Here is a 53,320-nt window from a genome sequence, read left to right on the forward strand (position 1 = left end):
CGGTCGTAGGGTCCGCTSACGCCTCGCCCGGAGCGAGGCGTGAGCGGACCCTACGACCGCGCGGATGACCCGGACGAGGTCACCCTGTGGGCGGGGCGCCTGCGCGCGTGGCCCACGCCGCCATCCGCGGTCGATGACGTCGACGACGACACGGTGGTCTCGCGTTCCGTTGAGCCGGATGGCGACACGGTGCTGTCGCGTGGCGCTGACCCGGATGACGACACGGTGCTGTCGGCGGGGGAGTCCGCCGCGGCCGGCACGGTGCTGTCGCGTGCCGCTGAGCCGGATGACGACACGGTGCTGTCGGCGGGGGAGTCCGCCGCGGCCGGCACGGTGCTGTCGCGTGCCGCTGAGCCGGATGACGACACGGTGCTGTCGGCGGGGGAGTCCGCCGCGGCCGACACGGTGCTGTCGCGTGCCGTCGAGCTCGTAGAGGACGAAGAGGCGGATGCCGAGACGACCGCGCCCCGCCGCGCCGCTCCGGCCGCACCCGACGCCCAGCCCCTCGATGACGCACGTATCGACGAGGCGACCCGCCCGCGACGCCGCATCGACGAGGGCGACGGCGGCGACACGGAGGCGGGCAGTCGACGTAGCCGCCGGCAGGCCGCTCAGCCCGAGCCCGAGGTGGCCGCCCTGCCCGTGAACGCGGCGCGTCAGCCGCTCACTCCGGCCGCGCTCGCCCGCGAGACGTACGCGCCGCACCGGGATCACGCCGTCCGCGTCTCGCGGTCGCCCGCCGCCCCCGTCCGCTCCGAGAGGGATGCGTCCGTCGTCCGTCCCCGACGCCGTCGGGGGGCCGCCCGGGTGGTGACTCTCGTCGTCGTCGTGGCCGTGGTGGTCGCGGCGGCCGCGATCTGCCTGGCCCTGCTGCTCGGCTGAGCGACGGCATCCCGCGGGTGGAATCGACCGACCACGGATTCGTTTGCCGCTCCCCCCGGAACCGCGTATCATTGACCGGGTGTGCGTTCACGCGCGCCGTGCGTCGTGCCTCCGGGCATGTCGACCGGATCAACGCTCGCACCATCTCAGGGACTGGCCTGCGAACAGGTCACCCCCACGGCATATCCGCCACAACCGCGTCCGATCATTCTGCCGCGCGGCGGATCACACGTGAGCCCGACACGTCACGAATCGCAAGATGAGCGGCGCGCCGGGGGAGACACGACCGCTGTCACCGTGCAGCACCCCGGACGGTTCCCCAGGATCCGCCCGGCCAATCAAGGAGAGAACGTGCCAACCATTCAGCAGTTGGTTCGCAAGGGCCGCTCGCCGAAGGTCTCGAAGACCAAGGCTCCCGCGCTGAAGTCGAACCCCCAGCAGGCCGGCGTGTGCACCCGCGTGTACACGACGACCCCCAAGAAGCCGAACTCGGCCATGCGCAAGGTCGCCCGCGTCAAGCTGCGCAACGGCACCGAGGTCACCGCGTACATCCCCGGTGAGGGCCACAACCTCCAGGAGCACTCGCTCGTGCTCGTCCGTGGTGGTCGTGTGAAGGACCTCCCCGGTGTCCGCTACAAGATCGTCCGCGGTGCGCTCGACACCCAGGCTGTCAAGAACCGTAAGCAGGCGCGCAGCCGCTACGGCGCGAAGAAGGGCTGAGAACCATGCCTCGTAAGGGTCCCGCCCCGAAGCGTCCCGTCGTCAACGACCCGGTGTACGGCGCCCCCGTCGTCACCCAGCTGGTCAACAAGATCCTCGTCGACGGCAAGAAGTCCATCGCCGAGTCGATCGTCTACGACGCACTCAAGGGTGTCGAGGCGAAGAACAGCCAGGACGCCGTCGCCACGCTCAAGAAGGCGCTCGACAACGTCCGTCCCACCCTCGAGGTCAAGAGCCGCCGCGTCGGTGGCTCGACCTACCAGGTTCCCGTCGAGGTCAAGCCGCACCGCGCCAACACGCTCGCGCTGCGCTGGCTCGTGAGCTACGCGAAGGGTCGTCGTGAGAAGACGATGACCGAGCGTCTGCAGAACGAGATCCTCGACGCCTCGAACGGCCTCGGTGCCGCGGTCAAGCGCCGCGAAGACACCCACAAGATGGCCGAGTCGAACCGCGCCTTCGCGCACTACCGCTGGTAAAACCCGCGGAGGGTCCGTGATCGAACCCCGGTCACGGACCCTCCGATGGGCCCGGCATCAACCTCCCAACAGGTAAGGAAGACACCCGTGGCACAAGACGTGCTCACCGACCTCCACAAGGTCCGCAACATCGGCATCATGGCGCACATCGATGCCGGCAAGACGACGACGACCGAGCGCATCCTGTTCTACACGGGCGTCAACCACAAGATCGGTGAGACGCACGATGGTGCGGCGACCACCGACTGGATGGAGCAGGAGCAGGAGCGTGGCATCACGATCACCTCCGCCGCCGTCACCTGCTTCTGGGACAAGAACCAGATCAACATCATCGACACCCCCGGCCACGTCGACTTCACGGTCGAGGTCGAGCGCTCGCTCCGCGTGCTCGACGGTGCCGTCGCCGTCTTCGACGGTAAAGAGGGTGTCGAGCCCCAGTCCGAGACCGTCTGGCGTCAGGCCGACAAGTACGACGTCCCCCGCATCTGCTTCGTCAACAAGATGGACAAGCTGGGCGCCGACTTCTACTTCACCGTCGACACCATCGTCAACCGCCTCAAGGCGAAGCCGCTGGTCATCCAGCTCCCCATCGGCGCCGAGAACGACTTCGTCGGCGTGATCGACCTGGTCGAGATGCGCGCGCTGGTGTGGCCCGGCGACGCCAAGGGTGACGTGACCATGGGTGCGAAGTACGAGATCCAGGAGATCCCGGCCGACCTCGCCGACAAGGCCGCCGAGTACCGTCAGCAGCTGCTCGAGACCGTCGCCGAGTCCGACGACGCCCTGCTCGAGAAGTTCTTCGGCGGTGAGGAGCTCACGGTCGCCGAGATCAAGGGCGCCATCCGCAAGATGACGATCAACTCCGAGCTCTACCCCGTGCTCTGCGGTTCGGCGTTCAAGAACCGCGGCGTGCAGCCCATGCTCGACGCGGTCGTGGACTACCTCCCCTCGCCCCTGGACGTCCCCGCCATCGAGGCGAAGGACCCCAAGAACGAAGAGATCGTCATCGAGCGCCACGCCGACCGTGAAGAGCCCTTCGCGGCCCTCGCGTTCAAGATCGTGACGCACCCCTTCTTCGGTCGTCTGACCTACATCCGCGTCTACTCGGGTCACCTCGACTCGGGTGCGCAGATCGTCAACGCGACGAAGGGCAAGAAGGAGCGCATCGGAAAGATCTTCCAGATGCACGCCAACAAGGAGATGCCGGTCGACTCCGTCACCGCGGGTCACATCTACGCCGTCATCGGTCTGAAGGACACGACCACGGGTGACACCCTGTGCGACCCGGCCAACCAGGTCGTGCTCGAGTCGATGACCTTCCCCGAGCCGGTCATCGAGGTCGCCATCGAGCCCAAGACCAAGGCCGACCAGGAGAAGCTGGGTGTCGCCATCCAGAAGCTCGCCGAAGAAGACCCCACGTTCCGCGTCGAGCAGAACGCCGAGACCGGTCAGACGGTCATCAAGGGCATGGGCGAGCTGCACCTCGACATCCTCGTGGACCGCATGAAGCGCGAGTTCAAGGTCGAGGCCAACGTCGGAAAGCCGCAGGTGGCGTACCGCGAGACCATCCGCAAGTCGGTCGAGCGTCACGACTACACCCACAAGAAGCAGACCGGTGGTTCGGGCCAGTTCGCGAAGATCCAGTTCGCGATCGAGCCCCTCGAGGTCACGGCCGACAAGACCTACGAGTTCGAGAACAAGGTCACCGGTGGTCGTATCCCGCGCGAGTACATCTCGCCGACCGACCAGGGCTTCCAGGACGCCATGAACGTCGGCGTGCTCGCCGGCTACCCCATGGTGGGTGTCAAGGCGATCCTGCTCGACGGTGCATCGCACGACGTCGACTCCTCCGAGATGGCGTTCAAGATCGCCGGATCGATGGGCTTCAAAGAGGCTGTCCGCAAGGCCAACCCCACCATCCTCGAGCCGATCATGGCCGTCGAGGTGCGTACGCCCGAGGAGTACATGGGCGACGTCATCGGCGACCTCAACTCGCGTCGTGGCCAGATCCAGTCGATGGAGGACGCCGCCGGCGTCAAGGTCGTCCGCGCCAACGTGCCGCTGTCCGAGATGTTCGGCTACATCGGCGACCTGCGCTCGAAGACCTCGGGCCGCGCCGTCTACTCGATGGAGTTCGACAGCTACGCCGATGTCCCGAAGGCCGTGGCCGACGAGATCATCCAGAAGAACAAGGGCGAGTAAAACCGCTCTGATGGATGCCGGGAGCGCGGCTCCGGTCGGGTTCCCGGCATCCACTCAAACTGAACACCGACTCTCTAGTAACCTGAGAACCATCCCCGCGGAGAACCGGTCGCAATCCAGCGCCCGCGATCCGCATCTACCGTCCTGAGGAGGACCCAGTGGCTAAGGCCAAGTTCGAGCGGACCAAGCCGCACGTGAACATCGGAACGATCGGTCACGTCGACCACGGCAAGACCACGCTCACCGCTGCCATCTCGAAGGTGCTCGCCGACAAGTTCCCGTCGGCCACCAACGTTCAGCGTGACTTCGCGTCGATCGACTCCGCGCCCGAAGAGCGTCAGCGCGGCATCACGATCAACATCTCGCACGTCGAGTACGAGACCCCCAAGCGTCACTACGCTCACGTCGACGCCCCCGGTCACGCCGACTACATCAAGAACATGATCACCGGTGCCGCTCAGATGGACGGCGCGATCCTCGTGGTCGCCGCCACCGACGGTCCGATGGCTCAGACCCGTGAGCACGTTCTGCTCGCCAAGCAGGTCGGCGTGCCCTACCTGCTCGTCGCGCTGAACAAGAGCGACATGGTCGACGACGAGGAGATCCTGGAGCTCGTCGAGCTCGAGGTCCGCGAGCTGCTCTCGTCGCAGGACTTCGACGGCGACAACGCCCCCGTCGTGCGCGTCTCGGGCCTGAAGGCTCTCGAGGGTGACGAGCAGTGGGTCAACTCGATCGTCGAGCTGATGGAGGCCGTCGACTCCTCCATCCCCGACCCGGTGCGTGACAAGGACAAGCCGTTCCTCATGCCCATCGAGGATGTCTTCACCATCACCGGTCGTGGAACGGTCGTCACGGGTCGCGCCGAGCGCGGCACCCTCGCGATCAACTCCGAGGTCGAGATCGTCGGCATCCGCCCGACGCAGAAGACCACGGTCACGGGTATCGAGATGTTCCACAAGCAGCTCGACGAGGCCTGGGCCGGCGAGAACTGTGGTCTGCTCCTGCGCGGCACCAAGCGTGACGACGTCGAGCGCGGCCAGGTCGTCGTGAAGCCCGGTTCGGTCACCCCGCACACCAACTTCGAGGGCACGGCGTACATCCTGTCCAAGGAAGAGGGCGGCCGTCACAACCCGTTCTTCACGAACTACCGCCCGCAGTTCTACTTCCGCACCACGGACGTGACCGGCGTCATCACGCTGCCCGAGGGCACCGAGATGGTCATGCCCGGTGACACCACCGAGATGTCGGTCGAGCTCATCCAGCCGATCGCCATGGAAGAGGGCCTCGGCTACGCGATCCGTGAGGGTGGCCGCACCGTCGGTGCCGGTACCGTCACCAAGATCATCAAGTAAGTCCTTCCAGACTTCACTCGGCACAGGCCGGGCCTTCGGGCCCGGCCTTTGTCGTTCCCCCGCACGGAGAGGTGGGGGTTCCGTCGGGGGTGTGCTCCGGTCCAGAATGACGAAGCGGTCGTCAATCGGGTCGAGCCGCTTCACCGAGAGAGGCGCACATGAGCGGCGTGGACGACATCATCGCGAAGGGCAAGAAGCTCCTCGACGAGAATCGCGACAAGATCGAAGAGGCGCTGAAGAGCGAGAAGGCCGAAGAGGTCAGCGACAAGGTGCTCGACGGAGCGGCCGACGCCATCAAGAAGGTGGTTCCCGCGGAGCATCACGCCAAGATCGACGAGGTTCGCGCGAACGTCGACAAGAACATCGGCAACGTCTGACGCGTCGATTCCGATCGGATGCCGTTCCCGCCGGGCGGGGACGGCATCGTCGCGTCGGGCGTGCAGGCTGAGCATCAGCCGAGCGCGACACGCCCGGGTTTGCGCCATCCCCGAGCGCTCCGTAGACTAATGCAGTTCCACATTCCGGTGCGCGCTCGGCGTGCGCCAGGATCACTGCCAGGGCAGTGCACAGGCGGCGCGCGAGCGCAGGGTCCTGGGCCGCGGGCAGCAGAACATCACACCGAACCCCACATCCTTCACGGGATTCGCACGCGTGCGTGCGCGGGGCGGGCCGGAGGCCATGGCATCCGGTTTGACAGCTGAACAGCGGTGCAGCATCTCTCGCGTGAGCGAGGGGAAGTGCCAGGGTGCGTCAGCACCACCGTGCGTCCAATGCCCCAGGTCGGGTAAGACGCTGAAAGAGAGAGAGCAGACAATGGCGGGACAGAAGATCCGCATTCGCCTGAAGTCGTACGACCACGCCGGACTGGACTCGTCGGCGCGCAAGATCGTCGACACCGTGACCCGTGCCGGCGCCACCGTGGTGGGCCCGGTTCCCCTTCCGACCGAGAAGAACGTCGTGTGCGTCATCCGGTCGCCCCACAAGTACAAGGACAGCCGCGAGCACTTCGAGATGCGCACCCACAAGCGCCTCATCGACATCATCGACCCGACGCCCAAGGCCGTCGACTCGCTGATGCGTCTCGACCTCCCGGCCGATGTCAACATCGAGATCAAGCTCTGAGGTTCGACATGGCTGACATCAACTCCAAGATCTCCAAGGGCCTCCTCGGCACCAAGCTCGGCATGACCCAGGTGTGGGACGAGAACGGCAAGCTCGTTCCCGTCACCGTCATCGAGGTCGCCCCGAACGTCGTGACCCAGCTGCGCTCGCTCGAGAAGGACGGCTACAACGCCGTTCAGATCGGCTACGGCCAGATCGACCCCCGCAAGGTGAACAAGCCCCTCACGGCTCACTTCGACGCCGCCGGTGTCACCCCGCGCCGCCACCTCACCGAGGTGCGGACCGCGGATGCCGCCGACTACGCCCTGGGCCAGGAGCTCACCGTGGACGGTCTGTTCGAGGCCGGCCAGCTCGTCGACGTCGTCGGCACCAGCAAGGGCAAGGGCACCGCCGGTGTCATGAAGCGTCACAACTTCAAGGGTGTCTCCGCTTCGCACGGTGCGCACCGCAACCACCGCAAGCCCGGTTCGATCGGCGCCTCGTCGACCCCGAGCCGCGTCTTCAAGGGCATGCGCATGGCCGGCCGTATGGGTGGCGAGCGCGTGACCGTCCTCAACCTCACGGTGCACGCCGTCGACGCCGAGAAGGGTCTGATGCTCGTCAAGGGCGCCGTCCCCGGTGCTCGTGGCCGCATCGTCTACGTCCGCAACGCAGTGAAGGGTGCCTGATCATGGCTGACTCGACTCTCGCGCTCGACGTCGTGAAGGCCGACGGCAACAAGGCCGGCTCTGTCGAGCTGCCCGCCGCGCTCTTCGACGTCAAGACGAACATCCCCCTCATCCACCAGGTCGTCGTGGCGCAGCGCGCCGCGGCACGCCAGGGAACGCACTCGACCAAGCGTCGTGGCGAGGTCTCGGGTGCCGGCCGCAAGCCCTTCAAGCAGAAGGGCACGGGTAACGCCCGTCAGGGCTCGATCCGCGCGCCGCACATGACCGGTGGTGGCATCGTCCACGGCCCGAAGCCCCGTGACTACGGCCAGCGCACCCCCAAGAAGATGATCGCCGCCGCCCTTCTGGGTGCGCTGAGCGACCGCGCTCGGGGTCAGCGTCTGCACGTCGTCGACAGCTTCGGCATCGAGGGCGCGCCCTCGACCAAGGCCGCCGCGACCGTGCTCAACGCCCTCGGCGCCGTCAAGAACGTCCTCGTGGTCATCGACCGCGACGACGAGCTGACCGTCAAGAGCGTGCGCAACCTCGCGTACGTCCACGTGCTGACCTTCGGTCAGCTGAACGCCTACGACGTGCTCGTCTCCGACGACATCGTCTTCACCAAGGCCGCCTACGACGCGTTCGTCTCGTCGAAGTCCGGCGCCACCGAGGAGGTCTCGGCATGACCGCCGTCAACAAGGACCCGCGCGACATCATCCTGAAGCCGGTCGTCTCCGAGAAGAGCTACTCGCTCATCGACGAGGGCAAGTACACCTTCCTGGTGGACCCCCGCGCGTCGAAGACCGAGATCAAGCTCGCGATCGAGAAGATCTTCAGCGTCAAGGTGGCCTCGGTCAACACGATCAACCGCGTGGGCAAGGCCCGTCGCACCCGCTTCGGCATCGGCAAGCGCAAGGACACCAAGCGCGCCATCGTCTCGCTGAAGTCGGGCACCATCGACATCTTCACGTCTGTCGGCTGACGGTCGGGATAGAGGACAAGAACAATGGCTATTCGCAAGTACAAGCCCACGACTCCCGGTCGCCGCGGCTCGTCGGTGGCCGACTTCGCCGAGATCACCCGATCGACGCCCGAGAAGTCGCTGCTGCGCCCGCTGTCGAAGACCGGTGGCCGTAACAACCAGGGCCGCATCACCACCCGCCACATCGGTGGTGGACACAAGCGCCAGTACCGTCTGATCGACTTCCGTCGTAACGACAAGGACGGTATCGACGCCAAGGTCGCCCACATCGAGTACGACCCCAACCGCACCGCGCGCATCGCGCTGCTGCACTACGCGGACGGCGAGAAGCGCTACATCCTCGCTCCCGCGAAGCTGTCGCAGGGCGACGTCGTCGAGTCGGGTGCCGGCGCCGACATCAAGCCCGGCAACAACCTGCCGCTGCGCAACATCCCCACCGGTACCGTGATCCACGCGATCGAACTGCGTCCCGGCGGCGGAGCGAAGATGGCCCGTTCGGCCGGTGCCTCGGTGCGCCTGGTCGCCAAGGACGGCCCCTACGCGCAGCTGCGTCTGCCTTCCGGCGAGATCCGCAACGTCGACGTGCGCTGCCGCGCCACGATCGGCGAGGTCGGTAACGCCGAGCAGTCGAACATCAACTGGGGCAAGGCCGGCCGCATGCGCTGGAAGGGCGTCCGCCCGACCGTGCGTGGTGTCGCCATGAACCCGGTCGACCACCCGCACGGTGGTGGTGAGGGTAAGACCTCCGGTGGTCGTCACCCTGTTTCGCCGTGGGGTAAGGCCGAGGGCCGCACCCGCCACGCGAACAAGGAAAGCGACAAGCTGATCGTCCGCCGTCGCACCGCCGGCAAGAAGCGCAAGTAGGAGTAGAGGAAGATGCCTCGCAGCCTTAAGAAGGGCCCCTTCGTCGACGAGCACCTGCTTCGCAAGGTCGTCTCGCAGAACGAAGCCGGTTCCAAGAACGTCATCAAGACCTGGTCGCGCCGTTCGATGATCATCCCCGCCATGCTGGGACACACCATCGCCGTGCACGACGGTCGCAAGCACATCCCCGTGTTCGTGACCGAGACCATGGTCGGCCACAAGCTGGGCGAGTTCTCGCCCACCCGCACCTTCCGCGGCCACGTGAAGGACGACAAGAAGGGCCGTCGCCGCTAAGGCGACCGAGGAGGAGAGAGAAATGGTGGAGTCCATCGCACGTGTGCGACACATCCGCGTGACCCCTCAGAAGGCTCGTCGCGTCGTCGCGCTCATCAAGGGCAAGCAGGCCGAAGAGGCCCTCGCGATCCTGAAGTTCGCACCCCAGGGTGCGAGCGAGCCGATCTACAAGCTCGTCGCCTCGGCTATCGCGAACGCTCGCGTCACGGCCGACAAGACGAACGAATACCTGGATGACGCCGACCTGTACGTGAAGAACGCGTACGTCGACGAGGGCACGACGCTGAAGCGTTTCCAGCCCCGCGCTCAGGGTCGCGCCTTCCAGATCAAGAAGCGCACGAGCCACATCACGGTCGTGCTCGCGACGCCCGAGACCGCCGAGGCGGCCCCGGCTCGCGCCAACAAGAAGGCGAGCAAGTAATGGGACAGAAGGTCAACCCGTACGGCTTCCGCCTCGGCATCACCACCGACCACGTGTCGCGGTGGTTCTCGGACTCGACGAAGCCCGGTCAGCGTTACGCCGACTACCTCGCCGAGGACATCAAGATCCGTCGCCTGCTGACCACGTCGCTCGACCGCGCCGGTGTCAGCAACATCGAGATCGAGCGCACGCGTGACCGCGTCCGCGTCGACATCCACACCGCCCGCCCGGGCATCGTGATCGGTCGCCGCGGCGCCGAGGCCGAGCGCATCCGCGCCGACCTCGAGAAGCTCACCGGCAAGCAGATCCAGCTGAACATCCTCGAGGTCAAGAACCCCGAGGCCGACGCTCAGCTGGTCGCGCAGGGTGTCGCCGAGCAGCTGTCCGCTCGTGTGGCGTTCCGCCGCGCGATGCGCAAGGGTCTGCAGGGCGCGCAGCGCGCCGGCGCCAAGGGTGTCCGCATCCAGGTGTCCGGTCGTCTCGGCGGCGCCGAGATGAGCCGCTCCGAGTTCTACCGCGAAGGCCGTGTGCCCCTGCACACCCTCCGCGCGAACATCGACTACGGCTTCTACGAGGCCAAGACGACCTTCGGCCGCATCGGCGTGAAGGTCTGGATCTACAAGGGCGACCTCACCAACAAGGAGCTCGCCCGCGAGCAGGCCAACGCGCCCAAGTCGCGCGGTCGTGACGACCGCGGTGGCGACCGTCGTCGTGGCCCGCGCAACGAGGCCCCCGTGGCAGAAGGAGCGTCGGCGTAATGCTCATCCCCCGCAAGGTCAAGTACCGCAAGCAGCACCACCCCGGCCGTTCGGGCCAGGCCACCGGTGGCACCACGGTGTCGTTCGGTGAGTTCGGCATCCAGGCGCTGACCCCCGCGTACGTGACGAACCGTCAGATCGAGTCCGCTCGTATCGCCATGACGCGTCACATCAAGCGTGGTGGAAAGGTGTGGATCAACATCTACCCCGACCGTCCCCTCACCAAGAAGCCGGCCGAAACCCGCATGGGTTCCGGTAAGGGTTCCCCCGAGTGGTGGGTTGCCAACGTCAAGCCGGGCCGCGTCCTCTTCGAGGTCGCGGGTGTGAACGAGGAACTCGCTCGTGAAGCACTGACCCGTGCCATCCACAAGCTGCCCCTGAAGGCACGCATCATCAAGCGCGAGGAGGGCGACGCGTAATGGCGATCGGCACCAAGCAGCTCGCCCCGAGCGAGCTCGACACGTTCGAAGACCAGCGCCTCGTGGAGGAGCTGCGTAAGGCCAAGGAAGAGCTGTTCAACCTGCGCTTCCAGTCGGCCACCGGCCAGCTCGAGAGCCACGGACGCATCCGTGCAGTCAAGCGCGACATCGCGCGTCTGTACACGGTGATCCGTGAGCGCGAGCTCGGCATCCGCGCCACCCCGGCTCCGGTCGAGGCCCCGGCGAAGGCGAAGAAGAGCAAGGCGAAGAAGGCGGATGCCGCTGACGACGCCGCGAAGGAAGAGGCGGAGTAATGGCTACCGCGAAGAAGGCCGAGGCGCAGGTCGCCGGTCACGAGCACGCCGAGAACGATGTTCGCGACGAGAACGCCCGCGGTTACCGCAAGGCGCGTCGTGGCTACGTCGTCAGCGACAAGATGGACAAGACCATCGTCGTCGAGGTCGAGGACCGCGTGAAGCACCCGCTCTACGGCAAGGTCATCCGCCGCACCTCCAAGGTCAAGGCGCACGACGAGACCAACTCGGCGGGCATCGGCGACCTGGTCGTCATCAACGAGACCCGTCCGCTGAGCGCCACCAAGCGCTGGCGCCTGGTCGAGATCCTCGAGAAGGCCAAGTAAGCCTCGCGGCTTGCTTGGAACCCAAGGAGTAAACAGTGATTCAGAACGAATCCCGGCTGAAGGTCGCCGACAACACCGGCGCCAAGGAGCTGCTCACCATCCGCGTGCTCGGCGGCTCCAACCGTCGTTACGCCGGCCTGGGTGACGTCATCGTCGCCACGGTCAAGGACGCGATCCCGGGTGGAAACGTCAAGAAGGGCGATGTGGTCAAGGCCGTCGTCGTCCGCGTCGTCAAGCAGACCCGCCGTCCCGACGGCTCGTACATCAAGTTCGACGAGAACGCCGCCGTGATCCTGAAGAACGACGGGGAGCCCCGCGGCACCCGTATCTTCGGACCGGTCGGCCGTGAGCTTCGCGACAAGAAGTTCATGAAGATCGTCTCGCTCGCCCCGGAGGTCATCTGATCATGGCGAAAATCAAGAAGGGCGACCTGGTTCAGGTCATCTCGGGCGCCAAGCCCGAGCGCGGCGGCGACCGCGGCAAGCAGGGTAAGGTCCTCGAGGTCCTCACCGAGCAGAACCGCGTCATCGTCGAAGGCGTGAACTACGTCACCAAGCACAACCGCGTGGGCCAGTCCCAGCGCGGCACCAAGACCGGTGGCATCGAGACGTTCGAGGCCCCGATCCACATCTCCAACGTCGCGCTCGTCGACCCCTCGACCAAGAAGCCGACGCGTGTCGGTCACCGTGTCGAGGAGCAGGTGAAGGACGGCGTCAAGCGCACCGTCCGCGTGCGCTTCGCGAAGAAGAGCGGCAAGGACCTCTGAATATGAGCACCGACACTGCCGCGGTGGCTGGCAAGATCCAGCCCCGCCTGAAGCAGAAGTACAACACCGAGATCAAGAAGGCCCTGCAGGAGGAGTTCGGTTACGCGAACGTCATGCAGATCCCCGGCCTGGTCAAGGTCGTCGTGAACACCGGTGTCGGCGAGGCCGCTCGTGACAGCAAGGTGATCGATGGTGCGGTCGACGACCTCACCAAGATCACCGGTCAGAAGCCCGTCGTCACGAAGGCCCGCAAGTCCATCGCGCAGTTCAAGCTGCGCGAGGGCCAGGCCATCGGCGCGCACGTCACCCTTCGTGGCGACCGTGCCTGGGAGTTCGTGGACCGCCTGGTCAACCTCGCTCTGCCCCGCATCCGCGACTTCCGCGGTCTGTCGGCCAAGCAGTTCGACGGCAACGGCAACTACACCTTCGGTCTCCAGGAGCAGTCCGTGTTCCACGAGATCGACCAGGACCGCATCGACCGCGTGCGTGGTTTCGACATCACGATCGTCACCACCGCCAAGACCGACGACGAGGGCCGTTCGCTGCTGCGCCAGCTCGGCTTCCCGTTCCAGTCGGCCGACGCCCAGTCCTGAACACTCGGGCCCCCGGGATTTCCGGGGGCCCGTCATCGAAGGTCGGCTGTCGTGTAACGGCAGCCGAAACCTCATGAAAGAAAGAAGCAACACATGACGATGACAGACCCGGTCGCAGACATGCTGACCCGTCTGCGCAACGCGAACTCGGCGCACCACGACTCCGTGTCGATGCCGAGCTCGAAGCTCAAGACCAACATCGCCGCCATCCTCAAGCAGGAGGGTTACATCGCCGACTGGAGCGTCGAGGACGCCCGTGTCGGCCAGACCCTCAACATGACGCTGAAGTACGGCCCGAACCGCGAGCGGTCCATCGCCGGCATCAAGCGCGTGTCGAAGCCCGGCCTCCGCGTCTACGCGAAGTCGACCGAGGTCCCCACGGTCCTCGGTGGCCTGGGCGTGGCCATCCTTTCCACCTCCTCCGGTCTCCTCACGGACCGTCAGGCCGAGCAGAAGGGCGTCGGCGGGGAAGTCCTCGCCTACGTGTGGTGATCTGACATGTCGCGTATTGGACGTCTTCCCATCGACATCCCCGCCGGTGTCACCGTTTCGGTGAACGGCCGGGAGGTCTCCGTCAAGGGCCCCAAGGGCGAGCTGGCGCTCACGATCGCCCAGCCCCTCGAGGTGTCGGTCGAGGAGAACCAGGTTCTCGTCACCCGCCCCGACGATGAGCGCGAGTCGCGGTCGCTCCACGGCCTGACCCGCACCCTCATCAACAACAACATCATCGGTGTCACTCAGGGCTACTCCAAGGGCCTCGAGGTCGTCGGCACGGGTTACCGCGTCGCTCAGAAGGGCAGCTCGGTCGAGTTCGCGCTCGGCTTCTCGCACCCCGTCCTGATCGACCCGCCCGCTGGCATCACCCTCACGGTCGAAGGCAACAACAAGCTGACCGTGAGCGGCATCGACAAGCAGGCCGTCGGCGAGGCCGCCGCCAACATCCGCAAGATCCGCAAGCCCGAGCCCTACAAGGGCAAGGGTGTGCGGTACGCGGGCGAGGTCGTGCGCCGCAAGGCCGGAAAGAGTGGTAAGTGACCATGGCTGTCAAGACAAAGTCCGTCGCTCGTGCTCGTCGTCACGCGCGTCTTCGCAAGAAGGTCGTCGGCACCGAGCTGCGTCCCCGTCTCGTCGTGACGCGCTCCGCGCGCCACGTGTTCGTCCAGGTCGTGGACGACAGCAAGGGTCACACCGTGGCCTCTGCCTCGACCCTCGAGACCGACCTGCGCGGTTTCGACGGTGACAAGACCGCCAAGGCCCGCAAGGTCGGCGAGCTCGTCGCCGAGCGTGCCAAGGCCGTGGGCATCTCCGACGTCGTGTTCGACCGTGGCGGAAACCGCTACGCCGGCCGCGTCGCCGCGATCGCCGACGGAGCTCGCGAAGGAGGGCTGAACCTGTGAGTGACAACAAGGAGACCGAAGTGACCGAGCAGACTGCACCGGCAGAGGGTGCGGCTGCGGCCACGGCCCCCGCCGAGCGTGAGCGCGAGCCGCGTCGCGGTGGTCGCGAGCGCAACACCAACCAGCGCGACCGTGGTTCGCGCGACCGCAACGAGAGCCAGTTCCTCGAGCGCGTCGTGACGATCAACCGCGTGTCCAAGGTGGTCAAGGGTGGTCGTCGCTTCAGCTTCACGGCGCTCGTCGTCGTGGGTGACGGCAACGGCGTCGTGGGTGTCGGCTACGGCAAGGCCCGCGAAGTCCCCCTCGCCATCTCGAAGGGTGTCGAAGAGGCCAAGCGCAACTTCTTCCGCGTTCCCCGCTCGGGTTCGACCATTCCCCACCCCGTCCAGGGTGAGGCCGCCGCCGGTGTGGTGCTGCTGCGCCCCGCCGCCGCCGGTACCGGTGTTATCGCCGGTGGTCCGGTCCGCGCCGTCCTGGAGTGCGCCGGCATCCACGATGTGCTCTCGAAGTCCCTCGGTTCGTCGAACACGATCAACATCGTGCACGCGACCGTCGAGGCGCTGAAGTCGCTCGAGGAGCCCCGCGCCGTGGCCGCCCGCCGTGGCCTGGAGTTCGACCAGGTCGCCCCGGCCCGCCTCGTGCGCGCCGAGGCCGCCGCTCAGAAGGTAGGTGCCTGATGGCCGAGCGTCTGAAGGTCACGCAGATCAAGTCCAAGGTGAGCGAGAAGCAGAACCAGCGTGACACGCTGCGTTCGCTCGGTCTGAAGCGGATCGGCGACTCGGTCGTCCGTCCGGACGACGCGCAGACGCGCGGCTACGTCAAGACCGTCGCCCACCTCGTCAAGGTTGAGGAGATCGACTAATGGCTGACAAGAAGGACGAGACCGTCACGGTCGACGCCCCGAAGAAGGCTTCGGCCCGTAAGACGGCCGGCACGAAAGAAGCACCCGCGGCGCGCCCCGGCGTGCTGAAGGTCCACCACCTGCGTCCCGTCCCGGGCGCTCGCACCGCGAAGACCCGTGTCGGTCGCGGTGAGGGCTCCAAGGGTAAGACCGCCGGTCGCGGTACCAAGGGAACCAAGGCCCGTTACCAGGTCAAGGTCGGCTTCGAGGGTGGGCAGATGCCGCTGCACATGCGCACCCCGAAGCTCCGCGGCTTCAAGAACCCGTTCCGCGTCGAGTACCAGGTCGTGAACCTGGACAAGCTCGGCGAGCTCTACCCGCAGGGCGGAGACGTCACCGTCGCCGACCTCGTGGCCAAGGGTGCTGTGCGCAAGAACGAGAAGGTCAAGGTGCTCGGCACCGGCGACATCTCGGTCGCGCTGACCGTCTCGGTCGACAAGGTCTCCGGCTCCGCTGAGCAGAAGATCGTCGCCGCCGGCGGCACCGTCAACTGACGCCCGACCCCGGAGGGGCCGGCGGCCTTATGGCCGTCGGCCCCTTCTGGGTTAGTCTGCTGGGGTGTGCGCTTCGTCGCGCGCCGAGATCGTTCTGGAGGACTCTCCCTTGTTCAGCGCCATCGCGCGGGTTTTCCGCACGCCCGACCTGAGGCGGAAGATCGCCTTCACGCTGGGGATCATCGCCATCTACCGGCTGGGTGCCCATGTGCCGACGCCGTTCGTCGACTTCCCCAACGTTCAGCAGTGCCTGAACCAGTCCGGGGGGACCGAGGGACTGCTCTCGCTCGTCAACCTCTTCTCGGGTGGTGCGCTGCTGCAGCTGTCGATCTTCGCGCTGGGGGTCATGCCGTACATCACGGCGACGATCATCGTCCAGCTCCTGCGCGTGGTCATCCCGCACTTCGAGACGCTCTACAAAGAGGGTCAGGCGGGTCAGGCGAAGCTCACCCAGTACACGCGGTACCTCACGATCGCGCTGGCGCTCCTGCAGTCGACGACGCTGGTCACCGTCGCGCGCTCCGGACAGCTCTTCGGCTCGGCGGGTGTTCCCGAGTGCCAGCAGCTGCTGACCAACGACATCTGGTGGGCTCAGCTGCTGATGATCATCACCATGACAGCCGGTACCGGCCTGGTCATGTGGTTCGCCGAGCTGGTCACCGAGCGCGGTGTGGGCAACGGAATGTCGATCCTCATCTTCACCTCGATCGCCGCGACCTTCCCCGGCGCGATGATCTCGATCCTCAACGCCCGCGGCGTCGAGGTCTTCCTGTTGGTCCTCGCGGTCAGCATCGTCATCGTCGCCCTCGTCGTGTTCGTCGAGCAGTCGCAGCGACGGATCCCCGTGCAGTACGCCAAGCGCATGGTCGGGCGTCGCACCTACGGCGGGACGAACACCTACATCCCGATCAAGGTCAACATGGCGGGCGTCGTCCCGGTCATCTTCGCCTCGTCGCTGCTGTACATCCCGGCGCTCATCGCCCAGTTCAATCAGCCGCAGGCAGGACAGGAGCCCGCTCCCTGGGTGACGTGGATCTCGCAGTACCTCACGCGCGGTGACCACCCGCTGTACATGCTGATCTACTTCCTCCTCATCATCGGCTTCGCCTACTTCTACGTGGCCATCACGTTCAACCCGGTCGACGTCGCCGACAACATGAAGAAGTACGGCGGCTTCATCCCCGGCATCCGCGCGGGTCGTCCGACGGCGGAGTACCTCGACTACGTTCTCACGCGTATCACGCTGCCCGGCTCGATCTACCTCGGCCTCATCGCGCTCCTTCCGCTGGTCGCTCTCGCGACCGTGGGCGCCAACCAGAACTTCCCCTTCGGCGGAGCCTCGATCCTCATCATCGTGGGCGTGGGTCTCGAGACGGTGAAGCAGATCGACGCGCAGCTCCAGCAGCGTCACTACGAAGGGCTTCTGCGATGACCGCACGGCTTCTGATCGTCGGACCCCAGGGTTCGGGCAAAGGCACCCAGGGCGTTCGCGTCGGCGACGCCCTCGGCATCCCGGTCGTGTCGACCGGCGATGTCTTCCGGGCCAACGTCAAGGACGGCACCGAACTCGGCCTGCAGGTCAAGTCGATCATCGACGGCGGAGACCTGGTGCCCGACGAGCTGACGAGTGCGGTGGTCCGGGACCGTCTCGCCCAGGATGACGCCGCCGAGGGTTTCCTGCTCGACGGCTACCCCCGCAACCTCGCTCAGGTGCTGCACCTCGACGAATTCCTCGAGGGGCGCGACGAGTCGCTGGATGCCGTCATCGCGCTCGTCGTCCCGCGCGACGAATCCCTTTCGCGTCTGACCGCTCGCGCCGCCGAGCAGGGTCGCGCGGACGACACCGAAGAGGCCATCGCCACGCGACTTGGCATCTACGAGCGTGAGACGGCACCGATCCTGGACGTGTACGGCACGCGCGGCATCGTCGACGAGATCGACGGCGTCGGGACCCTCGACGAGGTCACCGCACGGATCTTCGCCGCCCTCGAGGCGCGCGGCATCCAGGCCCGCTGACGTGGGCCTGCGTTCCTCCGTCTACAAGAAGCCCGCGCAGCTGCGCTCGATGATCGAGCCGGGCCTCATCACGGCCGACGCGCTGGCGGCGGTCCGCCGGCTCGTCGAGCCAGGGGTCACCACCCTCCAGCTCGACGCGGAGGCGGCGCGGGTCATCGGACAGCGCGGCGCCGAATCGAACTTCCAGATGGTGCGCGGCTACCGCCACACGATCTGCGCGTCGGTCAACGAACAGGTGGTCCACGGCATCCCGAACGATCGTCCGCTCCGGGCGGGCGACATCCTGTCCATCGACGCCGGCGCGCAGTACAAGGGGTGGAACGGCGATTCGGCCTTCACGGTCATCGTTCCGGGTGACGCACCCGAAGAGCTGACGGCTCCGCGCCGCCGCCTGTCCGAGGTGACTGAGGGGTCGCTGTGGGCGGGGATAGCAGCACTGAGTCGCGCGTCGCACCTCGGTGAGGTGGGTGCCGCCATCGAGGCGTACATCGACGAGCATGCTCCCGAGGGCGGGTACGGCATCCTGCGCGACTACGTCGGTCACGGCATCGGTCGCAAGATGCACGAGTCGCCGAGCATCTTCAACTACGCGACGAGCGAGCGCGGGGCCGAGGTGCGGCCGGGTCTGGCCGTCGCCATCGAGCCGATGGTCGTCATCGGCGACCAGGCGACCGAGGTCGAGGACGACGGATGGACCGTGTCCACCATCGACGGCACCGACGGCTCCCACTGGGAACATAGCGTCGCCGTGCATGATGGGGGCATCTGGGTCCTCACCGCTCACGACGGCGGTGCCGAGAAGCTGGCGCCGTTCGGTGTGGTGCCGAAGGAGATCGACTGATGATGGCTGCCGCCCGTAAATCCACCAACTGGTTCGCGCTCGGGGTGACCGCCGCAGCGGTCGTCATCGTGCTGATCGTCGGTGGTGTGGTCTGGTTCGCCAACAGTCAGGCGGCGGGTCCGGGTACGCTGCCCGAGACCTCGGCCGTGAACACCGAGACCGGTGCCATCGCGGTGGGCACGGGTGAGAAGACGGTCGACACGTACGTGGACTTCATGTGCCCGGTGTGCAACTCGTTCGAGCAGGCTTACGGCCCCACGCTGCAGCAGCTGGTGGACGATGGCACGATCACCCTGAACATCCACCCGATCTCGATCCTCGATCGGGCGTCTCAGGGCACCCAGTATTCGACGCGCTCGGCCAATGCGGCTTATTGCGTGGCCGTCGACGACGCCGCGAACATCCCGGGCTTCGTCAAGGCGATGTACGCCCAGCAGCCGAAAGAGAACACGTCCGGTCTGGACGATGCGACACTCACCTCGATCGCGACGACCGCGGGGGCCTCGGATGCCGTGTCCTCGTGCATCTCCGACGGGACCTATTCCAAGTTCGTCACCGCGATGACGCAGAAGACCCCGGTCCAGCCGGGCGGCCAGGGCATCGCGACGCCGACGATCGCGGTGAACGGCACCGTGCTGGCGAACCAGACGGACCTGACCGGGGACCCGCAGAAGGACATCGTGGCCCGCCTCGCCGGCTGACGACACACCCGGCGAGTTGCCGGGGTGCGTTCTACCACGTATGCTTGTCCTTTGGTGCGTTGCGCCGTCATTGGCGTGTCGAAGTACCGAATCCCATCCACCGCAGACCGGCCGGTCTGCAACTGAGCGTGAGCGAGTTTATGGCGAAGAAAGACGGTGTCATCGAGATCGAGGGCACGGTGTCCGAGGCACTGCCCAACGCGATGTTCCGTGTCGAGCTGACGAACGGTCACAAGGTGCTGGCCACCATTTCGGGAAAGATGCGGCAGAACTACATCCGCATCATCCCCGAAGACCGCGTCGTCGTCGAACTGAGCCCGTACGACCTCACCCGCGGTCGTATCGTCTACCGCTACCGCTGAGTCCGGCCGAGAAGTAACGACCCGCACGCGCGGGTCGAAGACAGCGAAACAGGAACATCATGAAGGTCAACCCCTCCGTCAAGCCCATCTGCGACCACTGCAAGGTGATCCGTCGCCACGGGCGCGTGATGGTGATCTGCAAGAGCAACCCGCGCCACAAGCAGCGCCAGGGCTGAGCTTTCAGCTCCACATCTTTCCAACTGAATACACACCGGCAGGATCAGATCCCACCCGCGAGAGCGGGCGGGGGACACCTCGGGGCGGAGGCCCGAGCACCGATCCTGCTCCACACCTCCACGACACTCTGAGGAGAGCCGCATGGCACGTCTCGCCGGCGTCGACATCCCGCGCGACAAGCGCGTGGTGATCGCACTTACTTACATCTACGGCGTGGGTCGCACCCGCTCCGTCGAGATCCTGAACGCCACTGACATCAGCCAGGACATTCGCGTCAAGGACCTCACCGACGACCAGCTGGTCGCTCTGCGCGACCACATCGAAGGCACCTACAAGGTGGAGGGTGACCTCCGTCGCGAGGTCGCCGCCGACATCCGCCGCAAGGTCGAGATCGGTTCCTACGAGGGCCTGCGCCACCGCCGCGGCCTCCCGGTGCGCGGTCAGCGCACGAAGACGAACGCGCGTACCCGCAAGGGACCCAAGCGCACCGTCGCCGGCAAGAAGAAGGCGCGCTAAGCCGCGGGCTGAGCGTCAGGATTCAGGAGAACGCACATGGCACAGGCCAAGTCCGCCGCGCGCAAGCCGCGCCGCAAAGAGAAGAAGAACATCGCCGTGGGCCAGGCCCACATCAAGTCGACGTTCAACAACACCATCGTCTCGATCACCGACCCCTCGGGCGCCGTCATCAGCTGGGCCTCGTCCGGCGGTGTCGGGTTCAAGGGCTCGCGCAAGTCGACGCCCTACGCCGCCGGCATGGCCGCGGAGTCCGCTGCCCGCCAGGCGCAGGAGCACGGTGTGAAGAAGGTCGACGTCTTCGTTAAGGGTCCGGGTTCGGGTCGTGAGACCGCGATCCGTTCGCTCACGGCCGCCGGCCTCGAGGTCGGTTCGATCCAGGACGTGACGCCGCAGGCCCACAACGGCTGCCGTCCGCCCAAGCGTCGCCGCGTCTGACGCGTCTCGTTCCCGGGGAGTGCTCGTCGCTCCCCGGGAACGTTGCGCTCCCGCGCAACAGTTTTCCGGATGCCGACGTGCGCCCTCGGGCCAGCGGTAGCCGGCGAGTACAACTCAACACCTCACCCCATTACACGTGTCATATAGCGGGCACGTGATCGAAAGGAACACATAGTGCTCATCGCACAGCGTCCCACTCTGACCGAGGAGAAGATCGGGGAGTTCCGCAGCCGTTTCGTCATCGAGCCGCTGGAGCCCGGTTTCGGTTACACGATCGGCAACGCGCTGCGTCGCAGCCTTCTGTCGTCGATCCCCGGCGCGGCCGTCACGAGCATCCGCATCGACGGCGTGCTGCACGAGTTCAGCACCATCCCGGGCGTGAAGGAAGACGTCACCGAGATCATCCTGAACATCAAGCAGCTCGTCGTCTCGAGCGAGCGCGACGAGCCCATCACGGCGTACCTGCGCAAGACCGGCTCCGGTGAGGTCACCGCCGCCGACATCTCCGCTCCCGCCGGTGTCGAGGTCCACAACCCCGAGCTGGTCATCGCCACGCTGAACGACACGGCGAAGTTCGAGCTCGAGCTCACCATCGAGCGCGGCCGCGGCTACGTCTCGGCCACGCAGAACCGCAACGAGTACGCCGAGGCCGGTCAGATCCCGATCGACTCGATCTACTCGCCCGTCCTGAAGGTGAGCTACCGCGTCGACGCGACGCGTGCCGGTGAGCGCACCGACTTCGACAAGCTCGTTCTCGACGTCGAGTCGAAGGCCTCGATCGCCCCGCGCGACGCCGTGGCCTCCGCCGGGCGTACCCTGACCGAGCTGTTCGGCCTCGCTCGCGAGCTGAACGTCGAGGCCGAGGGCATCGAGATCGGCCCCGCGCCGGTCGAGACCGTCCTCTCCAACGAGCTGTCGATGCCGATCGAGGATCTCGACCTGTCGGTCCGCTCGTACAACTGCCTCAAGCGCGAGGGCATCAACACCGTGTCGGAGCTGGTCGCCCTCTCCGAGACGCAGCTGATGAACATCCGCAACTTCGGTCAGAAGTCGGTCGACGAGGTGCGCGACAAGCTCACCTCGCTCGGCCTGTCGCTCAAGGACTCGGTGCCCGGCTTCGACGGTGCACAGTTCTACAGCGGCTACGACGAAGAAACCGTCTGACCTCGTCGGACCCGATCGAACCTTTCTCTGGAGTAACACGACATGCCCAAGCCCACGAAGGGTCCCCGCCTCGGAGGCGGCCCGGCCCACGAGCGTCTGCTTCTCGCGAACCTCGCGGCAGCCCTGTACACGCACAAGTCCATCAAGACGACCGAGACCAAGGCCAAGCGCCTGCGTCCGCTCGCCGAGCGCCTCATCACCTTCGCCAAGCGTGGCGACCTCCACGCGCGTCGTCGCGTGCTGAGCGTCATCGGCGACAAAGAGGTCGTGCACACCCTCTTCACCGAGATCGCGCCCCTCGTGGCCGAGCGTGACGGCGGCTACACCCGCATCACGAAGGTCGGCAACCGCAAGGGCGACAACGCCCCCATGGCCGTGATCGAGCTCGTCCTCGAGCCTGTCGCGAAGAAGGCGTCGAACAAGTCGGCCGCGGCTCCCGCTGCTGCTGCCCCCGCCGCCGAGGAGCCCGTCGCGGACGAGACCGCCGCCGACGAGACGGCGAACGACGAGGCCGCCGAGGCCGGTGCCGAGTCGCCCGCCGAGGGTGCGGCTGCCGAGGCCGCGGCCGAGGACGCCGTCCAGGACGACGCCAAGGCCTGAGCCTCCGGCTCGAACGAGACCCCCGCCCTTTCGGGCGGGGGTTTCGTCGTTCCGGGGCCGCAGACGCTCGTAGGCTGGTGGGGTGCGCATCCGTCTCGACATCTCCTACGACGGCACGCACTTCCGTGGATGGGCTCGCCAGCCCGGCCTCCGCACCGTACAGGGTGAGCTCGAAGACGCCCTCACCCGGATCGTCGGGGGCGCACCGCGGCTGATCGTCGCCGGTCGGACGGATGCCGGGGTGCACGCGTCCGGTCAGGTCGCCCATATCGATCTCGACGAGGGCCAGGTGTCACGTCTGCCGCGTCGTCGCCGGGACGGCGACGAAGCCGACGCGGTCGGAGCTCTCGCCGGCAGGATCCGCGGGGTCCTGGGCGCCTACCCGGACGTCACCGTTCGCAGGACGTCGCTCGCTCCCGAGGGGTTCGATGCGCGCTTCTCTGCCGTGTGGCGTCGCTATTCGTACCGTCTGGCGGACACGTCGACGGGATACGACCCTCTCGCGCGTCAGTGGACGACGACGCTCCGCAGCTCTCTGGACGTCGACGCGATGGATGCTGCGGCGAACCGTCTCATCGGTCTGCATGACTTCGCGGCGTACTGCAAGGCCCGCGACGAGGCGACGACCATTCGCACGTTGCTCGAGTACGACTGGCGACGTGGCGACGACGGTGTCCTCGTCGCCAACGTCCGCGCGGACGCGTTCTGCCACAGCATGGTCCGTGCGCTCGTCGGCGCGTGCGTGGCCGTGGGGGAGGGGCGCATCGCGGTCGACGACGTCGTCGCCATCCGCGATGCCCGCATGCGTATCCCCGAGACCAAGGTCCTGGCCGCCCGCGGACTCGTCCTGACCGAGGTCGGCTATCCCGCTGACGACCTCCTGGCGGCGCGCGCCGAACAGACGCGTCGACGACGGGATGCCGACGACCCGGCATCGTGAGTCACCCCCTCCGCACGGGTGCAACCCCTCGCCCCGGGCATCGACGGCGGTCGTAGGCTGTGCAGGCCATGAAGGTCATCTCGTACAACCTGAACAAGCACCGCGCCGCCGGAGAGCTGGTCTCCCTCGTCGAGCAGCACGAGGCGGACATCCTGTGCCTGCAGGAGTGCGACTCCCGCGACATCCCCGACCGCATCGGCGGATTACGTCTCGCCGAGGCGACGCAGCGGAACCGCCTCGGTCTCGCGGTCTACTACCGCGAGAACACGTTCCGTGCCGAGGACGTCCGCGCGATCGGATTGAAGAAATCCCTTCACGACTACGTCCTCAAGCCTGCTGAGGAGCGCATGCTGGGTGTGCGGCTCCGCGATATCGACCATGGTCGCGATGTCATCGTGGCCTCGTTCCACGCGGCGCCGCTGACGGCTTTGAACTCTTTGCGACGGCACCAGATCCGGACCGCGTTGTCCGAACTCCAGGATCTGGGCCCGGGGCTCCCCGCCCTGATGGTGGGGGATTACAACTACCCGGTCTTCAAAGAGAACCTGGGCCAGAAGATCCGGGACCAGGGTTACGAACTCACCCTGAGCGACGCGCGGACGTACACGCGTTACCGGTTCTTCAAGGGCCATTACGACTTCGCGACGTCGGTCGGGTTCGACATCGCCCACATCAGGACCCTGCCGCAGGGACTGAGCGATCACTTGCCGATCCTCGTCACCGCTGAGGTGACGACTCCGCAGCCCGGTCGAACGGCCTGAAAAGGCGGAGGCGATGACGAAGGAGGGCCCCGTCGATGACGGGGCCCTCCTTCGTGCGGCGAACTCAGACGCTGATGGTGCGCCGACGGCGCCGCCGCACTGCAGCACCTGCGACAACCGCGCTGCCCGCCACAACGAGGCCCGCGCCGGCGAGCCAGATCCCCGTGGTGCTGGCGGCATCGAAGCCGGTGACAGCGAGTCCACCCTTCGCAGGCGATGAGGGTGCTCCGCTGACGGTGACGGAACCGCGCAGAACGACGCCACTGCGTGCGCCGGTGAACGTCACGTCGTAACGCCCACTCGCGTTCTGGGGGAAGGTGAGGGGTACGCGGAGCGAGCCACTCACAGCCTTGCTGCGCAGGCTGGTGTTGGTCTGCGGCGCCACGGAGGCGAGAGTGATCCCGTTCGCGTTGATGCCCGTTATCGAGATCAGCACGTCCTCGTCATTCTGGAAGACGGGGCGGCTGGAGGTGAACGTCGTCTTTCCGCCCGGACCGACGACCGACGGGGACGCAACGGCCACGGTCTGGTCGGGGTAGGCGTTGGCGGCCGTCGGCGCCATCACGGCGGCGGCGGCGATGGAGAGCGCGACGACGGCTCGGAGGATCGTGGTCTTCATGGTGTGCCCCATCTGCTTGGCGTGGTCTGGCCGGTTGAGCGCTGCGCATCATCCGTTGCGCGTCGCATGGCTTGTAGGAAGTCTCGTGCGGGCGGGCTCTCGTTGTCGGTGAACGGGTTCTTCTTTCACGAACGCCGGGCCTGTAGTTCACCCGGTCGCCTGACGAGTGCGCTCAGTCCACGACGCCCGCGAAGCGGCACGTGCCGACGGCGGCAACCTCCCCCGGGTCCCGTGTCGGCGTCATGACGGCGTCCAGGATGGGCGTGGAGGGGAGCGCCACCTCCAGATCCAGCGACACCAGGGCTCCGGGCGGGATCTCGACCGACCACTTCACGACGGGCCTTCCGTCGTGCGAGCCCCCGGCGAAGCCGGAGGTCACCGGAGCATCGCCCGACGTCCGTTGGTCGAGGACCGAAGCCCCCGGTGGCAGGTAGAGGTACACGCCCGTGAGCGCGTTTCCGGGGGTCACCCCGTAGACGCCGGCTCCCGTGACGTAAGGAGGCAGCTGTGCGGGATCGGGGGCGTCGCTGCGCAGCTCGACGTGCACGGAGGCTGTTCGGGCGGAGCACCATGCCGTCTCGACGCGGGGATGCAGGTAGTAATCCATCTTCGAACCCGTGCCGTCATTGAGGTAGACCGCCACCGTGCTGCGGGTCGAGTCGGAGACCGGCAGCGACCCCTGCAAGGGGGTTCCGTCCAGGATCGACTGGGTCTCGGCATCCGCGTTCCAGATGAGCAGTCGTCGTTCGGAGGACGCACGTGCGAGGGCGTCGATGAGGGCGGCAGGTTCGGCCCGCCCCTCGGTGACGGCCTGGAAGACCGCGACCGACGCGGAGCGGAAGAAGTCGTCCTGCGCGTCAGGATCCGCGTAGCGCGCGTACACGTCGTGCAGCAGCAACGGGATGGCCGAATCCGCGGTCAGTTCATCGCCGGAAGGCAGGCGCACAGGACCCGTCGCTCGGAGCACGTACGACAGCGTGACGGGATCGACGGCGACCACGGCGTCGACATCCGACCCGTGCACGCGTCGCCACATCTCGCGGGCGAGGGGCGCTCCCACCGCGAAGTCCGGCACCTGGGTCACGTTCTGGACGTACCGCGCCGGTCGGGTGTCGTACAGGCCCTGCACGTCGGCCGGTAGCGGAGCCACCGGTTCCGCACTCAGCTGCGCGAAGTCGCCCGAGGATCCCTGCGCCGAGAGCGCGATGCGTCCGCCGTCCGCGTCGATCTGCGCAACGGCGCCGACCACGCCCCCCAGCGAACGCCACTCGGCGTTGTTCTGGAACAGGACCAGCGTCGAACGCGGGCCGTCCGCCCCGAGCATCTGCGGCACCAGCGCTGTCGCCCGCCCCAGCGCATCGGCGCGATCGGCCGCGGCGTCGAGGACGTCCGCGGCGTGCGACAGGGTGTCGGACAGACGTCCGAGCAGGGGAGCGGGATCGATCCCCCGTACCTCGTCGGCGCTTCGTCGGAGCGCGCCGGCCGCTCCGGCGGCGGCGGGGTGAGCGGATGCCAATCGGGCGACGTCGATGACGCCGCCCGCGGGCTGGAGGGCCTCCGGTGCGAGGTCGCCGGCGATGGCGGCGAGCGGCGCGAGACCCTTCGTGACCGCGTCGTCGGTCGCCGCGGCGGTTCGTTCGATGGCGCGCAGCTGAGGCCCGACCCAGGGCACCGACTCCGCGAGACGCCAGAGCGGGTCGCTCGTCAACGCGCGCGCAGATCCGGTGTCGGCGCCCGCCGGGGCGAACATCGCGACGGCCGCCGCGGGGTCGTCCGCGGCCTGCGCTGCGGCGGTCACCGTGGACTGCGCCGACCTCAGGTGATCGACCGCGAGCGCTCCGCGCACTCCGATCCACACGGCTACCAGGGCGCCCGCGGCGAGGGCGAGGTAGACGGCCCAGACGAGTACGGCACGCAGCCGGCGCGGACGTCGTCCCGGCGAAGCCCAGTCGATCACGCGAACACCCTAGGGGCGTCTCGAGCGTGGGCGCCTCGACGGCCGCCCGCCCCACCTAGACTGAGAAGCCGATCCGGGGGAGTGTTCATGGGTTCCGCAGCAGCACGCGGCAAGGTCGTCTCGGGCGTCATTGCGATCGGAAGCGCCCTCATCCTCCTCACCGGGTGCGGTGCCCCTCCGTGGGCGCAGGGCGGCGGGCAGGAGCCGGCCCCGACCTCGGCCGCCCCCTCGATGACCGCGGCTCCGCAGCCGGTGCGCAACGACCTCTCGAGCGGATCGACGAAGCGCACGCTGACCGCCGGCGCCGTGGGGGCGACGGTTGACTACTGGTCGACGCTCTCGATGGACCGCTGGACCCCGACGGCGCTTAAGCCCGTCAGCCTGTCCATGGTGACCACGGTCACCCCCGACGACGGTCAGAAGGTGTACCTGCAGCGGGCCACGATGACAGCGGTGCCGGGCAACGCGTCGCAGTCCTTCTCTCCGCTCCCGGCGCAGGTCGATCAGACCGATGCGCCCGGCTACCTCGTCCTCTCGCCGTACAGCTACTCGCAGACGTTCAACGTCGGCGAGGTCCCCGCCGACGCGACATTTGTCACCCTCCAGTTCACCTTCGAGTACCTGGTGCAGTCCACCCCGACGTCGAACGAGTTCGCCAAACAGACGGCGAGCGACACGCTCACGGTCGCCATCGCCGGCGGCGACGGCAGCACGGGCGGCTGATCAGAGTCGAACGCGCTCCCACCGATCTCCACCCTGGCGGGTCGCGGCAGCGGCCGCTTCGTCTGCGGCCCCGATGAGCGCGGTCAGGTCGAAGTCGCCGGCCTCGGCGGGAACCCATCCGACGCTGGCCGACAGCTGCACGTCGACGAGGGTCGATGCATCCAGATCGGTGACCCGCTGCAGCATCGTTCGCACGTGGCCACGCAGGGCCGGGTCGGGGCGGCAGACGACGGCCACCACGTGACCGCGCTTCTCACTCCCGAGATCGGCCTCGGCGGGGAGGCATTCGGCGACGATCGTCTCGAAAACGGCGGCCAACCGCTGCCAGGAACTCTCGCCGGCGGCGCTGCGCACCTGCGCGGGGTCGTCGAGTCGGATGCTGAGCACCGCCCAGTGCGGTTCTTCGCTGCGGCGGGCGCGGCGCAGTCGATCCGTCGCCGTCACCACGAAGTGCGGCCAGCTGGTCGCGGAGCTGCGGCCGCTCGGCGACACCGAGGTGAAATACAGCAGCGACACCGTCGCGCAGACGAGGAAGATCAGCATCGCCAAGCCATTGATGACGCGCGCGAGGGCGAGGTCGCCGATCGCGGCCGGGGCGGCCAGGCCCGAGACGAGGATGGCGATCCCGACGGCGACGAACGCGACGCACACGACGGCCAGGGGGAGCGCGAGCCGTTCGAGCCGGTCCGCCGCTCGTCGCAGTTCGGCCGCCGTCAGCCCCGCGAAGACGGAGGCGCCGACGAAGGCCAGACGGAAGCACAGGCCGTAGGCGCCCGGCTCGGTGACGGTCGTGAACACCACGGCGGTCGCGAGAGCGTAGACGGCTCCGACCCACGGGAGCGCACGCACGCCGCGACGCGCCCGGAAGCCGGACCAGATGAGCGCGGGAGCTCCCAGCATGAGGCCGAGCCCGGCGCGTCGCACGCCCTCTTCTTCGAGGATCGTGCCCGTCACGGACACCCACGTACTCGTCATGGCGAGGACGAACGCCAGCGACCACAGCAATGCCGATCGCGACGGCCGGTGCAGGAACCCCAGGCCGATGACCATCACCGTCCCGAGGGTCGCGACGGTGGCCTGGGCCAGCCCGAGGTTCGACAGGACGTCCGCGGGCATCATGCGGCGGCGGAATCGCTGCGGGTCGGGAGCACCACCGTCACCGTCGTCCCCGTTCCCAGTTCGCTCTCGAGGAAGAGCGAACCGCCCTGGTCCTCCACGATGCTGCGGATGATCCCCATCCCGAGACCGGTGCCCGGTGTCGAGCTGTCGCGAACCGCCTGCGCGCGGAAGTACGGGTCGAAGACCCGTGCCAGATCGTCGGGATGGATGCCGATACCCGTGTCGGAGAAGTGCAGGATCACGTCGTCAGGGGAGACCTCGCCGGAGATCCGGATCGTTCCCCCCGCCGGCGTGTACTTGATGGCGTTGCTCAGGATGTTGTCGAACGCTTGGCGCAGCCGGAACGCATCGCCGCTGACCTCGGCCGATGCCGGCAGGTCGTCGACGACGCTCACCCGACGAGCGCTCGCCGCGGGGCGGAACGATGCCAGCGACGAGGCGATGATACGGCTCGCGTCGGCGGCCGCGGGAGGTGCCGAGTCTCGGAACACGCCCCTCGAGGTGGCCAGGATCTCGGAGATGAGTTTCTGCATCCGTTCTCCGGCACCCGCGATCACCTCGAGCTGCTCGCGCACCTTCGGGCTGAGATCGGGATCATCCAGGGCCAGATCGGCGTGTCCCACGATGGCGGTGAGAGGGTTCCGCAGCTCATGCGACACGGTGGCGGCGAGACGTTCGCGCGCGCGCTCGGACTCGATGAGTGCCGTGATGTCGTGGACGATGAGCAACGTGCTCTCGGGCTCGTCGGACGAGATCAGACGGCGGGTCGAGGCGGACAGCGCGTGCCATTCGCCGTGCGGGTCGAAGAGCCAGACGCGTTCGTCGTCGAACTGCTCGCCCCGGGCGGCACGGGCGAAGGGACGCTCGGAATCCGGCAGCGGCTCACCGCGCAGGGTGGCGTATTCGACGGCGCTGCCCGGTCGTTGTGGCTCGTCGCGCTCGACGCCGTAGAGCGCGACGTAGGTGTCGTTGAGGGCGAGCACCTCACCGTCCGCGGACAGGCGCGCGATGCCGGTGTCCAGGCCGTTCAGCATCTGCGATACGCGTCGCTCCTGGCCGGACACCCGCTGGAGCGTGCCCTGGAGTCGGCTCGCCTGGCGGCGAAGCAACTGCTTGAACGCCCGGGTCTGGCGCGCCGACAGGAAGGACGTGATGGCGATGAAGGTGAGCGACAGCAGGACGACGATCAACCGCAGGGCCGACGTGGGGCCGGCGGTGTTGACGGTCGTGTCCACGACGATGATGACGCCCACCGCGGCCAGGGCGGAGACGAGGTAGGCGAGGGTGAAGTGGGTGGCGATCCAGATGATGGGGAAGACCCAGAAGAAGCCGAATCGCAGATCGGTCCCGAAGCTGAGCAGACCGATGCCGACGATATCGCCGAAGGGGAGGAGCGAGATGGTCCAGCGGGGCAGGCGGTGCCAGGGGACCACGATCGCCGCCGCCGTCAAGGCGATGACGACCCCCACCCCGGACGAGAACGGCCAGTGGGTGAAGAGGGACGGCTCGAGCGCCTGTACGAGCAGAACGGTGATGACGACGCTCGCCCCGAGGACGAGCTGCAGGAGCCACACGGTGCGGGTGCGGCTGCTCGGCGCCGTCGCCTCGTCTTCGTGCAGGCCATCCGGAGGAACCGCCGGGGGGACGTTCCTCAGGGATGCCATGAGTTCGAGTGTATAGAGAGTGGTGTAGTCTTCTGCGCGCCATCCTGTCTCTGCTCGCCGCGCGTGATCCTGCGTCACGACGCCCGGTCAGACTCCCCCTGAGGCCTGCATCCCGCAGCGTGATGGTCGTTCAGCGACCTCTGCGCACTCCGCGCTTCTTCCTCAGGAGACCACCGTGAGCCCGACCACTCGCCGACGCGTTCGCGCGTCCGCCCTGACCCTCTCTCTCGCCCTCGTCGCCCCCCTGGCCCTGGGCGGGTGCGCGCAGGTCGCGCAGGCGTTCAACGCCCTGCCCGGGCAGATGGGCGGCGGCTCATCCGTCGTCGTCGCGACGCCCGTCCCGCAGACGACGGACGATGCCAAGCCCTTCGACTCGCAGTTCACCTACGACGGGTCCGTGTCGTTGACGTCCGAGGTCGCCGATGGTCTCGACCTGCGGCTGGACGTGTGGGCGGTCGAACCGAAGCGCACGCGTGAGTGGACGCCCACCAACGAGAAGCAGCTCGGCTTCGCCGTCAACGTCGTGGATCGGCGCGTCGACGAGAAGGCGGTGCTGACGCAGAAGCGTCGTGTCTACGTGTCGTCGATCTCGGTCACCTCTCAGACGGCGCAGACCGGTGGTCAGGTGTCCAACCCGTTCCAGTTCAGCGCCGACCCGCGCACCCTTGTGCCCTCGGACACGCTGCGGTCCGACCGGGGGCTGCTGCTTAACAGCTTCCAGGGGGGTCTGCTGGTGCCGACCACCTCGATCCGGCAGCTGCCCGTCGACACCTACGGCATCACCCTCGAGTTCGCCTTGAACGTGGCCGTCGAGGGGGCGCCGAACACCGACTCGTCGTTCTCGCAGCAGACCGTGTACCAATACCTGCCCATCGCCATCTTCGCCGACGAAGGGCAGGCGTCGACATCGGGGCAGGCCGGGGATTCGTCGAGCAGCACCGGTCGCGCGCCGGGATGGGGCCAGACCGGCGGCCAGGGCTGATCCGCTCGCGCGGATTCAGACTCCGCCGGGGTGTCCCTCGCGGGGCCCGAGTCTCCTGCTCTCCATGAGCAGTGACAGATCGTCGACATCCATGATCAGGTAGTGCTCGAAGCACAGGTCGGGCACGTCGTCGTAATCGATCGACGGCATGCGCCGGGCGAAGGCCCGTCGCACCGCTCTCTCCACCTCGGCCGCGTCTACGGTCGCGGCAGCGACCGAGAAGACGGTGTCGCGGGCCGGCATCCCCGTCACCGTCCCGGGGACGGCGTCCTCGAGGGCTTCAGCGACGGTCTTGAGCATCACCTCGCCGCGTTCCATGGTGTGGGCCGCCCGGATGAGGTCGATCTCGGGCACGCGCACCAGGGTGGCGCGGACGGTCTCGTGCGCGCTCAGCAGGCGGACCGCTTGACGGCGCAACGCGCCGCGGTCGTGTGCGCGCGTCCCGGGCGCGGGGGCGTCGTCGAGCTGCCGGCCCATCAACACCGCGCCTACCGAGACGCACACGATCGCCACTGCGCTCGCCGCCGCCGTCGACTCCGCCGAGACCGGCCCCGCGGAGGTCAGTGCCTCGGGGCCGACGATCGCCGCGGCCGCGAGGCGCACCAGGTTGTACGCGGCGTAGACGCCCAGCGTCCACGACAGCAGGCGAGCTGCGCGCAGACCACCGAGTGGTCGTCGAGCGCACTCGAATGCACCCAGGGCGCCGAAGACGACCAGCCCCGCCGTCTTGAGCAGCGTCGCATCCTCGAGGGCGACGAGGAACGTCAGACCGAACATCAGGATGGCGCCGGCGCCGGTACTGACCGCGCCGATCGCCCGGCGGCCGTTCAGGCGTCGAGCGCCCGCCCAGAGAAGACCGGGGGCGAGAAGGTTCGCCGCGTTGCCGCCGGCGGCGGCGCCGACACCGCCGCCGGCCGTCTCGAGCGCGTTCATCGCGCCGCAGACGAGGGCCGCCACCGCAGCCAGACCGAAATACCGCACCATGTCGGCTCGGGGTCCGCCACGGTCGTCCTCGGGGCGGCCGTGGGCGACGATCAGCATCGTCAGGGCGACGCCGGCGGCGAGGATCGATGCGAGCAGGGCGAGGACGATCACGAGTCGTCTCCTTCTGCGGCGCCGACGCAATCTTGAGGGAATCTTGCGCAGACGGTCGCCGTGGGAGGCGGTCGTCTTGCGGTGAACCTACCAGAGTGGGACATGGCCGATACGCCACTCCACCGACAGGAAGACAACGCCATGACCGATGCGCGCAGCTTCACCTCCGACGCCCGCGGGTTCAGCCTGCACCCGCGCGAGCTGACGGCGGCAGAGGAGCACGGCTTCGCCGACGACTTCGCCGCGGTCCTCGAGAACACGTCGGTGCACCGCTCGACGATCGGATGCGTCATCCCGGCGTACAACGAGGAGGAGTCGATCGCAGACGTGATCGAGGCCCTGCTCGCGCAGACGCGTGTGCCCGACGTCATCCACGTCGTCGTCAACAACACCTCGGACGCCACCGTCAAGATCGCCTCGGAGTACAGCGGGCCCCACGAGATCCACACGGAACTCGGCGAGCAGTTCACCGAGGTCTTCGTCCACGACATCGGCAAGAACCCCGATAAGAAGGTCGGCGCCCTCAACTACGGCTACTCGCTCGTCGAGGGGTACGACTACCTGCTCGGCGTGGACGGCGACACGATCGCCGACAGCAAGGCCGTCGAATACCTCGAAACCGAGGCCGTCTCGGACTCGCGCATCGGCGGGATCTCGGCGATCTACACCATCGACGACAAGCCGATCAAAGGCCTCATGGCGCGATTCCTGACCGCAGGTCAGCGTACGCAGTTCGCCGCCTTCAACCTGCAGAACATGCTGCGCGGCCGCAACATGGCCGTGCTCGGGGGACAGTTCTCGATCTTCTCGACCAACGCGTTGCGCGATGCGATGAAGCAGAACCACCAGTCGACCCCGTGGGTGAAGGACTCCGAGGTGGAGGACTCGCTGCTCTCGCTGCAGATCAAGAGCGCCGGCTACCTGACCAAGATCAGCCCCTACGCGCGCGCTGACGTGGGCGGCATGACGACCCTGTCGGGGTACGACGCGCAGCAGGTGAAGTGGACGTACGGTGCGATCGAGCTCATGTGGCCCGGCCAGCGCGGCGACACCAAGGGGCAGCCGTTCCACCCCAACCTGCGCCTGCGCTGGTTCGAGAACTTCGGCATGCTGACCAACCTGTTCGTGCGCGTGGCCTTCCTGACCCTTCTGGCGGGCTCGCTGTCGATCGGCGCCTTCGTCTTCTCTCCGCTCTGGCTCATCCCGCCCGTGATCGCCATGCTGCTGAACCTGCGCATCGCCCGCACGATGAAGAACGTCAACCGCACGGACATCCTTTTCGCGATCCTCTTCCTGCCCGCGGAGCTGTTCATGTGGATCCGCATCAGTCACTTCGTCCGCTCGTGGACCCGCTTCCTCTCCCGTAAGAAGGTGGACAACTGGGCGATGCAGGCCAAGGCCGAGCGCGGTGGCGGTCTCGGCCACTGGACGCCCATGGTGGTGCTGATCGCCGTGGCGATCGCGCTCGCCGTGATCTGGGTCATGGTCGGCCCGATGGTGCAGTCCTCGATCCTGTGGATCGGGTGGCCCATCGTCGGGGTGGTCACCGTGCTGCAGACCCTCCTGATGTTCTCCAAGCTCGTCCGTCGCCAGCACGGCTTCAAGGTCTGACGGACCCCCGATCTGATCGCCCGAACGCGTCAGAAAACACGGATGCCTCGGCCCTGGGGAGGGTCGAGGCATCCGTCATGCGCGGGTGGCGTTCACGGCGCGGTGAGCAGCTCCGAGGTCAGGCGATACCCGACACCGCGCACCGTCTCGATGTAGCGCGGGTTCGCCGGGTTGTCGCCGAGCTTGCGACGCAGGTTGGTCATGTGGGCCTCGATGGCGCGTTTGTCGGCCTCGCCGACGAAGTAGCTCGTGACGTAGGACTCGCCGCGCAGGACGAGGGTGAGGTCGGCCTTACTGCGCACCCGGCGCTTGGACTCCATGAGGGTCGCGAGGAGGTCGAATTCGGTGCGGGTCAGGTCGAGCTCCTCGCCCGCGACCCGAACGAGGCGACTGTCGGGATCGAGCTGGAGGTCGCGATGCGCGACCCAGGTGCCGCCGGTGGGTGTCAGCTCACCCGCGGGGGCGCGGTGCGCGATGTCGGTGCCGGGTGCGGCTGCGCGGGGCTCGGGACCCTGCGACGACGGGACGACCACCGCGGCAGCGGGCGCGGGCGCGGGAGCCGCGACGGGAGTCTCGGTCCGCGGTGCCGGGAACGACGGGCCCACACTGTCCTGCCGGGGAGCCGAGGAGGGCACGGCGTCACCGCTGCGCGGACGACGCAGGAGGGCCTCGATCCGCGCTCGGAGTTCGCGGGGACGGAAAGGCTTGACGACGTATTCGTCGGCTCCGGCGCCCAGTCCGAGGACGACGTCGGCCTCCTCCTCGAGGCCCGTGAGCATGATGATGTAGGTGTCGCTCTGCGCGCGGATGCGACGGGCTGCTTCGAACCCGTCGATACCCGGCATGTTCACATCGAGGGTGGTGATGAGCGGCTGGTACGCGATCACGGCGCGGACGCCGTCGATGCCGTTACCGACCGACACCGTCGAGAAACCGGCCGACTCGAGCACCTCGACCAGGAGGTGTCTGATGTCGGGATCGTCTTCGACGATGACGGCTGTCTTCAGCAGCTCGGTGTTGTCGCTCATTTGACCCACTCTTCCGGCTTCGCACGAGATCGTGCCCGCGTACTCCCCCGAGACACGGCGTCGCGACGCGACGAGCGCAATCTTGGCACATTTCGCGTGCGCATCCCGTGATGCGCGCGTCAGCGCTGCTCGCGCGTCAGCTCCACGGCGGCATCCGGCCACCACGTGCCCGCGTCCGGACCGCCGTTGCACGAGCCGTCGCTCTCGCCCGGCGGTTTGATCCACAGGTTGGTATCGACGACTCCGTCGCCGTAGGTGCCGCCCGGGCTCCCGACGAGCCTGCCAGAGGGGTTGCACCACTCGGATCCCGCAGGCCCCGCACCATTGCGCGAGGTGTCGATCACGGCGTGAAGTCCTCCGAGCTGGTCGGACAGCGCGTGGGCGTAGTCGAACTCGGCAGCCGTGTCCTGGTAGTTCGACACGTTCAAAGCCACGCCCCGCACGTCGGAGAGCAGTCCGGTCGCCCGCAGGAGCCCCGCCATCTCGGCGGGAGGATGCCAGGCCGAGTGGCCGCCGTCGAGGTAGATCCACGTGTCGATTCCGCGGATGCCGTCGACCGCCGTCCGAAGGTAGCCGGCGCGGTCCTCGATCGAACCGCACGAGGAGGCCAGAGCGATGCTGTCGGGCTCGAGGATCACGATCTTGCGGACATCCGAGGCGTTCGCGAGCGCGTCGCCGATGCGCGCGGTCCACTCCCGATAGGAGTCCGGGTCGAGGCCGCCCGCGGAGTGGTTGCCGCAGTCCCGATCGGGGAGGCCGTAGACCGCGACCGACAGCGTCGCCTTCTGCTCGCGCGCTTCGGCGGCGAGGTGGGCGACGCGGTCCCACACCTCGTCGATCGGGTCTATCTCGGGGGTCAGCCAGTACGTGGTGGGCTGCGCGGCCAGCCACTGCGCGGCGGCCGTCTGATCCGCGTCGGCGCCGTCGCCGCGCGCCGCCTGCGCGGCCTTGGATTCGTCGGCGACCACGATCTTCGTGTCGACGGCCGGGGGCGCGGCCGCCAGGGTCCGGAAGAGCGTCGTGACGAGATTTCCCACGACGGCGATTCCGACCACCAGGGCCACGACGACGACGACCGCGCCGATCGCGAGGACCGAGCGGGGGATGCGACGCGCGCGCTCGGTGATCCGTCGTCTCATCGTCACTTTCCGACTCTAGTCGAGGGAGTGTCGAGCGGCATCGGAGTAGTTAAGTCCATTCGTCGGGATAGGCTGTCAGGGTGGGGAAACTGGTTTACAACACACTCGGTCACTCGTTCGACATCGAGGACCGCACGCTTTCCCACCTCCGTGTGGTGTTCATGAACAAGCTGCGCCGCGGCGAGCCGTTCATGTTCCATTTCCCGATGGGCGACGGCAGCGGCACGCGCACCCTGTGGATCTCTCCGTCCATCCCCCTCGTCTTCCACTTCTACGGCAGCCGCGCGCCGCAGCTGAACCGGCGCTGGGTCGACGAGTTGATGAACGAGGCGAGCGCGCCGCAGGGTCTCAGCATCGTGGCCGAACCCGATCCCGAGTCGGCGTCCGCCGTCTGAGCGGCCGCTTGGCTCGCCGATGTCGTCACGCGCATTCGGCGTCGACGACCTCGCGTACGCGGTCGAGGAAGGCGGCGAGCTGGCCGGCGGTGTCCTCGGGGAGGGCCAGGGCGAACTCCCGGATCCGAGCCGTCACGGGGTCGATGGCGTCGGGATCGGCATCCCGATCGAACGGGACGACGTATTTGCTGCGCCGATCGGAGGGGTTGGCGACGAAGCCGATCAGGCCGCCCGCGTGCAGGCGGTCGAGCATCCCGGTCACCGAGGCCGTCGAGATGGCGAGAGCCTGAGCGATCTCGGTCGGCGTCACGCCTGTTCCCGCGTCCGCGCGTTCGAGGATGAGGCGCATGGCCGCCCGCGCGTTCTCGCTGGGGCCGCAGTCGGTCTGGCGGCGGCGGGCGAGACGGGCTTCGGCGAGCCGCAGACGTTCGACCGCGCGCGCCGCTGCCGTGGCCTGGTCGTCGTCGATCTCGATCGTCATCAGTCTCCTCGGGCGTGTCAGGCCCCCGTCGGACAGTGTAGTTCGGTCGCCGAGATTCCAGTTGACCGATCTAATTCAGCCCGGTCTAAAAACCCGCGGACGTCGGGAATTCCCATCCTCGTCACTTGCGATAGTTAGGTTGTCTAGTAAAATATTCGATACCGGGATTCCCGGAAGGAGAGGCTCATGGGCTTACTGTTCTACGGCTCTTCCGAGAGCCCGATCCGCGTCCCGGACCGCGTCCTCGCGCACGTCAAAGTGGTCATCGCCACCAAGCTCCGGCGGGGTGAGAGCTTCACCATGTCGTGGCGTCATCCCTCGGGCGAGCATGCGGGTCGCAGTACGATCTGGATCCAGCCCTCGATCCCCCTGCGTTTCGTCTTCGGTTCCACCGAGCCCGAGATGCTCGACCCCGCTCTGCTGCAGGCCTACGCCACATCGGCGAACTCGTCGAGCGGCCTGACGGTCGACCTCGAGGAGCACGGCGCCGCCGCGACGGCGCCGGCGGGATGATTCAGGCGCGACCCGCTGCGTGACGGTGGGCGATGGCCGACATCCACTGCATTCCCGGGCACGGGGGAGCGGCGCGACCGCGCATGCGCTCCCACGCCTCGACATAGATGCCCTCCAGGAGGGCATCGGCGCGAGCCGCGATTCCCGTGATCGACAGCAAGACCGCGTAGACGCGGGGCGCGGTCGCATCGTAGAACGCGACGAACGCGTCGCAATCGCCGGTCGCCGCACGCCGCAGAAGGGCGTCCAGATCGTCGTCTGTGGTGGCGGGGCTCGCCGCATCGGTCATCGTCATGGACACCTCCTTCGTCTGGATCAGTCAACCGCGCGCGGCCGTCGGCGGCCTGGGCTTGCGCAATCGGGACGGGTGATCTAGCGCCCCGTCGGCAGCGGCGGAAGGGCGACGGCGTGGACGTCAAGCCCGCATGATCGATTCGGAGCGATCGCTAGCGTTCCCCTATGAGATCTGTCGTGCGCTGGGCTCTGGCCCTGGCGATGCTCTTCGCCGGCGTGTCCCACCTGACGTTCGCCCGGCAGGATTTCCAGGCACAGGTGCCGGACGCCCTCGTCGAGAAGGGCCCCCTCGATCGCGACGCGGTGGTCGTGGCATCCGGTGTCGTCGAAGCGGCGTTCGGGCTCGCCCTGCTCGCCCTGCCGCGCGAGCGGCGGCGCATCGGTGCGGCGCTGGCGGCGTTCTTCGTGGCCATCTTCCCGGGCAACATCGATCAGTGGCGCAAGGGTCGTTCCGCCTTCGGTCTCGACACCGATCGAAAGCGTCTCGTGCGTCTGTTCTTCCAACCCGGGCTGGTGGCCGCCGCCTGGTGGTCGACGCGCTGACTCATGACGGACGTCGTCAGTCTCGAACTCCTTCTGGACGAGGAGACGGATGCCGCGGTGCGCGCCGAGTGGGATGCGCTGGCGCAGGCGGGCTTGCCCAGCCAGGCGCAGCACAAGGGCGAGAGCAACCGCCCCCACATCACGCTGCTGGTGCGTCCGGGCCTCGCCCAGGTCGCCGCGGAGCCGCTGTCGCCCCTGTTCCCCCTGCCGCTGACCCTGGGAGCGCCCCTGCTCTTCGGCGCGGGCCGCACGCGCGTCATCGCGCGATCGGTCGTCCCGACGGCGGGGCTGCTGGCGCTGCATGCCCGCGTGCACGAGACGGCGGGCCCCGGGGGCGACGCGGATCACACGCGTCCGGGGGCGTGGACGCCCCACGTCACCATTGCGCGGCGGGTTCCGATCGAGCGCGTCGGCGAGGCGCTCGCCGTATGGTCCGAGACAGGCGAGCAGGATCTCCCGGCGCGCGCCGTGGGACTGCGTCGGTGGGATGCCGCGTCCCGGACCGTGACGGACCTCGTCGGTCATGGCACGCTGGAGACGTGCTGACCGACGAAGCGCGCGAATTCCTGCGCGAGTACCATCTGGCCACCCTGTCCACGATCGGACGGGACGGTCGTGTCCACGCGGTCCCCGTGGGCTTCACCCATGAGGACGGTGTCGTCCGGGTCATCGGATCCCGCGGGACGCAGAAGTTCGTCAACGCGGCCCGCGACGGGCGGGCGTCGATCTGCTCGGTCGACGGGGCGAAGTGGATCAGCTTCGAGGGGCCGGCGCGGGTCACGGACGATCCCGACGCCGTCGCCCGCGCCGTCGACCTGTACGCGGCGCGCTACCGCCAGCCGCGGGTCAACCCCGACCGGGTCGTTCTCGAGATGACCGTCGAGCGCGTGCTCGGCTCGGCGGCGTTCCGGGCCTGACGCGCTTCGGCGTCCGCCTGGCGGAGGCCGCGGGCCGGACGCGATATTGTTCAGACGTCACTCCCCGGACACGGTTTTATCGATCGCTCGACGAGAGGCGCATGCGGGTGGGGTCACAGGCACGGATGAGACGGCGATCGGTTTCGTCTTTCCGCCCTCGGGGCGCAGTCTTCCGGGCGTGTCGGTCTACTCGTGGAACGTCCGCGGACCGTTTCCGGACCCGTGGAGAGGGGATGCCGTCGTGACCGCCGACCCGTCTTTGGACAGTCGTCTCGACGACGTGTTGCGCACCCTGGCCGGCCGCGTGCGCCGGCTCCGCGAGGACCGCGACCTGTCGCTGGTGGAGCTGTCGTTCGAGTCGGGTCTGTCGGAATCGCGTCTGCGGGCGATCGAGGCGGGCCGCACCACGGCGTCGTTGGCGACCCTCGTGGCCCTGGCCGAGACGTTCGAGATCAGTGTCTCGGAGCTGTTCGCCGAACCCGCCCCCGAGCGATCGGTCGCCGATGCGGCCTCGTCGGGTGGAGTCGCGTGGGGTGGGGAACTGCCCCCGGCGCCATGGTTGACGGCGGCACCCACGCCCGCTGCGACGGCGAGTGCCTACGTGGTGCCGAGCGAGGTGGTCTGGGGAGGGGAACTGCCTCCCGCCCCGTGGACCGACTCGATCGCTCCCCGCGAAATGCCCGAACCGCCCTCTGCTCCGAGCGCTCCGGCTCGCGAGGTGCCCCGCGCGGTCGTACCCGGTCATCTCGTCGCCACCGAGCAGACCTGGGGCGGGCCTCTCCCGGCTGCGGCATGGGACGCGGCGGTGCCGGCACCCCCTCCCCCCGGGAACGGGGGTGGCCGCGAGGCTCCACCGGAGCCGCGCCCGGTGGCCGGTGCGGCATCACGGGCTTCTGCGGCCTCTGAGGTGCACCGCCGCGCGGCCGAGCAGGGCATGGGTGGGACGTCGCGCTACGTGCTGGTCGCGCCGGGGGCGGGGGCCCCGAAAGAGCTGCGCACCTTCGCCGACCTGCGCGAGGGGGTTCTCGCCGGCCGGAACTTCCGATCGCTGCGGGAGTTCGCGGTCGCAGCCGTCACCGAGGCCGATCACCCGCTTCCCGCGGTCGCGCGCGTCTTCCGGCTGCCGGTGTGGCGCCTCGAGCAGTGGGTCGCCGAGTCCGGATACACCGTCCGCTGAAGCGCGGGGGCACGGCTCGCGCCGCACCCCCACTGGTGCCTCAGAGGGCGCGGAGCTTGTCGAGCAGCGGCGCGGCCACCTCGTCGACGAAACGCTGCTGCTGGGCGTCGCCGACCTGCACGATCGCGATGTCGGTGAAGCCGGCGTCGATGAAGGGCCGCACGCTCTCAGCGAGTTCGTCCAGGTCGGGGCCGCACGCGATCGACTCCGCCACGTCTTCGGGACGGACGAACTGCGAGGCGCCGGCGAACCCCGCGGGCGTGGGCAGGTCGGCGTTCACCGACCATCCACCCGCGAACCAGCGGAACTGGTCGTGCGCCCGGGCGATGGCGGCATCCTTGTCCGGATCCCAACTGATCGGGATCTGACCGATTTTGCGGGACTCGCCGTCGTGGTGCTCGTCCCACCCCGACACGATGTCGGCGTCGGGCTCGGTGGTGATGAGGTGGTCGCCCAGCGGGGCGAAGGCCTTGATGGAGTTCTCGCCCGAGACCGCCACTCCGATCGGGACCCCACCCTCGGGGGCATCCCAGACGCGTGCCGAGTCGACGCGGAAATACTCGCCGTCGTAGGTGACCAGGTCGCCGGTGTGCAGGGCGCGGATGATCTCGATCGCCTCGACGAGCATGTCCTGTCGGGCGTGCACCGCTGGCCAACCCTCACCCACGACGTGCTCGTTGAGGTTCTCGCCCGAACCCAGACCCAGGGTGAACCGGCCGTCGGAGAGCAACTGGAGCGTCGCGGCCTTCTGCGCCACCACCGCCGGGTGGTAGCGCACGGTCGGGCACGTGACGTACGTCATCAGCTCGACGTCGGTGGTGGCCTGGGCGACGGCGCCGAGGACCGTCCAGGCGTAGGGGGCGTGGCCTTGACTGGCCAGCCAGGGGGAGTAGTGGTCGCTTGAGACGAGGAAGTCGTAGCCGGCGCGCTCGGCGCCGATCGCGTAGTCCACGAGAGCCTTGGGGCCGCTCTGCTCGGTCATGAGGGTGTAGCCGAATCGCGTCATGCGGCCACGGTAGGACGCGCGCGGAACGGGTTCGGCGGGGTTGCGCTCCGCGCCGTGATGCGGCAGACGACGGCGGGCCCGCGGCTGATGCCTCGGGCCCGCCGTGTCGCCGAGGGCTCAGTCCTCGGGGGCGTGGATGACCTTCTCGCCGTCGAAGGTCTCACGTTCCTTCTTCTGCGCGTCGTTCCGGGTCTTGCGCAGGCTCGCGACCGTGGCGACCGCGACTGTGGCGGCGATGAACAGCAGCGAGAACCAGATCGGGATCTCGGGAACCCACAGCAGCGGCTCGCCGCCGTTGATGAACGGCAGCTCGTTGACGTGCAGGGCGTGGAAGACGAGCTTGACGCCGATGAAGGCCAGGATGACGGCCAGACCCTGCGCGAGGTAGACGAGGCGCTCGAGCAGACCGCCGATCAGGAAGTACAGCTGACGCAGACCCATCAGGGCGAAGGCGTTGGCGGTGAAGACGATGTACGCCTCGTTGGTCAGGCCGTAGATGGCGGGAATCGAGTCGACGGCGAAGACGAGGTCGATGAAGCCGATCGCGATGATGACGAGCAGCATGGGGGTGACGAAGCGCTTGCCGTCCTTCTTCACGGTCAGCTTGTCGTCGTTGTACTCCTCGGAGACGGGGAGCACGCGACGCACGAACTGCATGAACTTGCCGTTCGCCGGGTCGCTGTCACCGTGCGAGAACGCCTGCCGGTAGGCCAGGAAGAGCAGCAGGGCGCCGAAGATGTAAAAGATCCACGAGAAGTTCTCGATCAGGGCCGCGCCGACGGCGATGAACGCGCCGCGCATGATCAGGGCGATCACGATGCCGATCATCAGCACCTTCTGCTGGTACTTCTTGGGCACCGCGAAGCCGGTCATGATGATGAGGAAGACGAAGAGGTTGTCGATCGACAGCGCCTTCTCGGTCAGGTACCCGGCGAAATACTCCCCGCCGAACGTCCAGCCCGACACGACGCCGATGCCGACGCCGAACAGCAACGCCAGGCCGATGTAGAACGCGGACCAGCGGGCTGACTCTCCGATGGTCGGTTCATGCGGCTTGCGCACGTGCGCGAAGAACTCGAACACGAAGAATGCGATCGTGATCGCGATCGTGATGATCCAGATGAGGGGGGTGACGCCCACGGCGGCCTCCAAGGGAAATCGGTGTACGACGAGACACCAAGGTCTCCTCCACCCGGCGAGATGGGCCGACGTCCCGGGTCCACGATGGCGTGGACCGTATTGACGGGATCGTCGCGACGGGAGTACTCCCCTTGCTCAGGCGATTCTACGGGAGCCGCCTGGGAGAGTGCGGACTGGACACGTCTCGAGCCGCTGTGGTAGTCGCGGCGAACACGTCTCGGGGTGGCGCGCAAGCCCCGGCGGCGTCGCCACGGGGTCCGAGAGGATGCCGAAACACCCCATTCCGAGGAGGATGACGATGACCGAACGAGAAGAGACCCAGGACGCCCCCGTCATGGACGGCGCGACCGACGCCGGCGTCGACGAGAAGAAGGACGGAGCGCGCGAGCAGCGCGCGGCCGATGCGGCGGTCGAGGACGACGCCGCGCAGGAGGACCTGCAGGACGATCTGCGCAGCATCCGCGGATACGGCGAAGACCGCTGAGTCCCGGACGACTCCCGTCCGGAGCCCGCTGGGGGGCGGGCTCCACGAACGGGAGTCGTCGAAGCGTTCGCGGGTCCCAGCGGATCCGAAGGCGCGCAGCCTTCGTGTCACTCCGCGTCGTCGGTCGGGATCTCGCCCGCGGCGATCGCATCGGCGTAGGTGCGGATGTCGGGGCCGGGCTCGTAGTCGATGAAGCGATCCTTGATGCGTCCGTTGATCTGGGCAAATGCCTCGTCCGACGAGATGCCGTCGTTCTCGCGTGCGACCGCGACGACGGCCTCGCGCAGGACACGGTCCGCGTCGTCGAGGATCTTCTGGCGGGCGGGCTCGTTCCAGGTGATGTCCGAGATGTTCATGGCGACACGATAGGTCGGGCCGGAACCACCGATCCCGGGCTTGCGGTCCCGACGAGGATGTGGAGCGCACCCCTACGCAACCCCCGTGCGTTCGTCGTGCTCGAGGCGAAGATGGGGGCATGTCGATGGATGCCGTGACCCCGGCGATCAACCTGCGGCAACGCCTCGAGTGGTGGGCGCGGGACTACGTCTTCGCGGTTCGAGGTCAGACCCGTGCCCTCACCGGCCGCACGGCGCCCGACCCGCTCGCCGAGGGACCGGGGGTCCCGATCGTCCTGCTCCCGGGGATCTACGAGACGTGGCGGTTCCTGGAGCCGCTCGCCGCAGCCGTGCATGCCCACGGTCATCCCGTCCACGTGGTGACCGAGCTCGGTGGCAACAGGCGCCCCATCGCCTCATCAGCGGCCCAGGTGTCGGCGCTCATCGAGGCTCGCGGGCTCGACGAGGTCGTCCTGCTCGCGCACAGCAAGGGTGGACTCATCGGAAAGCACGTGATGGCTTTCGACCCCGTGGGTGCGCGCATCCGCGGAATGGTCGCGGTGGCGACGCCGTTCGGTGGTTCGCGTTACAGCCGCGTCATGCCGACCCCCTCGCTCCGCGCATTCGCGACGGGGGATGCCACGATGCGAGCGCTCGCCGCATCCGCCGAGGTCAACACCCGGATCGTGTCCATCTACGGCCCTTTCGATCCGCACATACCGGAGGGCAGTGAGCTCGCGGGAGCGCGCAACATCGAGCTCGCCGAGGGTGGGCACTTCCGCGTCCTCGCCTCGCCGCGCGTCGTGGCGGAGGTCATCCGCCTCGCCGGCTGACTCGACCGGCCGCGCGCGCTCAGGGGAGGAGCACGGTTCCGACGTGGTCGTCGCTCTCGAGAGCATCGGATGCCACGGCCGTCACGACCATCTCCTCGACCGCGATCGCGCCGGAGAGCGTCGTCAGGAAGGCTGTGTCGGCGGCATCGCGGCCCGTGGCGATGCGGACGAGGTGCGGACGCGGCGCGAGTCGCGTGGCATCCACGATCTCCCATCTCCCTTCGACGAATGCCTCGACGACGGCATGGAAGTCCATCGGGTCCAGCCCGGGGGCGAAGGCCGAGACCAGGCGGGCCGGCACGCCACGGGCGCGCAGAAGAGCGATCGTCAGATGCGCGTAGTCGCGGCAGACGCCCTCACGGGCGCGGAGCGTTTCGGAGGCGGAATCGGTCGGACCGCTCGAGCCGGGGACGTAGCGGAGATGATCGTGGACCCACTGGGACACATGGTGAAGCGTGTCACGTGCGGACGCGTCCGGGAATCGCGACGCCGCCTCGGTGAGGGCGTCGGAGGGGGCGTATCGGCTGGGTCGCAGGTAGCGCACGGGATCGAGCTCGTCGGATGGCGCGGGGGCGGCCGGGGCGCGGGTCTCCGCGCTATAGCGCACCGTCACGGGTCCCCGGGGGAGGCTGGCGCGGTGGAGTCTGCCTCCGTGCGCGTCCGGGCTCACGAGGACCTCGACCGGCTCATCGACGGCGACGACGACGAGCTCCTCGTCGTCGACCCATGCGGCGGGCGGCGCGATCGACAGGACCACGTCGGCGTCGGCACCCACGCGCAGAACGAGGTTGACCGAGACCGTCGCCCTCATGCGGCGGCACCCGGCACGAGGGGAGCCGACGCCGACGACTCCGGAGCCGTGCTCGCCAGGCCGCAGCAGCCGAGGCTCCACTCGGCGCAGACATCGGCCACCGCGCACCGCATCCTCTGCAGAAACGCGGTGACGGCCTGCGTCTCGCCCTCGCTCATGCCCCGCGTGGCCTGCATCATGCGTGCGTGCATCGCGGCGAGCGTCTCGCGCATCTCCGCGTCCGCGTGCGAGGTGAGGGACACGACCACCTTTCGACGATCCGACGGGTGAGGAGCGCGGGCCACGTGGCCCGAGCGCTCGAGTCGATCGAGGAGAGCCGTGACGGACGCCGTCGAGACCCCGAGGTGGCGCGCGAGGGTGATCGGGGTCACGTCCTGGTCCGCGGCGCCCGCTCGCGTGAGGAAGCGCAGGACGAGCAACTCGTTCTCTCCCATGGCCATCGACGTCTGCGTCTGCCGGCGCATGGTCATCTCGGCCGCGCGGTAGAGGCGCATGGCCTCCATCACCCGTGCGCCCCGCTCGTCCTCGGTGCTCTCGCTGTACCAGTACGACGGAGGTGAGGTGCTGTGCCCGTTCATCCACGCTCCTAATAACTCACTTGCCTATTCGCTAGTCTAACTAGTAAGTTGTCACTCAAGCAACGAGCAGAGGGGTACACCATGGCGAAGCTTTTCTACGGCACGACCACCGAGCCGATCACGATCGATGACCGCATGCTGGCGCACGTCAAGGTGGTCGTGGCGACCAAGCTGCGCCGAGGCGAGAGCTTCACCCTGTCTTGGGTGCACGGAGCGGACGAGCCGGTGGGGCGCTCGACCATCTGGTTGCAGCCGTCCATCCCCCTGCGGTTCGTCTTCGATTCCGAGCAGCCCGAGGCCCTCGACCAGAACCTCCTCAAGCGCATGGCGAACGACGCCAACTCCTCGCGCGGACTCAGCCTGGACATCGACATCGAAGAGCCCGCCGTCCGCACCCCCGCGCGCACCGCCCCCGCCAAAGCCGCACGCTCGCTGGCCCGGGCCGCGTAACCGACCGTCTGCGGCTTCTCTCGACATCCCGGCGCAGCCGCGACGTCTCACCCCGCCGTCGGGCAACCGTGCCGGCGACACCTCATCAGGAAGAAGAAGATGGACCCCATCGCGTCCTGGGATCTGCCCACAGAGCCCCTCACGATCATCACCGCAGGGGATTTCGAGGCCGTCACTGCCGCGTGACGTCCACCTCGCCATCGGCGGGCGGCGTCCGGCCCTCGGCCCGGATGCGCAGAACGCCGAGAGCGAAGAACACAGCCCCCACCGTCAAGAAGCCGAGCTTCGGGGCGATGGGCGAGTCGGCGGGGAAGAGCAGAGTCGGCACCGCGCAGATGAGCGCCGAAACAGAACTCGCGATCGCCCCGAGGGGGAACCTCGTCTCTCGCGTCACCGTGTACCTCCCTTCCCGTGTCTGCGGCCAGCATAGGCGCGACGCGTAGCGCTCTCGCGTCCATCCGTCCAGCGTCGCGCTTTCGGATCGGGTGCTGGCTACGGTGACCGGACCGACGAAAGGAACACCCATGCGTTCCCCCCTCATCGCGACGACCGTCGCAGCCCTCCTCGTCACCGGTGGTGCGGCACCCGCGTTCGCCGCGTCGCCGGTATTCGCCGAGCCCGCCCCGGTCCTCGTGGTCTCACCGATCGACGCGGCGACGTCGGCGTCCGTCCCTCTCGTCGCTTCGTCCGGCGTCGTCGAAGACGGTCCCGCTCAGACCGATCCGGATCCCGAGGCTGAGGGCGGTCGGCTCGCCTTCGTTCTCGTCCCCCTCCTCGCGGCCGCCGTCGTGGTCGTCGGGGCGATCGTCGTCATCGCTCGCGGCCGACGTGGCCGGCGGGGCGACTGACGACGCCGATCACGGGACGATGTAGCCCGCCGCCCGGACCAGCGCGTACCACTCCGCGCGCGTCAGGGCGATCTGCGATCCCGCCGCGGCATCCGTGATGCGCTGCGGGGTCGTCGTGCCGAGGACTACCTGAATGCCGGCCGGATGCCGAGTGATCCAGGCGACCGCGATCGCCAGAGCGGTGACGTCGTAGCGCGCCGCCAACTCGTCGATGACGGCGTTCAGCTCGGCGTACTCGGGGTTCCCGAGGAACGTGCCGCCCCCGGCTCGCGTGCCCTGGATCGGCGACCACGCCTGGAGCGTGATCCCCGCGATCCGGCAGTACTCCACGAGTCCGCCGCCGTCCCGGACGACCGATTGCCCGGTGCTCTCCATGTTCGACGCGAGCCCCTGGACGACGAGCGGGGCATGCGCGATCGACAGCTGGACCTGATTGGCGACGATGGGCTGACGAACGGCCGTCCGCAGCAGGTCGATCTGCCGGGGCGTGTGGTTCGAGACGCCGAAGGCGCGTACCTTTCCGGCAGCCTCGAGGTGATCGAATGCCCGAGCGACCTCTTCGGGCTCGACCAGCGCATCAGGGCGATGCAGCAGGAGGACGTCGACGTAGTCGGTTCTCAGCGCGCGCAGCGACGCCTCGACGGAGCTGACGAGGTGGTCGTACGAGAAGTCGAAGTACGGCCCCTCGCGAACGATGCCCGCCTTCGTCTGCAGACGGATCTCGTCGCGCTCCGAGGAGCTGAGGTCGAGGGCCTCTGCGAACCTCGTCTCGGCGGAGTGGAGGGACCGGGCGTAGATGTCCGCGTGGTCGAAGAAGTCGATGCCGGCGTCGCGAGCCGCGATGTAGAGGGCTTTGACGTCGTCGTCGGTCTTGTCGTCGATGCGCATCATGCCGGCGACGACGTTGGGGACAGTCATGCCGGTGGGGCCGAGGGGGAGTGTTCGCATCCCTCGACGCTAGTGCGCCGCCGGCGGCTCCGGGGGGAACGGATCGGTCTCGCCCTCGTGGCCGTGCTCGGCTCGGGACTCGGCCGCCGTCTCGGAGTTCGCGCGACCGGCGTCATCGAGCGGTGCGGAGGCGTCTTCTGCGGACGCGGACGCAGGCTCGGCGAGCGCGCCGTCCTCCTCCAGCTCGCGCGGGACGGCGCGCAGCAGTTCGCTCAGCTCGGCCATGAAGCTGGTGAGCTGTTGCTGCTGCCACCGCAGATCCCGCGCGCGGTCCTCTGCGTCGCGCAGGGCCTGCGTCGCGTGGCCCATGATGCGGTCCGCGATGTGGGCCGCCCGGTCGCGTGCCGTATCGAGCGCCGCCCGCGCCCGAACCTGCGCGTCGGCCTCGATCTGCTGCGCCTGCGCGCGGGACAGGCGCTCGAAGTCGTCGGATCGCGCACCGATGCGCCGCGCGTGCTCGAGGGCCGAGGCCACTTGATCGCTGGCGTCGGAGGTGATGCGCTCGGCGTGCGCGACGGCCTGATCGTGCAGGACCATGAACTCCTGCTGGGCCTCGTCCTGCCGACGGGTGAGCGACTCCTCGAACTCCAGGACGCGGGCGGTCATCTCACGGACGTCGTGCTCGGCCTTGGCTCGGAGATCGCCGGTCTCGCGCGACACGAGGCTCCGCAGGGCCGCGGCTCCCTTCTCGGCTTCGGTGCGGATCGCGGTCGCCTCGCGCTCGGCCTGGGCGACTTTCTCCGCGGCGTGGGCGCGTTCGCGCTCCAGACGTGCGTCGTGGGCGGTCGCCTCTGTCTCGATCCGGAGGCGCACCTGGTCGGCATCGTGCTGCGCCTCGGCCCGCAAGCGCGCCTGCTCTGCGACGGCCTCCTCGCGAAGCGACGCCGCTTCGCCCTGGGCGCTGACGAGGAGGCGATCGGCCTGGGCCACCGCGTTCTGCACGAGGACGGAGGCCTGCTCTTCTGCCACCCGCAGGATCGCCTCGAACTGCTGCCTCTCCTGGGTGGGGTCGGCGCCGGTGCCGCTTTGTGCGACGAACTTCTCGGACAAGGCTGCGACGCGGCTCTCGGCATCGGCGACGCGCGCGGAGGCTGCGCGAAGCTGGTCGTTCAGCGCGGCGAGCTGGTCCGCGTGCGATCGCGCAGCCTCTTCGAACCGGTTCTCGAAGTCGGCCTGCACCCGGGCCGAGATCGCGGCGACACCGGCGCGTTCCTCTGCCGCTTCCGCCGTCAGCCGGCGAACGCGCTCAGCCAGAGTCCGGACGGCGTCGTCCACCGCTTCGCGGTCGTACCCTCGGAAGCCGACAGGGAACACCATCGGCGCCTCTGGATCGGATGCCGTGGCCTCCCAGAGGACGTCCAGGGGGGACTCGGCGGCGGGCGGTGGCGGGACCGTGGGGGCTTCGTCGATGGCCCGGTCACCGCGACCTCGATCATCTGTGTTGTTCACGGTTCCTCCGGAATCGGTCGCCCCGGGTCATCGAACGGACGGCGGGACATCGGGCTGTCGCGGGGCGACGGTCTGAGCGGGGCGGACAGAGGAGATGCGCGGTCTCGCAGGCGGGGTACGGGTCTGCGAGACCGCGCATCGGGGGATGAGCGGTCGTGCTGGGAGAGTGGGATCTTGGGGGAGAGCCGCACGACGACCGCCCGAGATCGAGGCTGACACATTCCGGATGGCGCCCCCGAGGATTGTCGCCATTTCTCACCCCAGGATTCGCCCGTCCGAGGCGGAGATTCGACGCCGGGCACGGGGCGACCGCGCCGAAGCTGCGAAGCACTGAGGCGGTGACGACCGCGAGTTCGACCTTCTCTGCGATCACGGGCGTTCGAGGCGCGGACAGGGCGAAAGCATCAAGCGGTGCGGCCCCCCGGCTCGCGTGCGATGCTCTCGCCCTGCCCGCGGAACCAGCTTCACGCGCTCGGCGGCTGAGGAGTGACCGTCGCAGCGCAAAATCACCCACGATCCGCGGCAGATCACCCGTCCACTCGAGGGGGAGGGGTGAGGAGGCGGTAATGTGGCCGGGCGCGACCCAGGAGGAGCCGATGTCGAAGACCCTCGAGAGGACCGTCGAGCCCGCCGCGAGGTCGCGCGACTCCTCGCGGCGCCTCGCGACACTCGGCGCGGGCTGCGCGTTCGTGAGTGCGGCTCTCATCTGGTTCTGTCGCGCAGAGGATCCGAGCGTGCACTACGTCAGCCAGCTGGGTGCGACGGGCATGCCGACGGCGCCGCTGTTCAATCTTGCCCTGCTGCTGCTGGCCATCGCAGCCGTCATGGTCGATCGCGCACTCCTGTCCCGCCGCGTCGGGTACGTCGCGGGGTGGCCGATCGCGACGACGCTCCTGGTGTGCGGGCTGTGCTTCGGCTTCGCCTCGGTCGTCACGTGCTCGCCGGGATGCCCCGTCCCGTTCACCGCTGGTTCGCTGCCACAGGACCTCGTTCACATCACTTTCGCGGTCCTCGGTTTCCTGCTCGCGATCGTGGCGATGGCGCAGACGGCGATGCTGCGCCGACGTCCGTGGATGCGGGCGGTGAGCACCCTAACCCTCACCGCCGTGGGCGTCACCTCGTTCACCGGCGCCATGATCGCGCTTTTCCGTGGAGACACCGTGTTCGGGGGGAATCTCGAATTCGCGGCGGCCACGCTCGCCATCGTCTGGTTCGGGGTATTCGGCCTGCAGGTCGCCGCAGATGCGCTCGCCGCGGACGGTGGACGGCCTGCCGATGAGGGGCGCGTCCCGTGAGCACGCCCACAGGACGGTCTCGAGTTCCGGGCGTCCTGCGTCGTCTGCGGCCTCTTCTGTCGTGGCTGATCTCTCTCGTCTCGCTCCTCGTCATCCTCGCCGTCCTCCGTGGCGCCGGTGTTCCCCTGTCGTTCCCGGGTGTCCTGGTCGTGATGCTGTTCCTGTTCACCGCGCGCGCGGTGATCGGATGGCGGCGCGGGCGCCGGCGCCGTCTCAGATCTCCGAGTCGGTCTCGATGAGTCCCCACGCGTGCGCGGCGCGGATCGCGCTCGACCGGTCGGAAACCTCCAACTTGCGATAGAGACCTTGCAACTGGGTCTTGACCGTGTTCGGCGACACGACGAGCGCACGCGCGATATCGGCGATGGTCGACGTGGGCGTGAGCTGCGCCAGGACGACCTGCTCCCGTTTGGTCAGGTGCGGCACGCTCACCGACGAGGCGAAGAACGACCGGCGCTCCTCCAGGCGATCCCGTGTCTCGGAGGAGAGCATCTTGTGGACCACCGCTCGGTCCTCGGGCGCGACCGCGCTCCAGGGACTCCACAGATCGTGGCGGATGCTCAGTGCCTCGGCACGTTGGACCGTCGTCCGGTGCGCGGCCGATCCGTTCAGGCGTACGTCGGCGACGATGCTCACCACCAGGCTCTCCAACGCCGCCCGAGGGGAGGGCTCATGATGCAATCCCCACTTCACGCTCATCACGTAGGACTCGTGCGTACGTCCCGCGTAGAGGTTCGACAACGCGATCGCGGGAGCGGTGGCGGCCGAGAGCGTGTACGGGCCCTCGAAGAGCGAGATCGCCTTCCTCGCCTGTCGGAGTGCGATGAGGACCTTCGCCCGTGCGGTCAGCAGGTGGATCGACTGGAAGTGGGACGGGGGTGTGCTCCGGGTTCGGGCCGTCCAGGCCCGCAGGAGGCCGAGGGCATCGGATGCGGCACCCGAGAGGAGGAAGGAGAGAGCGTGGACGGATGCCGCATAGGGCCACAGCTCGCGCGCACCCGCGTTCGCGGGCAGGTCGTCGAGCAGGGCCCGCGCTCGCGCGGCATCGCCGTCCTCGAGGTGCAGCCACGCCTCCGCGATACGGAGGCCCTCTCCCCAGGGCGACGATTTCCACGTCTCGTCGGCGTTCGCCTCGACCAGGCTCCGGGCGCCGGCGACATCTCCCTCGAGCAGCTCCAGGATCGCGGTCGCTCCCCGAGCCCGGAGCCGCCGCGCCGGGGGAGCGGTGCGTTCCGACTGGGTCAGCGCGATCCGCGCGTCACGCAGTTTTCCCATGGCGAAGGCGGTCATCCCGACCTGATACCACCCTTCAGAGGCGGCTTCCGGGCTCAGGCCCCGGGCCTGTCGAAGCGCTTCGCCGAGGGTGGCGGACGATTCGGTTGACAGGGCGAACCTTCCCGCTGCGCGCAGCAGACCCACGCGGAGCGTGAGCGCCTCGACGCTCGCTCCGACGGGGGTCCTGGCATCCGGGAGTTGAGAGAGCGCGGTGACCGCGAGAGCCGGCGTGTCCGTGGATGATGCGGTGCGCGGGTCGAGCGACAGCAGCGCATCCACCGCGTGCGGCGACGAAGGCCCGCTGGTCACGAGCTCATCGAGGAGTGCGGGCAGGCACTCGGCGTCACGAGCCCAGATCTCGGGGCCCGAACTGTGGAGGATCCTCGCCAGGGAGTCCCTCTGGCCGGCGTCCGCGGCCAGCTGAGCAGCCAGGAGAGGCTCGCCGGTGTCGACGAGATGCTCCATGAGCTGGATCCTCGAGCGGCCCACGCGGTCAGGATCCCGGGCGGTGATGTCGCGCAACCACTTCTCGCGAACGGGCTCGGCCAGAGTCAGCCGGGTGGAACTCGGCCAGGCCAGGCCGGCGTCCTGCAAGCGCGCTAGGAGCTCGCCCGGAGAGCCGATCGACGGATCCACGCCGAGGGCGTCGGCGATGTCGGCGGTCACGTAGGGGGCCACCGCGAGCATGCGGATGTCGTCGGTCACCGGCACGTTCAATCGGTGCTCGAACTCCGTCGTCAGCGCGGTCGCCGCGAAGTCGGCCAGCACGGCGGCCTCGCCGCGCGTGCGCAGGGGCAGGGCCTCCAGCCGGAGACGCGAGGCCGCCAACTGCGCCAAGGCGGGCCAGCCGTGGATCTTCGCGGCGAGATCATCGATCGCCACTTCCGTGGTGACCACCTCGTTCAGTCGGAGCACCTCTGCGATTTCGTCTCGAGTCATGAGCAGGGCGTCGGCGGGGACCACGTGGACGTCGAATTCCAGCGCGACCAGCGGGCTCTCCAGCCCCGTCGCGTGACGGGTTGCGACGACGATCCGCAGGTCGGTGTCCGCGCGGAGGAGCTCCACGAGCCGGTCGGTCGAGAGGCCGGACGCATCGGTGTGGTTGTCCACGAGCAGTATGTGTGCGGAGGGGCCTGTCGCGAAGGCGTCCGCGATGCGCTCCGCGGCA

At 68.2% G+C, this 53,320-nt stretch carries 70 protein-coding genes (1 of these 70 cut by a window edge); 52 read left to right on the forward strand and 18 right to left on the reverse strand.

Translation table 11 applies throughout. The features are described 5' to 3' along the window. Window positions 1-39 precede the first annotated feature (39 nt). From DC432_RS04735 to DC432_RS04920, 38 genes are all read left to right on the forward strand, one after another. Complete coding sequence (locus DC432_RS04735; protein WP_116536906.1) at window positions 40-882, forward strand: hypothetical protein; 843 nt, start codon at window positions 40-42, stop codon at window positions 880-882. 351 nt (window positions 883-1,233) lie between these two features. Continuing rightward, window positions 1,234-1,602 (forward strand): 30S ribosomal protein S12, encoded by a 369-nt coding sequence (rpsL, locus tag DC432_RS04740; protein ID WP_013584051.1) that lies wholly within the window; start codon window positions 1,234-1,236, stop codon window positions 1,600-1,602. Window positions 1,603-1,607: 5 nt separating this feature from the next. Then, window positions 1,608-2,078 (forward strand): 30S ribosomal protein S7, encoded by a 471-nt coding sequence (gene rpsG / locus DC432_RS04745; RefSeq protein ID WP_013584050.1) that lies wholly within the window; start codon window positions 1,608-1,610, stop codon window positions 2,076-2,078. Between the two features lie 87 nt (window positions 2,079-2,165). After that, entirely contained in the window at window positions 2,166-4,280 is a 2,115-nt protein-coding gene (gene fusA / locus DC432_RS04750) for an elongation factor G (protein WP_116536907.1), read from the forward strand. 158 nt (window positions 4,281-4,438) lie between these two features. Then, on the forward strand, window positions 4,439-5,632 hold the full coding sequence (tuf, locus tag DC432_RS04755) for an elongation factor Tu (protein WP_108317909.1): 1,194 nt from the start codon (window positions 4,439-4,441) through the stop codon (window positions 5,630-5,632). Between the two features lie 158 nt (window positions 5,633-5,790). After that, complete coding sequence (locus DC432_RS04760; RefSeq protein WP_116536908.1) at window positions 5,791-6,009, forward strand: Rv0909 family putative TA system antitoxin; 219 nt, start codon at window positions 5,791-5,793, stop codon at window positions 6,007-6,009. Between the two features lie 436 nt (window positions 6,010-6,445). Beyond that, window positions 6,446-6,754 carry a 30S ribosomal protein S10 gene (gene rpsJ / locus DC432_RS04765; RefSeq protein ID WP_013584016.1) on the forward strand — a complete coding sequence of 103 codons (309 nt, stop codon included), beginning with the start codon at window positions 6,446-6,448 and terminating at the stop codon, window positions 6,752-6,754. An 8-nt stretch (window positions 6,755-6,762) separates the two neighbouring features. Continuing rightward, a complete protein-coding gene (rplC, locus tag DC432_RS04770; protein ID WP_056226244.1) occupies window positions 6,763-7,422 on the forward strand; it encodes a 50S ribosomal protein L3 in 660 nt (219 codons plus the stop codon). A gap of 2 nt (window positions 7,423-7,424) precedes the next feature. Continuing rightward, window positions 7,425-8,087 (forward strand): 50S ribosomal protein L4, encoded by a 663-nt coding sequence (rplD, locus tag DC432_RS04775; protein ID WP_108317403.1) that lies wholly within the window; start codon window positions 7,425-7,427, stop codon window positions 8,085-8,087. Further along, window positions 8,084-8,383 (forward strand): 50S ribosomal protein L23, encoded by a 300-nt coding sequence (gene rplW, locus DC432_RS04780; RefSeq protein WP_116536909.1) that lies wholly within the window; start codon window positions 8,084-8,086, stop codon window positions 8,381-8,383. Before rplD ends, rplW begins: the two co-directional genes overlap by 4 nt. Before the next feature lie 24 nt (window positions 8,384-8,407). Next, window positions 8,408-9,247 (forward strand): 50S ribosomal protein L2, encoded by an 840-nt coding sequence (rplB, locus tag DC432_RS04785; protein ID WP_013584012.1) that lies wholly within the window; start codon window positions 8,408-8,410, stop codon window positions 9,245-9,247. Window positions 9,248-9,259: 12 nt separating this feature from the next. Further along, window positions 9,260-9,541, forward strand: coding sequence for a 30S ribosomal protein S19 (gene rpsS / locus DC432_RS04790; protein ID WP_013584011.1), 282 nt, complete (start codon window positions 9,260-9,262; stop codon window positions 9,539-9,541). A 22-nt stretch (window positions 9,542-9,563) separates the two neighbouring features. Beyond that, entirely contained in the window at window positions 9,564-9,962 is a 399-nt protein-coding gene (gene rplV, locus DC432_RS04795) for a 50S ribosomal protein L22 (RefSeq protein ID WP_013584010.1), read from the forward strand. Beyond that, entirely contained in the window at window positions 9,962-10,720 is a 759-nt protein-coding gene (gene rpsC / locus DC432_RS04800) for a 30S ribosomal protein S3 (RefSeq protein ID WP_058230882.1), read from the forward strand. Before rplV ends, rpsC begins: the two co-directional genes overlap by 1 nt. Continuing rightward, a complete protein-coding gene (gene rplP, locus DC432_RS04805) occupies window positions 10,720-11,139 on the forward strand; it encodes a 50S ribosomal protein L16 (RefSeq protein WP_013584008.1) in 420 nt (139 codons plus the stop codon). Before rpsC ends, rplP begins: the two co-directional genes overlap by 1 nt. Continuing rightward, a complete protein-coding gene (rpmC, locus tag DC432_RS16845; RefSeq protein ID WP_058623969.1) occupies window positions 11,139-11,453 on the forward strand; it encodes a 50S ribosomal protein L29 in 315 nt (104 codons plus the stop codon). The genes rplP and rpmC overlap by 1 nt, the downstream gene beginning before the upstream one ends. Beyond that, entirely contained in the window at window positions 11,453-11,779 is a 327-nt protein-coding gene (gene rpsQ, locus DC432_RS04815) for a 30S ribosomal protein S17 (RefSeq protein WP_076673706.1), read from the forward strand. The genes rpmC and rpsQ overlap by 1 nt, the downstream gene beginning before the upstream one ends. Before the next feature lie 35 nt (window positions 11,780-11,814). Next, the gene (rplN, locus tag DC432_RS04820) at window positions 11,815-12,183 is read left to right on the forward strand and encodes a 50S ribosomal protein L14 (RefSeq protein WP_013584005.1); all 369 of its coding nucleotides are present in this window, start codon (window positions 11,815-11,817) and stop codon (window positions 12,181-12,183) included. Window positions 12,184-12,185: 2 nt separating this feature from the next. Next, a complete protein-coding gene (gene rplX / locus DC432_RS04825) occupies window positions 12,186-12,545 on the forward strand; it encodes a 50S ribosomal protein L24 (RefSeq protein ID WP_094736303.1) in 360 nt (119 codons plus the stop codon). A 2-nt stretch (window positions 12,546-12,547) separates the two neighbouring features. Then, entirely contained in the window at window positions 12,548-13,138 is a 591-nt protein-coding gene (gene rplE / locus DC432_RS04830; RefSeq protein WP_116536910.1) for a 50S ribosomal protein L5, read from the forward strand. A 93-nt stretch (window positions 13,139-13,231) separates the two neighbouring features. After that, window positions 13,232-13,630, forward strand: a complete 399-nt coding sequence (rpsH, locus tag DC432_RS04835) for a 30S ribosomal protein S8 (RefSeq protein WP_013584002.1) — start codon at window positions 13,232-13,234, stop codon at window positions 13,628-13,630. A 6-nt stretch (window positions 13,631-13,636) separates the two neighbouring features. Then, the gene (rplF, locus tag DC432_RS04840) at window positions 13,637-14,173 is read left to right on the forward strand and encodes a 50S ribosomal protein L6 (protein WP_108317401.1); all 537 of its coding nucleotides are present in this window, start codon (window positions 13,637-13,639) and stop codon (window positions 14,171-14,173) included. 2 nt (window positions 14,174-14,175) lie between these two features. Continuing rightward, the gene (gene rplR / locus DC432_RS04845) at window positions 14,176-14,535 is read left to right on the forward strand and encodes a 50S ribosomal protein L18 (RefSeq protein WP_108317400.1); all 360 of its coding nucleotides are present in this window, start codon (window positions 14,176-14,178) and stop codon (window positions 14,533-14,535) included. After that, complete coding sequence (gene rpsE, locus DC432_RS04850) at window positions 14,532-15,212, forward strand: 30S ribosomal protein S5 (RefSeq protein WP_013583999.1); 681 nt, start codon at window positions 14,532-14,534, stop codon at window positions 15,210-15,212. Before rplR ends, rpsE begins: the two co-directional genes overlap by 4 nt. After that, window positions 15,212-15,397: a 50S ribosomal protein L30 gene (rpmD, locus tag DC432_RS04855; RefSeq protein ID WP_013583998.1), complete on the forward strand. Its 186-nt coding sequence runs from the start codon at window positions 15,212-15,214 to the stop codon at window positions 15,395-15,397. The genes rpsE and rpmD overlap by 1 nt, the downstream gene beginning before the upstream one ends. Next, window positions 15,397-15,930, forward strand: a complete 534-nt coding sequence (gene rplO / locus DC432_RS04860) for a 50S ribosomal protein L15 (protein WP_108317399.1) — start codon at window positions 15,397-15,399, stop codon at window positions 15,928-15,930. Before rpmD ends, rplO begins: the two co-directional genes overlap by 1 nt. A gap of 109 nt (window positions 15,931-16,039) precedes the next feature. Further along, on the forward strand, window positions 16,040-17,362 hold the full coding sequence (secY, locus tag DC432_RS04865) for a preprotein translocase subunit SecY (RefSeq protein WP_076673717.1): 1,323 nt from the start codon (window positions 16,040-16,042) through the stop codon (window positions 17,360-17,362). Next, window positions 17,359-17,946: an adenylate kinase gene (locus DC432_RS04870; protein WP_116536911.1), complete on the forward strand. Its 588-nt coding sequence runs from the start codon at window positions 17,359-17,361 to the stop codon at window positions 17,944-17,946. Before secY ends, DC432_RS04870 begins: the two co-directional genes overlap by 4 nt. A gap of 1 nt (window position 17,947) precedes the next feature. Next, a complete protein-coding gene (gene map, locus DC432_RS04875; protein WP_116536912.1) occupies window positions 17,948-18,787 on the forward strand; it encodes a type I methionyl aminopeptidase in 840 nt (279 codons plus the stop codon). Further along, the gene (locus DC432_RS04880) at window positions 18,787-19,488 is read left to right on the forward strand and encodes a DsbA family protein (RefSeq protein ID WP_116536913.1); all 702 of its coding nucleotides are present in this window, start codon (window positions 18,787-18,789) and stop codon (window positions 19,486-19,488) included. The genes map and DC432_RS04880 overlap by 1 nt, the downstream gene beginning before the upstream one ends. 140 nt (window positions 19,489-19,628) lie before the next feature. Continuing rightward, the gene (infA, locus tag DC432_RS04885) at window positions 19,629-19,850 is read left to right on the forward strand and encodes a translation initiation factor IF-1 (RefSeq protein WP_013583992.1); all 222 of its coding nucleotides are present in this window, start codon (window positions 19,629-19,631) and stop codon (window positions 19,848-19,850) included. Window positions 19,851-19,909: 59 nt separating this feature from the next. Further along, the gene (rpmJ, locus tag DC432_RS04890; protein WP_005050492.1) at window positions 19,910-20,026 is read left to right on the forward strand and encodes a 50S ribosomal protein L36; all 117 of its coding nucleotides are present in this window, start codon (window positions 19,910-19,912) and stop codon (window positions 20,024-20,026) included. 142 nt (window positions 20,027-20,168) lie between these two features. Then, the gene (gene rpsM / locus DC432_RS04895; RefSeq protein ID WP_056226287.1) at window positions 20,169-20,543 is read left to right on the forward strand and encodes a 30S ribosomal protein S13; all 375 of its coding nucleotides are present in this window, start codon (window positions 20,169-20,171) and stop codon (window positions 20,541-20,543) included. A 36-nt stretch (window positions 20,544-20,579) separates the two neighbouring features. After that, window positions 20,580-20,978 (forward strand): 30S ribosomal protein S11, encoded by a 399-nt coding sequence (rpsK, locus tag DC432_RS04900; protein WP_013583990.1) that lies wholly within the window; start codon window positions 20,580-20,582, stop codon window positions 20,976-20,978. Window positions 20,979-21,152: 174 nt separating this feature from the next. Further along, entirely contained in the window at window positions 21,153-22,142 is a 990-nt protein-coding gene (locus DC432_RS04905; protein WP_055959305.1) for a DNA-directed RNA polymerase subunit alpha, read from the forward strand. Between the two features lie 42 nt (window positions 22,143-22,184). Continuing rightward, window positions 22,185-22,742 (forward strand): 50S ribosomal protein L17, encoded by a 558-nt coding sequence (rplQ, locus tag DC432_RS04910; RefSeq protein WP_116536914.1) that lies wholly within the window; start codon window positions 22,185-22,187, stop codon window positions 22,740-22,742. Between the two features lie 82 nt (window positions 22,743-22,824). Then, complete coding sequence (truA, locus tag DC432_RS04915; RefSeq protein ID WP_108317394.1) at window positions 22,825-23,682, forward strand: tRNA pseudouridine(38-40) synthase TruA; 858 nt, start codon at window positions 22,825-22,827, stop codon at window positions 23,680-23,682. Window positions 23,683-23,750: 68 nt separating this feature from the next. Next, the gene (locus tag DC432_RS04920) at window positions 23,751-24,443 is read left to right on the forward strand and encodes an endonuclease/exonuclease/phosphatase family protein (RefSeq protein ID WP_116536915.1); all 693 of its coding nucleotides are present in this window, start codon (window positions 23,751-23,753) and stop codon (window positions 24,441-24,443) included. Window positions 24,444-24,507: 64 nt separating this feature from the next. Here DC432_RS04920 and DC432_RS04925 read toward each other — a convergent pair whose 3' ends face one another. Further along, a complete protein-coding gene (locus tag DC432_RS04925; RefSeq protein WP_116536916.1) occupies window positions 24,508-25,062 on the reverse strand; it encodes a hypothetical protein in 555 nt (184 codons plus the stop codon). A 172-nt stretch (window positions 25,063-25,234) separates the two neighbouring features. Beyond that, on the reverse strand, window positions 25,235-27,019 hold the full coding sequence (locus DC432_RS04930) for a DUF4012 domain-containing protein (RefSeq protein WP_116536917.1): 1,785 nt from the start codon (window positions 27,017-27,019) through the stop codon (window positions 25,235-25,237). 87 nt (window positions 27,020-27,106) lie between these two features. Here DC432_RS04930 and DC432_RS04935 point away from each other — a divergent pair, with 87 nt between their 5' ends. After that, entirely contained in the window at window positions 27,107-27,742 is a 636-nt protein-coding gene (locus DC432_RS04935; RefSeq protein ID WP_116536980.1) for a hypothetical protein, read from the forward strand. Here the strand turns inward: DC432_RS04935 and DC432_RS04940 are convergent, their stop codons facing one another. Both DC432_RS04940 and DC432_RS04945 read right to left on the reverse strand, forming a co-directional pair. Continuing rightward, window positions 27,743-28,861: a hypothetical protein gene (locus DC432_RS04940; RefSeq protein ID WP_116536918.1), complete on the reverse strand. Its 1,119-nt coding sequence runs from the start codon at window positions 28,859-28,861 to the stop codon at window positions 27,743-27,745. It lies immediately after the preceding gene. After that, on the reverse strand, window positions 28,858-30,525 hold the full coding sequence (locus DC432_RS04945) for a sensor histidine kinase (RefSeq protein ID WP_116536919.1): 1,668 nt from the start codon (window positions 30,523-30,525) through the stop codon (window positions 28,858-28,860). The genes DC432_RS04940 and DC432_RS04945 overlap by 4 nt, the downstream gene beginning before the upstream one ends. A gap of 175 nt (window positions 30,526-30,700) precedes the next feature. Here DC432_RS04945 and DC432_RS04950 point away from each other — a divergent pair, with 175 nt between their 5' ends. Further along, entirely contained in the window at window positions 30,701-31,507 is an 807-nt protein-coding gene (locus tag DC432_RS04950; RefSeq protein ID WP_116536920.1) for a fructose 1,6-bisphosphatase, read from the forward strand. A 15-nt stretch (window positions 31,508-31,522) separates the two neighbouring features. Here the strand turns inward: DC432_RS04950 and DC432_RS04955 are convergent, their stop codons facing one another. Next, a complete protein-coding gene (locus tag DC432_RS04955; protein WP_116536921.1) occupies window positions 31,523-32,602 on the reverse strand; it encodes a hypothetical protein in 1,080 nt (359 codons plus the stop codon). A gap of 141 nt (window positions 32,603-32,743) precedes the next feature. Between DC432_RS04955 and DC432_RS04960 the strand changes: the two genes are divergently transcribed. Next, a complete protein-coding gene (locus DC432_RS04960) occupies window positions 32,744-34,213 on the forward strand; it encodes a glycosyltransferase family 2 protein (RefSeq protein WP_116536922.1) in 1,470 nt (489 codons plus the stop codon). Between the two features lie 92 nt (window positions 34,214-34,305). Here the strand turns inward: DC432_RS04960 and DC432_RS04965 are convergent, their stop codons facing one another. Beyond that, complete coding sequence (locus tag DC432_RS04965; protein ID WP_207770747.1) at window positions 34,306-35,241, reverse strand: response regulator transcription factor; 936 nt, start codon at window positions 35,239-35,241, stop codon at window positions 34,306-34,308. A 119-nt stretch (window positions 35,242-35,360) separates the two neighbouring features. Then, a complete protein-coding gene (locus DC432_RS04970; protein WP_116536923.1) occupies window positions 35,361-36,380 on the reverse strand; it encodes a glycoside hydrolase family 6 protein in 1,020 nt (339 codons plus the stop codon). A gap of 80 nt (window positions 36,381-36,460) precedes the next feature. Here DC432_RS04970 and DC432_RS04975 point away from each other — a divergent pair, with 80 nt between their 5' ends. Beyond that, window positions 36,461-36,775 (forward strand): ATP-dependent DNA ligase, encoded by a 315-nt coding sequence (locus tag DC432_RS04975; RefSeq protein WP_116536924.1) that lies wholly within the window; start codon window positions 36,461-36,463, stop codon window positions 36,773-36,775. A 25-nt stretch (window positions 36,776-36,800) separates the two neighbouring features. Here the strand turns inward: DC432_RS04975 and DC432_RS04980 are convergent, their stop codons facing one another. After that, on the reverse strand, window positions 36,801-37,256 hold the full coding sequence (locus tag DC432_RS04980) for a MarR family winged helix-turn-helix transcriptional regulator (protein ID WP_116536925.1): 456 nt from the start codon (window positions 37,254-37,256) through the stop codon (window positions 36,801-36,803). Window positions 37,257-37,442: 186 nt separating this feature from the next. Here DC432_RS04980 and DC432_RS04985 point away from each other — a divergent pair, with 186 nt between their 5' ends. Beyond that, window positions 37,443-37,769 carry a hypothetical protein gene (locus tag DC432_RS04985; protein ID WP_116536926.1) on the forward strand — a complete coding sequence of 109 codons (327 nt, stop codon included), beginning with the start codon at window positions 37,443-37,445 and terminating at the stop codon, window positions 37,767-37,769. 1 nt (window position 37,770) lies between these two features. On the opposite strand, the gene DC432_RS04990 is transcribed toward DC432_RS04985, so the two are convergent. Continuing rightward, window positions 37,771-38,064: a hypothetical protein gene (locus DC432_RS04990; protein WP_116536927.1), complete on the reverse strand. Its 294-nt coding sequence runs from the start codon at window positions 38,062-38,064 to the stop codon at window positions 37,771-37,773. A 164-nt stretch (window positions 38,065-38,228) separates the two neighbouring features. Here DC432_RS04990 and DC432_RS04995 point away from each other — a divergent pair, with 164 nt between their 5' ends. The 4 genes from DC432_RS04995 (at window position 38,229) to DC432_RS05010 (ending at window position 40,700) form a co-directional block, all read left to right on the forward strand. Further along, complete coding sequence (locus DC432_RS04995; protein ID WP_116536928.1) at window positions 38,229-38,606, forward strand: DoxX family protein; 378 nt, start codon at window positions 38,229-38,231, stop codon at window positions 38,604-38,606. Between the two features lie 3 nt (window positions 38,607-38,609). Beyond that, entirely contained in the window at window positions 38,610-39,152 is a 543-nt protein-coding gene (locus DC432_RS05000) for a 2'-5' RNA ligase family protein (protein ID WP_116536929.1), read from the forward strand. After that, window positions 39,146-39,523 (forward strand): PPOX class F420-dependent oxidoreductase, encoded by a 378-nt coding sequence (locus DC432_RS05005; RefSeq protein ID WP_243393031.1) that lies wholly within the window; start codon window positions 39,146-39,148, stop codon window positions 39,521-39,523. Before DC432_RS05000 ends, DC432_RS05005 begins: the two co-directional genes overlap by 7 nt. A gap of 241 nt (window positions 39,524-39,764) precedes the next feature. After that, a complete protein-coding gene (locus DC432_RS05010; RefSeq protein WP_165801183.1) occupies window positions 39,765-40,700 on the forward strand; it encodes a helix-turn-helix domain-containing protein in 936 nt (311 codons plus the stop codon). Window positions 40,701-40,740: 40 nt separating this feature from the next. Here DC432_RS05010 and DC432_RS05015 read toward each other — a convergent pair whose 3' ends face one another. Both DC432_RS05015 and DC432_RS05020 read right to left on the reverse strand, forming a co-directional pair. Further along, on the reverse strand, window positions 40,741-41,706 hold the full coding sequence (locus DC432_RS05015; RefSeq protein ID WP_116536931.1) for an LLM class F420-dependent oxidoreductase: 966 nt from the start codon (window positions 41,704-41,706) through the stop codon (window positions 40,741-40,743). A gap of 117 nt (window positions 41,707-41,823) precedes the next feature. After that, the gene (locus tag DC432_RS05020) at window positions 41,824-42,846 is read right to left on the reverse strand and encodes a TerC family protein (RefSeq protein ID WP_116536983.1); all 1,023 of its coding nucleotides are present in this window, start codon (window positions 42,844-42,846) and stop codon (window positions 41,824-41,826) included. Between the two features lie 298 nt (window positions 42,847-43,144). On the opposite strand from DC432_RS05020, the gene DC432_RS05025 reads away from it, so the two are divergent. Continuing rightward, window positions 43,145-43,330, forward strand: a complete 186-nt coding sequence (locus DC432_RS05025; protein ID WP_116536984.1) for a hypothetical protein — start codon at window positions 43,145-43,147, stop codon at window positions 43,328-43,330. 107 nt (window positions 43,331-43,437) lie between these two features. Here the strand turns inward: DC432_RS05025 and DC432_RS05030 are convergent, their stop codons facing one another. Then, window positions 43,438-43,686, reverse strand: coding sequence for a hypothetical protein (locus DC432_RS05030; protein ID WP_116536932.1), 249 nt, complete (start codon window positions 43,684-43,686; stop codon window positions 43,438-43,440). A gap of 119 nt (window positions 43,687-43,805) precedes the next feature. On the opposite strand from DC432_RS05030, the gene DC432_RS05035 reads away from it, so the two are divergent. Further along, window positions 43,806-44,498, forward strand: a complete 693-nt coding sequence (locus tag DC432_RS05035; protein WP_243393032.1) for an esterase/lipase family protein — start codon at window positions 43,806-43,808, stop codon at window positions 44,496-44,498. 19 nt (window positions 44,499-44,517) lie between these two features. Here DC432_RS05035 and DC432_RS05040 read toward each other — a convergent pair whose 3' ends face one another. Beyond that, window positions 44,518-45,309: a transglutaminase-like domain-containing protein gene (locus tag DC432_RS05040; protein WP_116536933.1), complete on the reverse strand. Its 792-nt coding sequence runs from the start codon at window positions 45,307-45,309 to the stop codon at window positions 44,518-44,520. Then, on the reverse strand, window positions 45,306-45,887 hold the full coding sequence (locus DC432_RS05045) for a MarR family winged helix-turn-helix transcriptional regulator (protein WP_116536934.1): 582 nt from the start codon (window positions 45,885-45,887) through the stop codon (window positions 45,306-45,308). The genes DC432_RS05040 and DC432_RS05045 overlap by 4 nt, the downstream gene beginning before the upstream one ends. Window positions 45,888-45,968: 81 nt before the next feature. Between DC432_RS05045 and DC432_RS05050 the strand changes: the two genes are divergently transcribed. Then, on the forward strand, window positions 45,969-46,337 hold the full coding sequence (locus tag DC432_RS05050) for a hypothetical protein (protein ID WP_116536935.1): 369 nt from the start codon (window positions 45,969-45,971) through the stop codon (window positions 46,335-46,337). A 172-nt stretch (window positions 46,338-46,509) separates the two neighbouring features. Here the strand turns inward: DC432_RS05050 and DC432_RS05055 are convergent, their stop codons facing one another. After that, window positions 46,510-46,665: a hypothetical protein gene (locus DC432_RS05055; RefSeq protein ID WP_207770748.1), complete on the reverse strand. Its 156-nt coding sequence runs from the start codon at window positions 46,663-46,665 to the stop codon at window positions 46,510-46,512. Between the two features lie 196 nt (window positions 46,666-46,861). Between DC432_RS05055 and DC432_RS05060 the strand changes: the two genes are divergently transcribed. Further along, window positions 46,862-47,185, forward strand: a complete 324-nt coding sequence (locus DC432_RS05060) for a hypothetical protein (RefSeq protein WP_116536937.1) — start codon at window positions 46,862-46,864, stop codon at window positions 47,183-47,185. Between the two features lie 9 nt (window positions 47,186-47,194). Here the strand turns inward: DC432_RS05060 and DC432_RS05065 are convergent, their stop codons facing one another. Further along, window positions 47,195-48,133: an aldo/keto reductase gene (locus tag DC432_RS05065; RefSeq protein ID WP_116536938.1), complete on the reverse strand. Its 939-nt coding sequence runs from the start codon at window positions 48,131-48,133 to the stop codon at window positions 47,195-47,197. 9 nt (window positions 48,134-48,142) lie between these two features. Continuing rightward, a complete protein-coding gene (locus tag DC432_RS05070) occupies window positions 48,143-49,582 on the reverse strand; it encodes a cell division initiation protein (protein ID WP_207770749.1) in 1,440 nt (479 codons plus the stop codon). Between the two features lie 596 nt (window positions 49,583-50,178). Between DC432_RS05070 and DC432_RS05075 the strand changes: the two genes are divergently transcribed. Further along, window positions 50,179-50,877: a DUF998 domain-containing protein gene (locus DC432_RS05075; protein ID WP_165801184.1), complete on the forward strand. Its 699-nt coding sequence runs from the start codon at window positions 50,179-50,181 to the stop codon at window positions 50,875-50,877. A gap of 213 nt (window positions 50,878-51,090) precedes the next feature. Here the strand turns inward: DC432_RS05075 and DC432_RS16730 are convergent, their stop codons facing one another. Next, window positions 51,091-53,320, reverse strand: partial view of a LuxR C-terminal-related transcriptional regulator gene (locus tag DC432_RS16730; RefSeq protein ID WP_165801185.1) — the 3' portion only. 230 nt of this gene lie beyond the right edge of the window; the window shows 2,230 of its 2,460 coding nt (coding positions 231-2,460); the start codon falls outside the window, past its right edge — the gene reads right to left on this strand; its stop codon occupies window positions 51,091-51,093.

Origin of the sequence: Microbacterium testaceum (assembly GCF_003075375.1) — a bacterium.
Lineage (GTDB): Bacteria > Actinomycetota > Actinomycetes > Actinomycetales > Microbacteriaceae > Microbacterium > Microbacterium testaceum_E.

Coding starts and splice junctions, on each gene's coding strand:
- rpsG (WP_013584050.1), top strand. CDS start 1,608: ATGCCTCGTAAGGGTCCCGCCCCGAAGCGTCCCGTCGTCAACGACCCG.
- DC432_RS04760 (WP_116536908.1), top strand. CDS start 5,791: ATGAGCGGCGTGGACGACATCATCGCGAAGGGCAAGAAGCTCCTCGAC.
- rpsJ (WP_013584016.1), top strand. CDS start 6,446: ATGGCGGGACAGAAGATCCGCATTCGCCTGAAGTCGTACGACCACGCC.
- rplC (WP_056226244.1), top strand. CDS start 6,763: ATGGCTGACATCAACTCCAAGATCTCCAAGGGCCTCCTCGGCACCAAG.
- rplD (WP_108317403.1), top strand. CDS start 7,425: ATGGCTGACTCGACTCTCGCGCTCGACGTCGTGAAGGCCGACGGCAAC.
- rplW (WP_116536909.1), top strand. CDS start 8,084: ATGACCGCCGTCAACAAGGACCCGCGCGACATCATCCTGAAGCCGGTC.
- rplB (WP_013584012.1), top strand. CDS start 8,408: ATGGCTATTCGCAAGTACAAGCCCACGACTCCCGGTCGCCGCGGCTCG.
- rpsS (WP_013584011.1), top strand. CDS start 9,260: ATGCCTCGCAGCCTTAAGAAGGGCCCCTTCGTCGACGAGCACCTGCTT.
- rplV (WP_013584010.1), top strand. CDS start 9,564: ATGGTGGAGTCCATCGCACGTGTGCGACACATCCGCGTGACCCCTCAG.
- rpsC (WP_058230882.1), top strand. CDS start 9,962: ATGGGACAGAAGGTCAACCCGTACGGCTTCCGCCTCGGCATCACCACC.
- rplP (WP_013584008.1), top strand. CDS start 10,720: ATGCTCATCCCCCGCAAGGTCAAGTACCGCAAGCAGCACCACCCCGGC.
- rpmC (WP_058623969.1), top strand. CDS start 11,139: ATGGCGATCGGCACCAAGCAGCTCGCCCCGAGCGAGCTCGACACGTTC.
- rpsQ (WP_076673706.1), top strand. CDS start 11,453: ATGGCTACCGCGAAGAAGGCCGAGGCGCAGGTCGCCGGTCACGAGCAC.
- rplX (WP_094736303.1), top strand. CDS start 12,186: ATGGCGAAAATCAAGAAGGGCGACCTGGTTCAGGTCATCTCGGGCGCC.
- rplE (WP_116536910.1), top strand. CDS start 12,548: ATGAGCACCGACACTGCCGCGGTGGCTGGCAAGATCCAGCCCCGCCTG.
- rpsH (WP_013584002.1), top strand. CDS start 13,232: ATGACGATGACAGACCCGGTCGCAGACATGCTGACCCGTCTGCGCAAC.
- rplF (WP_108317401.1), top strand. CDS start 13,637: ATGTCGCGTATTGGACGTCTTCCCATCGACATCCCCGCCGGTGTCACC.
- rplR (WP_108317400.1), top strand. CDS start 14,176: ATGGCTGTCAAGACAAAGTCCGTCGCTCGTGCTCGTCGTCACGCGCGT.
- rpmD (WP_013583998.1), top strand. CDS start 15,212: ATGGCCGAGCGTCTGAAGGTCACGCAGATCAAGTCCAAGGTGAGCGAG.
- rplO (WP_108317399.1), top strand. CDS start 15,397: ATGGCTGACAAGAAGGACGAGACCGTCACGGTCGACGCCCCGAAGAAG.
- DC432_RS04870 (WP_116536911.1), top strand. CDS start 17,359: ATGACCGCACGGCTTCTGATCGTCGGACCCCAGGGTTCGGGCAAAGGC.
- DC432_RS04880 (WP_116536913.1), top strand. CDS start 18,787: ATGATGGCTGCCGCCCGTAAATCCACCAACTGGTTCGCGCTCGGGGTG.
- infA (WP_013583992.1), top strand. CDS start 19,629: ATGGCGAAGAAAGACGGTGTCATCGAGATCGAGGGCACGGTGTCCGAG.
- rpmJ (WP_005050492.1), top strand. CDS start 19,910: ATGAAGGTCAACCCCTCCGTCAAGCCCATCTGCGACCACTGCAAGGTG.
- rpsM (WP_056226287.1), top strand. CDS start 20,169: ATGGCACGTCTCGCCGGCGTCGACATCCCGCGCGACAAGCGCGTGGTG.
- rpsK (WP_013583990.1), top strand. CDS start 20,580: ATGGCACAGGCCAAGTCCGCCGCGCGCAAGCCGCGCCGCAAAGAGAAG.
- rplQ (WP_116536914.1), top strand. CDS start 22,185: ATGCCCAAGCCCACGAAGGGTCCCCGCCTCGGAGGCGGCCCGGCCCAC.
- DC432_RS04920 (WP_116536915.1), top strand. CDS start 23,751: ATGAAGGTCATCTCGTACAACCTGAACAAGCACCGCGCCGCCGGAGAG.
- DC432_RS04925 (WP_116536916.1), bottom strand. CDS start 25,062: ATGAAGACCACGATCCTCCGAGCCGTCGTCGCGCTCTCCATCGCCGCC.
- DC432_RS04935 (WP_116536980.1), top strand. CDS start 27,107: ATGGGTTCCGCAGCAGCACGCGGCAAGGTCGTCTCGGGCGTCATTGCG.
- DC432_RS04940 (WP_116536918.1), bottom strand. CDS start 28,861: ATGATGCCCGCGGACGTCCTGTCGAACCTCGGGCTGGCCCAGGCCACC.
- DC432_RS04945 (WP_116536919.1), bottom strand. CDS start 30,525: ATGGCATCCCTGAGGAACGTCCCCCCGGCGGTTCCTCCGGATGGCCTG.
- DC432_RS04960 (WP_116536922.1), top strand. CDS start 32,744: ATGACCGATGCGCGCAGCTTCACCTCCGACGCCCGCGGGTTCAGCCTG.
- DC432_RS04965 (WP_207770747.1), bottom strand. CDS start 35,241: ATGAGCGACAACACCGAGCTGCTGAAGACAGCCGTCATCGTCGAAGAC.
- DC432_RS04970 (WP_116536923.1), bottom strand. CDS start 36,380: ATGAGACGACGGATCACCGAGCGCGCGCGTCGCATCCCCCGCTCGGTC.
- DC432_RS04980 (WP_116536925.1), bottom strand. CDS start 37,256: ATGACGATCGAGATCGACGACGACCAGGCCACGGCAGCGGCGCGCGCG.
- DC432_RS04985 (WP_116536926.1), top strand. CDS start 37,443: ATGGGCTTACTGTTCTACGGCTCTTCCGAGAGCCCGATCCGCGTCCCG.
- DC432_RS04990 (WP_116536927.1), bottom strand. CDS start 38,064: ATGACGATGACCGATGCGGCGAGCCCCGCCACCACAGACGACGATCTG.
- DC432_RS04995 (WP_116536928.1), top strand. CDS start 38,229: ATGAGATCTGTCGTGCGCTGGGCTCTGGCCCTGGCGATGCTCTTCGCC.
- DC432_RS05000 (WP_116536929.1), top strand. CDS start 38,610: ATGACGGACGTCGTCAGTCTCGAACTCCTTCTGGACGAGGAGACGGAT.
- DC432_RS05015 (WP_116536931.1), bottom strand. CDS start 41,706: ATGACGCGATTCGGCTACACCCTCATGACCGAGCAGAGCGGCCCCAAG.
- DC432_RS05025 (WP_116536984.1), top strand. CDS start 43,145: ATGACCGAACGAGAAGAGACCCAGGACGCCCCCGTCATGGACGGCGCG.
- DC432_RS05030 (WP_116536932.1), bottom strand. CDS start 43,686: ATGAACATCTCGGACATCACCTGGAACGAGCCCGCCCGCCAGAAGATC.
- DC432_RS05035 (WP_243393032.1), top strand. CDS start 43,806: ATGTCGATGGATGCCGTGACCCCGGCGATCAACCTGCGGCAACGCCTC.
- DC432_RS05040 (WP_116536933.1), bottom strand. CDS start 45,309: ATGAGGGCGACGGTCTCGGTCAACCTCGTTCTGCGCGTGGGTGCCGAC.
- DC432_RS05045 (WP_116536934.1), bottom strand. CDS start 45,887: ATGAACGGGCACAGCACCTCACCTCCGTCGTACTGGTACAGCGAGAGC.
- DC432_RS05050 (WP_116536935.1), top strand. CDS start 45,969: ATGGCGAAGCTTTTCTACGGCACGACCACCGAGCCGATCACGATCGAT.
- DC432_RS05060 (WP_116536937.1), top strand. CDS start 46,862: ATGCGTTCCCCCCTCATCGCGACGACCGTCGCAGCCCTCCTCGTCACC.
- DC432_RS05065 (WP_116536938.1), bottom strand. CDS start 48,133: ATGCGAACACTCCCCCTCGGCCCCACCGGCATGACTGTCCCCAACGTC.
- DC432_RS05075 (WP_165801184.1), top strand. CDS start 50,179: ATGTCGAAGACCCTCGAGAGGACCGTCGAGCCCGCCGCGAGGTCGCGC.